At 72.4% G+C, this 56,788-nt stretch carries 46 protein-coding genes and 1 pseudogene (1 of these 47 cut by a window edge); 26 read left to right on the top strand and 21 right to left on the bottom strand.

Annotated features, from left to right (window positions below; genetic code table 11):
- Positions 1-31: the end of a precorrin-8X methylmutase gene (locus ABTZ91_RS12165; protein ID WP_352077047.1), read on the top strand. Its footprint begins 623 nt before the window's first position; only the last 31 of its 654 coding nucleotides appear in the window; its start codon lies off the left edge, out of view; the stop codon is at positions 29-31.
- Positions 28-1,530, top strand: a complete 1,503-nt coding sequence (gene cobJ / locus ABTZ91_RS12160; RefSeq protein WP_352077046.1) for a precorrin-3B C(17)-methyltransferase — start codon at positions 28-30, stop codon at positions 1,528-1,530. The genes ABTZ91_RS12165 and cobJ overlap by 4 nt, the downstream gene beginning before the upstream one ends.
- A gap of 22 nt (positions 1,531-1,552) precedes the next feature.
- Here cobJ and ABTZ91_RS12155 read toward each other — a convergent pair whose 3' ends face one another.
- The 4 genes from ABTZ91_RS12155 to ABTZ91_RS12140 all read right to left on the bottom strand — a co-directional run bounded on the left by ABTZ91_RS12155 (position 1,553) and on the right by ABTZ91_RS12140 (position 5,412).
- Entirely contained in the window at positions 1,553-2,071 is a 519-nt protein-coding gene (locus ABTZ91_RS12155) for a hypothetical protein (RefSeq protein WP_352077045.1), read from the bottom strand.
- 47 nt (positions 2,072-2,118) lie between these two features.
- Complete coding sequence (locus ABTZ91_RS12150; RefSeq protein WP_352077044.1) at positions 2,119-2,784, bottom strand: hypothetical protein; 666 nt, start codon at positions 2,782-2,784, stop codon at positions 2,119-2,121.
- Between the two features lie 163 nt (positions 2,785-2,947).
- Entirely contained in the window at positions 2,948-4,561 is a 1,614-nt protein-coding gene (locus tag ABTZ91_RS12145) for a serine hydrolase (RefSeq protein WP_352077043.1), read from the bottom strand.
- A complete protein-coding gene (locus ABTZ91_RS12140; protein WP_352077042.1) occupies positions 4,558-5,412 on the bottom strand; it encodes a cobalt-precorrin-6A reductase in 855 nt (284 codons plus the stop codon). Before ABTZ91_RS12140 ends, ABTZ91_RS12145 begins: the two co-directional genes overlap by 4 nt.
- A gap of 21 nt (positions 5,413-5,433) precedes the next feature.
- Between ABTZ91_RS12140 and ABTZ91_RS12135 the strand changes: the two genes are divergently transcribed.
- The gene (locus ABTZ91_RS12135; protein WP_352077041.1) at positions 5,434-6,576 is read left to right on the top strand and encodes a cobalt-precorrin-5B (C(1))-methyltransferase; all 1,143 of its coding nucleotides are present in this window, start codon (positions 5,434-5,436) and stop codon (positions 6,574-6,576) included.
- Positions 6,577-6,742: 166 nt separating this feature from the next.
- Positions 6,743-7,300: a GNAT family protein gene (locus ABTZ91_RS12130; protein WP_352077040.1), complete on the top strand. Its 558-nt coding sequence runs from the start codon at positions 6,743-6,745 to the stop codon at positions 7,298-7,300.
- Between the two features lie 11 nt (positions 7,301-7,311).
- On the opposite strand, the gene ABTZ91_RS12125 is transcribed toward ABTZ91_RS12130, so the two are convergent.
- Positions 7,312-8,100 carry a hypothetical protein gene (locus ABTZ91_RS12125; RefSeq protein WP_352077039.1) on the bottom strand — a complete coding sequence of 263 codons (789 nt, stop codon included), beginning with the start codon at positions 8,098-8,100 and terminating at the stop codon, positions 7,312-7,314.
- A 108-nt stretch (positions 8,101-8,208) separates the two neighbouring features.
- Here ABTZ91_RS12125 and ABTZ91_RS34150 point away from each other — a divergent pair, with 108 nt between their 5' ends.
- Complete coding sequence (locus ABTZ91_RS34150; RefSeq protein ID WP_407077949.1) at positions 8,209-8,283, top strand: 50S ribosomal protein bL37; 75 nt, start codon at positions 8,209-8,211, stop codon at positions 8,281-8,283.
- A gap of 32 nt (positions 8,284-8,315) precedes the next feature.
- Here ABTZ91_RS34150 and cobM read toward each other — a convergent pair whose 3' ends face one another.
- Both cobM and cbiE read right to left on the bottom strand, forming a co-directional pair.
- Positions 8,316-9,065 carry a precorrin-4 C(11)-methyltransferase gene (cobM, locus tag ABTZ91_RS12120; protein ID WP_352077038.1) on the bottom strand — a complete coding sequence of 250 codons (750 nt, stop codon included), beginning with the start codon at positions 9,063-9,065 and terminating at the stop codon, positions 8,316-8,318.
- Positions 9,062-10,285, bottom strand: coding sequence for a precorrin-6y C5,15-methyltransferase (decarboxylating) subunit CbiE (cbiE, locus tag ABTZ91_RS12115; RefSeq protein WP_352077278.1), 1,224 nt, complete (start codon positions 10,283-10,285; stop codon positions 9,062-9,064). The genes cobM and cbiE overlap by 4 nt, the downstream gene beginning before the upstream one ends.
- 254 nt (positions 10,286-10,539) lie before the next feature.
- Here cbiE and ABTZ91_RS12110 point away from each other — a divergent pair, with 254 nt between their 5' ends.
- The 3 genes from ABTZ91_RS12110 (at position 10,540) to ABTZ91_RS12100 (ending at position 12,756) form a co-directional block, all read left to right on the top strand.
- Positions 10,540-11,616, top strand: coding sequence for an LLM class flavin-dependent oxidoreductase (locus ABTZ91_RS12110; RefSeq protein ID WP_352077037.1), 1,077 nt, complete (start codon positions 10,540-10,542; stop codon positions 11,614-11,616).
- Between the two features lie 3 nt (positions 11,617-11,619).
- Complete coding sequence (locus ABTZ91_RS12105) at positions 11,620-12,243, top strand: FMN reductase (protein WP_352077036.1); 624 nt, start codon at positions 11,620-11,622, stop codon at positions 12,241-12,243.
- 75 nt (positions 12,244-12,318) lie between these two features.
- Entirely contained in the window at positions 12,319-12,756 is a 438-nt protein-coding gene (locus ABTZ91_RS12100) for a universal stress protein (protein WP_352077035.1), read from the top strand.
- A gap of 70 nt (positions 12,757-12,826) precedes the next feature.
- Here ABTZ91_RS12100 and ABTZ91_RS12095 read toward each other — a convergent pair whose 3' ends face one another.
- The gene (locus ABTZ91_RS12095; protein WP_352077034.1) at positions 12,827-13,693 is read right to left on the bottom strand and encodes an ABC transporter permease; all 867 of its coding nucleotides are present in this window, start codon (positions 13,691-13,693) and stop codon (positions 12,827-12,829) included.
- Positions 13,690-14,691, bottom strand: coding sequence for an ATP-binding cassette domain-containing protein (locus ABTZ91_RS12090; protein ID WP_352077033.1), 1,002 nt, complete (start codon positions 14,689-14,691; stop codon positions 13,690-13,692). The genes ABTZ91_RS12095 and ABTZ91_RS12090 overlap by 4 nt, the downstream gene beginning before the upstream one ends.
- Before the next feature lie 305 nt (positions 14,692-14,996).
- Between ABTZ91_RS12090 and ABTZ91_RS12085 the strand changes: the two genes are divergently transcribed.
- The gene (locus ABTZ91_RS12085) at positions 14,997-15,629 is read left to right on the top strand and encodes a hypothetical protein (protein WP_352077032.1); all 633 of its coding nucleotides are present in this window, start codon (positions 14,997-14,999) and stop codon (positions 15,627-15,629) included.
- On the opposite strand, the gene ABTZ91_RS12080 is transcribed toward ABTZ91_RS12085, so the two are convergent.
- From ABTZ91_RS12080 to ABTZ91_RS12070, 3 genes are all read right to left on the bottom strand, one after another.
- Positions 15,587-16,030, bottom strand: coding sequence for a hypothetical protein (locus ABTZ91_RS12080; RefSeq protein ID WP_352077031.1), 444 nt, complete (start codon positions 16,028-16,030; stop codon positions 15,587-15,589). The genes ABTZ91_RS12085 and ABTZ91_RS12080 overlap by 43 nt on opposite strands.
- A 72-nt stretch (positions 16,031-16,102) precedes the next feature.
- Positions 16,103-16,552 carry a RidA family protein gene (locus tag ABTZ91_RS12075; RefSeq protein ID WP_352077030.1) on the bottom strand — a complete coding sequence of 150 codons (450 nt, stop codon included), beginning with the start codon at positions 16,550-16,552 and terminating at the stop codon, positions 16,103-16,105.
- A gap of 96 nt (positions 16,553-16,648) precedes the next feature.
- Entirely contained in the window at positions 16,649-17,125 is a 477-nt protein-coding gene (locus ABTZ91_RS12070) for an Rrf2 family transcriptional regulator (protein ID WP_352077277.1), read from the bottom strand.
- Between the two features lie 125 nt (positions 17,126-17,250).
- On the opposite strand from ABTZ91_RS12070, the gene ABTZ91_RS12065 reads away from it, so the two are divergent.
- The 6 genes from ABTZ91_RS12065 (at position 17,251) to ABTZ91_RS12040 (ending at position 23,739) form a co-directional block, all read left to right on the top strand.
- Positions 17,251-17,700: a hypothetical protein gene (locus ABTZ91_RS12065; protein ID WP_352077029.1), complete on the top strand. Its 450-nt coding sequence runs from the start codon at positions 17,251-17,253 to the stop codon at positions 17,698-17,700.
- Complete coding sequence (locus ABTZ91_RS12060) at positions 17,697-18,173, top strand: FxLYD domain-containing protein (RefSeq protein WP_352077028.1); 477 nt, start codon at positions 17,697-17,699, stop codon at positions 18,171-18,173. Before ABTZ91_RS12065 ends, ABTZ91_RS12060 begins: the two co-directional genes overlap by 4 nt.
- A gap of 49 nt (positions 18,174-18,222) precedes the next feature.
- Entirely contained in the window at positions 18,223-18,459 is a 237-nt protein-coding gene (locus tag ABTZ91_RS12055) for a DUF2630 family protein (protein ID WP_352077027.1), read from the top strand.
- 235 nt (positions 18,460-18,694) lie between these two features.
- Positions 18,695-20,824: an FUSC family protein gene (locus ABTZ91_RS12050; protein ID WP_352077026.1), complete on the top strand. Its 2,130-nt coding sequence runs from the start codon at positions 18,695-18,697 to the stop codon at positions 20,822-20,824.
- A 247-nt stretch (positions 20,825-21,071) separates the two neighbouring features.
- Positions 21,072-22,571, top strand: a complete 1,500-nt coding sequence (locus tag ABTZ91_RS12045) for an APC family permease (protein ID WP_352077025.1) — start codon at positions 21,072-21,074, stop codon at positions 22,569-22,571.
- A 154-nt stretch (positions 22,572-22,725) separates the two neighbouring features.
- The gene (locus ABTZ91_RS12040) at positions 22,726-23,739 is read left to right on the top strand and encodes a hypothetical protein (RefSeq protein WP_352077024.1); all 1,014 of its coding nucleotides are present in this window, start codon (positions 22,726-22,728) and stop codon (positions 23,737-23,739) included.
- A 55-nt stretch (positions 23,740-23,794) separates the two neighbouring features.
- On the opposite strand, the gene ABTZ91_RS12035 is transcribed toward ABTZ91_RS12040, so the two are convergent.
- Entirely contained in the window at positions 23,795-25,870 is a 2,076-nt protein-coding gene (locus tag ABTZ91_RS12035) for a PhoX family protein (RefSeq protein WP_352077023.1), read from the bottom strand.
- 213 nt (positions 25,871-26,083) lie between these two features.
- On the opposite strand from ABTZ91_RS12035, the gene ABTZ91_RS12030 reads away from it, so the two are divergent.
- From ABTZ91_RS12030 to ABTZ91_RS12015, 4 genes are all read left to right on the top strand, one after another.
- The gene (locus tag ABTZ91_RS12030; protein WP_352077022.1) at positions 26,084-28,366 is read left to right on the top strand and encodes a VWA domain-containing protein; all 2,283 of its coding nucleotides are present in this window, start codon (positions 26,084-26,086) and stop codon (positions 28,364-28,366) included.
- A gap of 109 nt (positions 28,367-28,475) precedes the next feature.
- The gene (gene metG / locus ABTZ91_RS12025) at positions 28,476-30,083 is read left to right on the top strand and encodes a methionine--tRNA ligase (RefSeq protein ID WP_352077021.1); all 1,608 of its coding nucleotides are present in this window, start codon (positions 28,476-28,478) and stop codon (positions 30,081-30,083) included.
- Positions 30,084-30,344: 261 nt separating this feature from the next.
- A complete protein-coding gene (locus ABTZ91_RS12020; RefSeq protein ID WP_352077020.1) occupies positions 30,345-30,962 on the top strand; it encodes a hypothetical protein in 618 nt (205 codons plus the stop codon).
- A 3-nt stretch (positions 30,963-30,965) separates the two neighbouring features.
- The gene (locus ABTZ91_RS12015; protein ID WP_352077019.1) at positions 30,966-35,543 is read left to right on the top strand and encodes a putative T7SS-secreted protein; all 4,578 of its coding nucleotides are present in this window, start codon (positions 30,966-30,968) and stop codon (positions 35,541-35,543) included.
- A gap of 262 nt (positions 35,544-35,805) precedes the next feature.
- On the opposite strand, the gene ABTZ91_RS12010 is transcribed toward ABTZ91_RS12015, so the two are convergent.
- Together ABTZ91_RS12010 and aspS are read right to left on the bottom strand one after the other, a co-directional pair.
- Positions 35,806-36,069, bottom strand: a complete 264-nt coding sequence (locus tag ABTZ91_RS12010) for a hypothetical protein (protein ID WP_352077018.1) — start codon at positions 36,067-36,069, stop codon at positions 35,806-35,808.
- A 198-nt stretch (positions 36,070-36,267) separates the two neighbouring features.
- Positions 36,268-38,085: an aspartate--tRNA ligase gene (gene aspS / locus ABTZ91_RS12005; protein WP_352077017.1), complete on the bottom strand. Its 1,818-nt coding sequence runs from the start codon at positions 38,083-38,085 to the stop codon at positions 36,268-36,270.
- A gap of 138 nt (positions 38,086-38,223) precedes the next feature.
- On the opposite strand from aspS, the gene ABTZ91_RS12000 reads away from it, so the two are divergent.
- Positions 38,224-40,338, top strand: coding sequence for a SpoIIE family protein phosphatase (locus ABTZ91_RS12000; protein WP_352077016.1), 2,115 nt, complete (start codon positions 38,224-38,226; stop codon positions 40,336-40,338).
- A 130-nt stretch (positions 40,339-40,468) separates the two neighbouring features.
- On the top strand, positions 40,469-41,290 hold the full coding sequence (locus tag ABTZ91_RS11995; protein ID WP_352077015.1) for an MBL fold metallo-hydrolase: 822 nt from the start codon (positions 40,469-40,471) through the stop codon (positions 41,288-41,290).
- 17 nt (positions 41,291-41,307) lie between these two features.
- On the opposite strand, the gene ABTZ91_RS11990 is transcribed toward ABTZ91_RS11995, so the two are convergent.
- The 3 genes from ABTZ91_RS11990 to ABTZ91_RS11980 form a co-directional block, all read right to left on the bottom strand.
- On the bottom strand, positions 41,308-42,384 hold the full coding sequence (locus tag ABTZ91_RS11990) for an AI-2E family transporter (protein WP_352077014.1): 1,077 nt from the start codon (positions 42,382-42,384) through the stop codon (positions 41,308-41,310).
- A 251-nt stretch (positions 42,385-42,635) separates the two neighbouring features.
- Positions 42,636-43,634 (bottom strand): pirin family protein, encoded by a 999-nt coding sequence (locus tag ABTZ91_RS11985; RefSeq protein WP_352077013.1) that lies wholly within the window; start codon positions 43,632-43,634, stop codon positions 42,636-42,638.
- Positions 43,635-43,755: 121 nt separating this feature from the next.
- Positions 43,756-44,271, bottom strand: coding sequence for an SseB family protein (locus ABTZ91_RS11980; protein WP_352077012.1), 516 nt, complete (start codon positions 44,269-44,271; stop codon positions 43,756-43,758).
- 166 nt (positions 44,272-44,437) lie between these two features.
- Between ABTZ91_RS11980 and ABTZ91_RS11975 the strand changes: the two genes are divergently transcribed.
- From ABTZ91_RS11975 to ABTZ91_RS11955, 5 genes are all read left to right on the top strand, one after another.
- On the top strand, positions 44,438-46,267 hold the full coding sequence (locus ABTZ91_RS11975; protein WP_352077011.1) for an acyl-CoA dehydrogenase: 1,830 nt from the start codon (positions 44,438-44,440) through the stop codon (positions 46,265-46,267).
- Positions 46,268-46,684: 417 nt separating this feature from the next.
- The gene (locus ABTZ91_RS11970; RefSeq protein ID WP_352077010.1) at positions 46,685-47,980 is read left to right on the top strand and encodes a M18 family aminopeptidase; all 1,296 of its coding nucleotides are present in this window, start codon (positions 46,685-46,687) and stop codon (positions 47,978-47,980) included.
- A 93-nt stretch (positions 47,981-48,073) separates the two neighbouring features.
- Positions 48,074-48,412 carry a hypothetical protein gene (locus ABTZ91_RS11965; RefSeq protein ID WP_309052136.1) on the top strand — a complete coding sequence of 113 codons (339 nt, stop codon included), beginning with the start codon at positions 48,074-48,076 and terminating at the stop codon, positions 48,410-48,412.
- Positions 48,413-48,744: 332 nt separating this feature from the next.
- A complete protein-coding gene (locus ABTZ91_RS11960; protein WP_352077009.1) occupies positions 48,745-49,275 on the top strand; it encodes a hypothetical protein in 531 nt (176 codons plus the stop codon).
- A 116-nt stretch (positions 49,276-49,391) separates the two neighbouring features.
- On the top strand, positions 49,392-51,770 hold the full coding sequence (locus ABTZ91_RS11955; RefSeq protein WP_352077008.1) for a hypothetical protein: 2,379 nt from the start codon (positions 49,392-49,394) through the stop codon (positions 51,768-51,770).
- On the opposite strand, the gene ABTZ91_RS11950 is transcribed toward ABTZ91_RS11955, so the two are convergent.
- The 3 genes and pseudogenes from ABTZ91_RS11950 to ABTZ91_RS11940 form a co-directional block, all read right to left on the bottom strand.
- Positions 51,767-53,581 carry an NHL domain-containing thioredoxin family protein gene (locus ABTZ91_RS11950; protein ID WP_352077007.1) on the bottom strand — a complete coding sequence of 605 codons (1,815 nt, stop codon included), beginning with the start codon at positions 53,579-53,581 and terminating at the stop codon, positions 51,767-51,769. The genes ABTZ91_RS11955 and ABTZ91_RS11950 overlap by 4 nt on opposite strands.
- 121 nt (positions 53,582-53,702) lie before the next feature.
- Positions 53,703-55,253: a recombinase family protein gene (locus ABTZ91_RS11945; RefSeq protein WP_352077006.1), complete on the bottom strand. Its 1,551-nt coding sequence runs from the start codon at positions 55,251-55,253 to the stop codon at positions 53,703-53,705.
- Positions 55,254-56,712: 1,459 nt separating this feature from the next.
- Positions 56,713-56,788 (bottom strand): annotated as a pseudogene (locus tag ABTZ91_RS11940) (acyl-CoA dehydrogenase family protein); the annotation flags it as partial.

Below are 56,788 nucleotides of genomic sequence, written 5' to 3'. Positions count from 1 at the left end.
GATAGCGCACGAAGCGGAGATCCAGGCATGAGCGGCACCACCACCGGCAGGCTCTACGGCGTCGGGCTCGGCCCCGGCGACCCGAACCTCATGACCGTGGCGGCCGTCCGCGCCATCGCCGAGGCCGACGTGATCGCGTACCACTCGGCGCGCCACGGCCGGTCCATCGCCCGGTCCATCGCCGCCGAGCACATCCGCGAGGACCACATCGAGGAGCGGCTGATGTACCCGCTCACGGTGGAGACCACCGACCACCCCGGCGGCTACCGGGGTGCGCTCGACGACTTCTACGAGGAGGCGTCGGCCCGGCTCGCCGCCCACCTGGACGCGGGCCGCACCGTCGCCGTGCTCGCGGAGGGCGACCCGCTGTTCTACGGCTCGTACCAGCACATGCACAAGCGGCTCGCCCACCGCTACGAGACGACCGTGATCCCCGGCGTCACGTCGGTCAGCGCCGCCGCGGCCCGCCTCGGTGAGCCGCTGTGCGAGGCGGAGGAAGTGCTCACGATCATCCCCGGCACGCTGCCGGAGGACGAGCTGACCGCCCGTCTCGCGGCCACCGACTCGGCGGTCGTGATGAAGCTCGGCCGCACCTTCCCGACCGTGCGGCGCGCCATGGAGCGGGCGGGGCGCCTGGAGGACGCGCGGTACGTGGAGCGGGCGTTCATGCCGGGCGAGCGGACGGACGCGCTGTCCGAGGTGGACCCGTCGACCGTGCCGTACTTCTCGGTGGCCGTCCTGCCCTCCCGTATCGACGCGGTCGCCCCCGAGTCGCGGGAGACGGTCGGCGAGGTCGTGGTGGTCGGCACCGGACCGGCGGGGGCGCCCTGGCTGACCCCGGAGTCGCGGGGCGCGCTGGTCAACGCCGACGACCTCGTCGGCTACACCACGTACCTGGACCGGGTGCCGGTGCTGCGGGCCGGTCAGCGGCGGCACGGCTCCGACAACAAGGTGGAGTCGGAGCGGGCGGAGTTCGCCCTCGACCTGGCCCGGCGCGGGCGGCGGGTCGCCGTCGTGTCGGGCGGCGACCCGGGCGTGTTCGCCATGGCGACGGCCGTCCTGGAGGTGGCGTCGGAGGAGCGGTACGCGGACGTGCCGGTGCGGGTCCTGCCGGGCGTGACCGCCGCGAACGCGGCCGCCGCCGCGGCGGGCGCCCCCCTCGGCCACGACTACGCCACCATCTCGCTCTCCGACCGGCTCAAGCCCTGGGAGGTCATCGCCACCCGCGTGCGCGCCGCCGCCGAAGCCGACCTGGTCCTCGCGATCTACAACCCGGGCTCCCGCTCCCGCACCCACCAGGTGGCCGCGGCCCGCGACCTCCTCCTGGAGATCCGCTCCCCCGACACCCCGGTGGTCGTCGCCCGCGACGTCGGCGGCCCCGAGCAGTCGGTCCGGGTCCTCACCCTGAAGACCCTGGACCCGACCGAGGTCGACATGCGCACCCTCCTCCTCATCGGCTCCTCCCAGACCCGCGTCACGGAACGCGCCGACGGCCGGACGATCGCGTGGACCCCGCGGCGCTACGGCTGACGCCGCGGGCCGGACGCGCCCGTCAGAACTCCTGCTGCTCGACGCCGGGCGGCAGGAGGCAGGGCGTATGGACGATGAGAGTGATCAGCTCGTCGTCCAGGTCCCCGGCACTGACGAAGAAGCGCTCCTTCGGCTGCTTGGCATCCACCAGGTTCGCGGGGTCCATCGTCGGATCGGATCGATAGCCGACGATCTCGAAGCCGCGTTTCTCGAGCTCTTCCCTGATCGCGCGGATTCCGGCCGCCTGCCGGGCCCTGGGCAGCTTCGCACGGGCGTCGTACATCAAGACGAACCGGCCGTCGTCGGCCGACTCACCGTTCCTCCCGGAACAGTCGTGGAAATTCGCCTGCCGGTCCGCCGGGATGATCTCCGCCTCGGCGGTGCGGGCCATGGACTCGGTCCAGTGCTTGGCCCAGGCCTCGGCCTTCTCCTTGCTCATCCGGGGCAAGGGCTCGTTCTTGCCGGCGTCGGACATGCAGCCTCCCAGCAGGAGGACGAGCGTCGGTACGAGGGCGAGCGAGGCCCTGCGGAACGGGGGCATGGCCCGGCACTCCTTCAGTCATGGGCGAGGGGTGTAAACCGATGCCCTCAGAGCTCCTGCTGCTCGACACCCGGCGGCAGGAGGCAGGGGATGTCCACGCTGAGGCTGATCAGCTCGTCCGACACGTCTCCCGCGCTCACGTACTGGCGGTCATTCGGGTGTTCGGCCTGGACGAGATAGCGGCCCCGCGCGGCCGATGCGTCACTGACGGACCCGACGATCCTGAACCCCTGGGCCTTGAGCTCGGTTGTGATGGCCCGAATGCCCTCTTCCTGTTCCGCCTGAGGAAGCTTGGCTCGGACGTTGTACATCAGCGTGAACCGGCCGTCGTCCGCCGACTCACCGTTCTTTCCCAAGCAGTCGGTGAAGTTCGCCTGATGCGTCGCCGGTACGATCTCCGCCTTCGCGGTACGGGCCATCGATTCGGTCCAGTGTTCGGCCCATGCCTGGGCCTTCTCCCGGCTCTTCCTGGGCAGCGGATCGTTCTTGCCGTCATCGGAGACACAGCCTCCCAGCAGGAGGACGAGCGTCGGTACGAGGACCGGCGCAGCCCCCCTGAACGGAACCACAGACCTGGCCCACCTTCTGGTCACGTCCGGTCTCCCCTCGCCGACCGCCGTGCGTAACGGCCCTCTCAGGTCCGTCGCCAAGGTGTCGGCGGCGCCGGCCGAAGCCCGTAACTCCTCCGGCGAGATGTTGAGATCCCACCCCATGTGTACCCCCCGTGCACACGTGACCTGCAATGGCAGAGGGAGACTAGCGCGCCCTCGCCCCCGCGTGATCGAAAGCAAAGCGCAGAGCCGCGCTTTCCAGCCATGGTTCGGGATGGCCCTCCTCCACCGCGTTCGCGATCGCACCCACCTGTCCGCCGTCCCGCTACCTCCCGGCGCCGCGGGCGAACGTCCCCAGGCCCTCCCTGTCCAGGTACTCGACGGTGAAGGACCTGCCGTCCGGGGTGAAGGTGACGCCGGTGCGGCCGACGGCGTTCTCGCCGGTGGTCTCGAAGCTGAAGGTGTCGCCCGCGTAGTGCGTGAGGCGGTACGTCCGGGGCTCCGGGCCCAGGTGGAGGGTCAGGGCGCCGTCCGGGCCGGCGGTGATCCGGGCGGGGCCGTAGTAGGCGTTGGCGAAGGTGCCGGTGTAGGTGGCGGTGGGCTTCGCCGGTGGGGCGTCGCGGGGTGGGCGGGTGTAGTCGGTCGTCGACCGGGCCTCGTTCTCCTGCTGCCGGTAGAGGGCGTCCACGAGGGGGAGCCAGTCGCGGCTGACCTCGCCGGTCTGGGCGATGTCGAAGAAGTCGAGGGCGACGGCGTCGGCGACGCCCGCCGGTGCGGCGTTGGTGAGGACGACGATGCCGAGCTGTTCCCCGGGCAGCAACGTGACGTTGGTGTGCGCGCCCTGCGCGAACGCTCCGGTGTGGGAGAGCTTGAGCCTGCCCTCGTCGTCGTAACTCACGTTCCAGCCCAGGCCGTAGAAGCCGGTGTGGCCGGCCGGGGCGCGGGGCGGGCTGGCGACGGACTCGGGCCAGTGGGTGCGCTGCAGGGCCTCGGCGTCGATGATCTTCCGGCCGTCGAGGGTGCCGTTCGCGAGCTGCAGCCGCAGCCAGGTCGCCATGTCGCGGGCGGTGGAGCTGACGCCGCCGGCCGGCGACTGGGCGTCGGGGTCCCGGACGTACCGCGCCTGCCAGGCGCCGCCGGCCTTGACGTGGCCCCAGGCCCGGTCGGTGGCCTTGGCGAAGTCCTCGAAGCGGGAGCTGGTGGAGTCCATGCCGGCCGGCTCGTAGAGGACGTCCTCGGCGAGCTTCTCCCAGGGCACGCCCTTCTCGTCGGCGACGGCCTCGGCGGCCGCCGTCAGGCCGAAGTTGGTGTAGGCGTAGCTCGCGCGGAACGGTGCCAGCGGCTCGTGGCGCAGGTGGGACAGGATGTACGCCCGGTCGTAGCCGAGGTCTTCGAGCAGGTCCCCGGCGTGGTCGGGCAGGCCGCTGCGGTGCGCGAACAGGTCGGCGACCGTCACGTGGGAGGTGACCCACGGGTCCGCCAGGCGGAAGCCCGGCAGGTGCGGCGCGACGGGCCTGTTCCAGCCCTCGGTGCCCACGGCGCCGGACACGACCGTGGAGGCGATCGGCTTGGAGACGGACGCGAGCTGGAAGACGGTGTCGGCGCCGACGGCGGCCTTCTCGCCGGCCTTCCGCACGCCGTACCCCTTGAGGTGGAGCACCTTTCCGTCGTGGACGACGGCCACGGCCACGCCGGGCACGCCCGTGCGTTTCATGGCCGCCTGGACCACCCCGTCGAGCCGGTCGACGGCCCGCCGGACCTCCGCGTCGTCGAGCTCGGGCGGCGGCTGGGCCGGTGGCGGCGTGGGCCCGGGGGTGGCGGACGGGGGAACGGCGGAGGGAATGGCGGCGGGAGCGGCGGAGGAAGCGGCGGGAGCGACCGCCGTGGCGCCGAGCAGCGCCGTCAGCCCCGCCGCGGCAAGCCGTCGAACGGTCCTCATTCCTCCATTGAACGGCCCCCGACGGTGCCTGTCGCGCGCAGCCAGGCCGCTGCCTCCTCGGGGGTCGAGGCCGTCGGCACCCCCTCCGGTACGGGCGGGCGGCGGACGATCACGACCGGGAGGCCGGCCTCGCGGGCGGCGGCCAGCTTGGGGGCGGTGGCGGCGGCGCCGCTGTCCTTCGTCACCAGGACGTCGAGGCGGTGGCGGGCGATCAGTTCCCGCTCCCCCTCCAGCGTGAACGGCCCCCGGTCCAGGAGGACTTCCATCCGGGCCGGCATCGGCGGCTCGGGCGCGTCCACGGAGCGGACCAGGAACCACTCGGGCCGCCCCGCGAAGGCCGCGAGGCCCATCCGGCCGGTGGTGAGGAACACCCGGTCGACCCGGTCGCCGAGGCCGTCGAGGGCCGCCGCGGCCTCGTCGAGGGACGCCACCTCGTGCCAGTCGTCGCCCTCGACCGGGACCCAGCCGGGGCGGCGCAGCGCCAGCAGGGGAACATGGGCGGTGGCGGCCGCCCGGGCCGCGTTGAAACTGATCCGCTCCGCGAAGGGATGGGTGGCGTCGATGACCGCGTCCACGGCGTGCTCCCGCAGCCACGCGGCGAGCCCCTCCGCGCCGCCGAAGCCGCCGATCCGCACCTCACCCACCGGCAGCCGGGGCGCGGCGACCCGCCCGGCGAGCGAGCTGGTGACGCGAAGCCCGGGGTGCGGCAGGTCGGCGGGCGGCAGGCCGGGGTGCGGCAGGTCGGCGGGCGGCAGGCCGGGGTGCGGCGGCCCGGAGTGCAGCAGCCCGGAGTGCAGCAGCCCGGCCAGGGCGCGGGCCTCGGTCGTCCCGCCGAGGATGAGTACGTGCATGGGGATCCTGGGAGTCCGTTCATGAGTTCCGGCGGGCGTGCGGCCCAACTCAAGCACACCGGTCTGCGGCCCGGCTGGACGACCGGTGCCTGCGCGACGGCGGCGACGACCGCCGCGTACACGGCGCTGCTCACCGGCGAGTTCCCGGACCCGGTGACGATCACGCTGCCCAAGGGCCAGACGCCGGCCTTCGCGCTCGCGGCGGAGGAGCTGGGGCCGTCGGGCGCCGCCATGGCCGCCGTCGTGAAGGACGCGGGCGACGACCCCGACGTCACGCACGGGGCGCTGATCCGCTCGACGGTACGGCTCCTGCCGGCCGGCTCCGGTGTGGTGTTCCGGGCCGGCGAGGGCGTGGGTACGGTCACCCTGCCCGGACTGCCGCTGGAGGTGGGCGAGCCGGCGATCAACCCGGTTCCCCGGCAGATGATGCGCGCGCACGTGGCACAGGTCGCGGCGGCGCACGGCGCCACGGGCGACGTGGAGATCACGATTTCCGTCGACAACGGCGCCGAGATCGCCCGCTCCACCTGGAACCCCCGGATCGGCATCCTCGGCGGCCTGTCCATCCTCGGCACCACCGGCGTCGTCGTCCCCTACTCCTGCTCCGCGTGGATCGACTCCATCCGTCGCGGCGTCGACGTGGCCCGCGCCGCCGGCCTCGCCCACGTCGCCGGCTGCACCGGCTCCACCTCCGAGCGGACGGTGACCGAGCTGTACGACCTGCCGGAGATCGCCCTGCTCGACATGGGCGATTTCGCGGGCGCCGTCCTCAAGTACGTCCGCCGCCACCCCGTGGACCGGCTCACGATCTGCGGCGGCTTCGCGAAACTCTCCAAACTGGCCGCCGGCCACCTGGACCTGCACTCCGCCCGTTCCCAGGTCGACAAGACCTTCCTCGCCGAGCTTGCCCGCACGGGCGGCGCGTCCGCGTCACTGGCGGAGGAGATCGCCGCCGCCAACACGGGCCTCGCCGCCCTCCGCCTCTGCGAGACCGCCGGCGTCCCCCTCGGCGACCTCGTCGCCGCCCGCGCCCGCGACGAGGCCCTGTCGGTGCTGCGGGGCGCGCCGGTGGCCGTGGACGTGGTGTGCATCGACCGGGCGGGGGTCGTGGTGGGGCGCTCGGCGGTGGCGGGGCCGGGCCGTAACGCGGTCGCGGGTCCTTAACGCGGTGGCGGAGCCGTACAGGACGGTCGCGGGACCGCCGCGCGGTTGACACGGAGGGCGGTCGCGGGCCCGTGACCCGGTGGCCACGCCGTACACGGAGCCGTACAGCGGTGGCGGGCCGTAAAACGGCACGACAAGCCGGCTGCCCCGCCCCGACAATCTCCCGATGGCCGACTTCTCCCACAAGCCCACCCTCACCGGCGACCTCGTCGTCCTCCGCCCCGTCACCGAGGACGACGTCCCCGCGCTCCTGCCGATGTTCGAGGACCCCGAGATCGCCCGCCTGACCGGCTGCCACACCGGCTTCGACGAGCCGGCGCTGCGCCAGTGGTACGGGTCGCGGGGCGCCCAGGCCGACCGGCTGGACCTGGCGGTGGTGGAGCGGGCGACGGGGCGGGTGGTGGGCGAGGCCGTGCTCAACGAGTGGGACCCCGACAACGAGAGCTGCGCCTTCCGGATCTGCTTCACCCCGGCCGGCATCGGCCGCGGCCTCGGCACGGAGGCGACCCGCCTGATCGTCGGCCACGCCTTCGAGGCCGTCGGCCTCCACCGCGTGTGGCTGGAGGTCTACGCCTTCAACCCGCGCGCCCGCCGCGCCTACGAGAAGGCCGGCTTCCGCGCGGAGGGCACCCTGCGGGGGGCGCTGCTGTGGGAGGGCGAGCGGGTGGACGCGACGGTGATGGCGGTGCTGGCGCCGGAGTGGGCGGCCCGGAGCGGGTCCTGATCAGTGGGGCGTCAGGGGGCTTCGAAGCCTCGCAGGTCGCCCTCGTGGTCGTGCGGAAGGTCCGGAAGGCCGAGGTCGGGAAGCTCGATGTCGCCCATGGGGCCGGTGGGCCACGGCGCGCTGCCGCGCCCGGCGGGCGTCGTGGGATCCGTCCGGCCCGCCGGGTAGCCGATCTCCGCCATGTCCTCCGCGAGGCCGGCGAGCTCCACGTCCGGGTTGAGGGCGGCGACGACCGCCGCCGTCAGGGGGCGCAGGGCGAGGACGTGGCGGACGGCGTCGACGTCGACGTCGGTCTCGTAGTAGTCGGAGGTCCACTCCGCGTACGCCTCCGCCGAGCGGTCGACGAGCAGCTCGAAGACGTACTCGGCGCCGTCGGGCTCGTCTCCGTCCCGGGCCGGGAAGTCGATAGTGCCGGTCCGCCAGGCGGGGTCGGCGGTCTCGCGCCACAGGCAGCAGGTGACGGCCGGCGCCTCGCCGTCCTCGCCCTCGGAGACGTACGGCCGGAAGGTGTCCGGCACGGAGTCGAGAACGCCCGGCCAGACGACCGGCACGTCGCTCCGCGCCCACGGGCTCATCGGCGACTCGTGGTCGAAGCCCTCCGCGTAGGCACCTGCCGGGGAGAAGACGATCCTGAACTCGTCGCCCTGCCCGTTCCGCATCGTCGCCGTGTCCTGGGCGAACGAGTAGTACCGGTCCTCCCACTCCGGGCTCAGCACCGCGTCCAGCATCGCGAGCCCACGGCAGTGGTCGCGCAGTTCCCCGATGCCCGGCAGCGTCCGGGCCACGTCGTAGACGGTCACGGACCCATTGCAGCGCACGGCACTGACAGCCGACGTGCGGGCCCTGCCGCGCGACCCTAGGCTCGGCAGGGCAGAGCCCCCTGAAGAACACGCCCAAGGGAGGAACCCATGTCGAAGCGCGGCAACAAGCGCCGGGCCCGTAAGGGCAACAAGGCCAACCACGGCAAGCGGCCCAACTCCTGAGCCGAAGGCCGGTGACCGGCCCCGGGGGCCGTTCAGCAGGTGTGGCGGTCCCGGGCCGGGTCGTAGAGGTGGCTGTCTCGGAACTCCGAGGCGGCCAGCGTACGGCCCACGACGATGACGGCGGTCTTGGTGATGCCGGCCGCCTTCACCTGGTCCGCGATGTCCTCCAGGGTGCCCCGCAGCACGACCTCGTCGGGCCGGCTGGCCATCGCGACGACGGCGGCCGGGCAGTCGGCGCCGTAGTGGGGGACCAGCTCGGAGACGATCCGGTCGACGTAGCGGGCGCCGAGGTGGAGGACGAGCAGGGCGCCGCTGCGGCCGAGGGTGGCCAGGTCCTCGCCCTTTGGCATCGGCGTGGCCTGCTGGGCGATGCGGGTGAGGATGACGGTCTGGCCGACGGTCGGGACGGTCAGCTCCCGCTTGAGCGCGGCGGCGGCGGCCGCGAAGGCGGGCACGCCGGGCACGACCTCGTACGGGATGCCGGCCGCGTCCAGGCGCCGCATCTGCTCGGCCATGGCGCTGAAGACGGACGGGTCGCCGGAGTGCAGCCGGGCCACGTCCTGGCCCGCCTCGTGGGCGGCGGCGATCTCGGCGACGATCTGGTCGAGGTCCATGTTCGCCGTGTCGACCAGCTTCGCGTCCGGCGGGCACTCGGCGAGCAGCTCGCGCGGCACGAGGGAACCGGCGTAGAGGCAGACCCCGCACTTCGCCAGGGTCCGCGCGCCGCGCACGGTGATCAGGTCGGCCGCGCCGGGGCCCGCGCCGATGAAGTAGACGGTCATGCTTCCTCTTCCTTGATGACGGACCACTGGGTGACGGGCATGGCCTGGCGCCAGCCCGTGAAGCCGCCCACGGGCACGGCGGCGGCGACGGCGAGCCGGATCAGCTCGCCGCCGTGGCGCCGGTGACGTGCGGCGAGCAGGGCCTCGGACTCCAGGGTCACCGTGTTGGCGACGAGCCGGCCGCCGGCCGGGAGGGCGTCCCAGCAGGCGTCGAGCAGGCCGGGGACGGTCAGGCCGCCGCCGATGAAGATCGCGTCGGGGGCCTCCAGACCGGCCAGGGCCTCGGGGGCGGCGCCCGTGACCACCTTCAGTCCCGGCACGCCGAGGGCGGCCGCGTTACGGGCGATACGGGCGGCCCGCTCGGGCGACTTCTCGACGGCGACGGCCCGGCAGGCGCGGTGGGCCCGCATCCATTCGACGCCGATGGAGCCGGAGCCGCCGCCGACGTCCCAGAGCAGTTCGCCGGGGGCGGGCGCGAGCGCGGCGAGGGTGGCGGCGCGGACGTAGCGCTTGGTGAGCTGGCCGTCGTGCTCGTACGCCTCGTCGGGCAGGCCGGGGGTGGTGCCGAGCCGCAGCGTCCCCGGGTCGCGTACGCAGTCGAGGGCGAGGACGTGCAGGGCGTCGGCCCGCTCGTGCGGCCAGTCGGCGGCGGTGCCGTCGAGGAGCCGCTCGCGCGGGCCGCCGAGCTGTTCGAGGACCCGGATCCGGGTGCCGCCCCAGCCGCGTGTCCGCAGCAGGGCGGCGACCTTCGCGGGCGAGTCGGGGCCCTCGCCGAGCAGCAGCAGGCGGCGGCCGTCGTGGAGGGCCGCGGTGAGCGCGTCGAGGGGCCGGGCGACCAGGGAGAGCGTCTCGGTGGCCTCCAGGGGCCAGCCGAGCCGGGCGCAGGCGTACGAGACGGAGGACGGGTGCGGCTGGACGTGGAGGGCGGCACGCCGGTCGGGGCCGAGGGCCTCGGTCAGGGTGCGGCCGATCCCGTAGAAGAAGGGGTCGCCGCTGGCGAGGACGGCGACGCGACGGCCCTCGTGGGCGGCGAGCAGGCCGGGCACGGCGGGGCGCAGGGGGCTCGGCCAGGCGACGCGGGTGCCGGGGCAGTCGGCGGCGGGCAGCAGGTCGAGCTGGCGGGGGCCGCCGATCAGCACCTCGGCGGCGCGCAGGGTGCGACGGGAGGCCTCGGGCAGTCCGTCCCAGCCGTCGGCGCCGATCCCGACGACCGACACCACCTGGCGGGGCTCCTGCGACGGCTCCGGCTGCTCCGAGGGACCCGGCTCCTCCAGGAGGTCCGACGGCTCCGGCTGCTCCGATATCGCGGCGTTCACATCGGCCGACTTTACGGGAGGGCGGAAACAGGCCCCTCAGCGGCTGATTCGGGCGTTCTGCCCGATGTGGGGGAGCAGCAGGAATAGGGAGGGAGGTGGCACCGTTGGACGAGACGGTTTAAGATTCAACCAATACAGCCCCGCGAGAGGTGAGCACGATGCAGTTCGGGATCTTCACCGTCGGTGACGTGACGACCGACCCCACCACCGGCCGCACCCCCACCGAGCACGAGCGGATCAAGAACACCGTCGCCATCGCGCTCAAGGCCGAGGAGGTCGGCCTGGACGTCTTCGCGACCGGCGAGCACCACAACCCGCCGTTCGTGCCGTCCTCCCCCACCACCCTCCTCGGACACATCGCGGCCCGCACGGAGAACCTGATCCTGTCCACCTCGACGACGCTGATCACCACCAACGACCCGGTGAAGATCGCCGAGGACTACGCGACCCTCCAGCACCTCGCCGACGGCCGGGTCGACCTGATGATGGGCCGCGGCAACACCGGCCCGGTCTACCCGTGGTTCGGCCAGGACATCCGCCAGGGCATCCCGCTCGCCATCGAGAACTACGCGCTCCTCCACAGGCTGTGGAGGGAGGACGTGGTCGACTGGGAGGGGAAGTTCCGCACCGCGCTCCAGGGCTTCACCGCCACCCCGCGCCCCCTGGACGGCGTCCCGCCGTTCGTCTGGCACGGCTCCATCCGCTCCCCGGAGATCGCCGAGCAGGCCGCGTACTACGGCGACGGCTTCTTCGCCAACCACATCTTCTGGCCCAAGCAGCACACCGAGAAGATGGTCCGCCTCTACCGCCAGCGGTACGCGCACTACGGCCACGGCACCCCCGAGCAGGCCATCGTCGGCCTCGGCGGCCAGGTCTTCATGCGCAAGAACTCCCAGGACGCCGTACGGGAGTTCCGCCCGTACTTCGACAACGCGCCCGTCTACGGCCACGGCCCCTCCCTGGAAGAGTTCAGCCGCGAGACCCCGCTGACCGTCGGCTCGCCGCAGGAGGTCATCGAACGCACCCTGTCCTTCCGGGAGTACGTCGGCGACTACCAGCGCCAGCTCTTCCTGATCGACCACGCGGGCCTGCCCCTGAAGACCGTCCTGGAGCAGCTGGACCTGCTCGGCGAGGAGGTCGTCCCGGTGCTGCGCGAAGAGTTCGCGAAACTGCGGCCGGCCGGCGTGCCGGAGACCGCCCCGCTCCACCCCGCCGTACTCAAGAAGGAGGCCTAAGTCATGCGCACCCTCAAGCTGGTCGCCGTCTCGGCCGGACTCAGCAGCCCCTCCTCCACCCGCCTGCTCGCCGACCGGCTGCTCCAGGCCGCCCGCCACCGGCTGGCCGAGCAGGAGTACGCCGTCGACGTCGAGGTCGTCGAACTGCGCGACCTGGCCGTCGACATCGCCAAGAACCTCGTCACCGGCTTCCCCTCCGGGAAGCTCCAGGAGGCCGTCGACGCGGTGACCGGCGCGGACGGGGTCATCGCCGTCACCCCGGTCTTCACGGCCTCGTACAACGGTCTGTTCAAGTCCTTCTTCGACCTGCTCGACCCGACCGCGCTCACCGGCACACCCGTCCTCGTCGGCGCGACCGGCGGCACCGCCCGCCACTCCCTCGTGCTCGACCACGCCCTGCGCCCGCTCTTCGCCTACCTGCGGGCCCTCGTCGCACCGACCGCGGTCTACGCCGCGTCCGAGGACTGGGGCTCGGGCGGCGACGAGTACACCGAGGGCCTGCCGGCCCGGATCACCCGGGCGGGGAACGAGTTCGCGGACATGGTCGCGGCGCGCCCGGGAAGAAGGGCCGAAGAGGACGAGATCGTCCCGTTCGAGCGGCAGTTGGCCGATCTGCGACTGGACTGAGCGGTCGGCCGTACGGGGGCGGGCGGGCTTGGACACGTCCTCGAAGCTTCCCCTACGGCGAGACGGAGGTCTGTGATGAGCGGCAGGATCGTGGTGGGCGTGGACGGATCGGCGCCGTCCCTGAAGGCGCTGAAGTGGGCGGCCGGGCAGGCGGCGCTCACCGGGGACTCCCTGCACGCGGTGACCAGCTGGGAGTACCCGGCGACCTGGGCGACGGCCCTCCCTGGCGTGCCGCCCGGGTTCGACCCGGAGCAGCTCGCCAAGAAGATCCTGGACGAGTCGCTCGACAAGGCCCTCACCCCCGACCAGGCCGCCCGGGTCACCCGCACGGTCGTCGCCGGCAACCCCGTCCAGGCCCTGGTCGACCAGTCGGAGGGCGCCGAACTCCTCGTGGTCGGCGACCGCGGCCACAGCGGCTTCAAGGCGGCCTTCCTGGGCTCCGTCTCGACGAACGTGGCGCAGCACGCGGCGTGCCCGGTGGTGGTGGTCCGGGGGACGTACACGGAGCGGTAGCGGGCGAGGCGGCGCCGCGCGCCTGGGCCGCAGGTCCGGACCCCGGCCCCCTGGCCCCCGGCCCCGGACGTCACTTGCGGTTGTACAGCCGCATCGTCACCGCCCCGAACACCACCACGAACAGCGCCGACCACCCCACCGTCCACGCGATGTCCGCCATCGGCCGGTTGCCCGCCATCAGTTCCCGGACCGCCGTCGCCAGATGGGTCACCGGGCTGTTGTTGACGAAGGCCTGGAGCCAGCCGGGCATCGTCCGCGGGTCGACGAAGACGTTGGACAGGAAGGTGAGCGGGAAGATCACCATCATGCTCACGCCCATGACGGACTTCTCGCTGCGCAGCAGCAGGCCGAACATGGTCCAGATCCACGAGAAGGCGAACGAGAACACCAGCAGCAGCGCCACCCCGAGCAGCACGCCCGCGACGCCGCCGGCCGGGCGGTAGCCGATGACGATGCCGACCGTGAGCATGACGGCGGAGGCGATCAGATAGCGGACGACGTCGCCGAGGAGATAGCCCACCATCGGCGCCGGCCGCCAGATCGGCAGCGTACGGAAGCGGTCGAAGACGCCCTTCTCGATGTCGGTGTTGACCGAGACACCCGTGTACATCGTGATCATCACGACGCTCATCACGAGGATCCCCGGCAGCAGGAACTGGATGTACGCCGAGACCGAGCCGGCCAGCGCGCCCCCGAAGAGGTACGTGTACATCAGCACCATCATGATCGGGAACGCCGTCACGTCGAACAGCTGCTCCGGCACGTGCTTGATCTTCAGCATGGCCCGCCAGCCGAAGGTGAGGGAGGCGGCGAGCGCGCCGGGCCGCGGCGGCCGGGTGTGGCCCACGAGGAGGGCGGCGAGTTCGTCGGCACGCGGGGCGACGAAGTCGAGGGCGTCGGTGTTCTGGGCGTCCTTGCCGGTGGTGACGGTGGTCATGCCGGCGTCTCCTTCGGGTCGGTGGCCGGCGGGCGGGTGGCGGGTGCGCGGTCGGTCAGGGCGAGGAAGACCTCGTCCAGACTGGGCTGGCCGAGCGCGAAGTTGTCGACCGTGATCCCGGCCCGCGAGAGCTCGGTGAGCGCCCGCGCGGCCTGTTCGGCGGCGCCGAGGTCGGTCCCCTGGCCGTCGAGGGTGGCGGTGAGCGCGACCGGGTCCGGGTCGAGCTGGACGGTGGCGTCGAGGGCGGTGGTGAGGACCCGCTCGGCCTCCGCGCGCTGCTCGGGGTCCCGGAGCCGTACGTGCACGGAGCCGGAGCCCACCGACGCCTTCAGCTCGCCCTTGGTGCCCTCCGCGATGACCCTGCCGTGGTCGATGACGGCGATCCTGGACGCCAGCTGGTCCGCCTCGTCCAGGTACTGGGTGGTGAGCAGGACCGTGGTGCCCTGGGCGACCACGGCGCGGACGATGTCCCAGACCTGGTTGCGGCTGCGCGGGTCGAGGCCGGTGGTCGGCTCGTCGAGGAACAGCAGGTCGGGCACGTTGAGGATGGACGCGGCGATGTCGATACGCCGCCGCATGCCGCCCGAGTAGTTCTTCACCTGCCGGTCCGCCGCCTCCCCGAGCCCGAACGCCTCCAGGAGCTGCGCGGAGCGCTCGCGCGCGGCGGAGCGGCCGTGGCCGAGGAGCCGGCCGAGCAGGACCAGGTTCTCGGTGCCGGTGAGGTCCTCGTCGACGGAGGCGTACTGGCCGGTGAGGCTGACCCGGCCGCGTACGGTGTCGGCGTCCTCGACGACGTCCTTGCCGAAGACGCGGGCACGGCCGCCGTCGGGGCGCAGCAGGGTCGCGAGCATCTTGACGGCGGTGGTCTTGCCGGCGCCGTTGGGGCCGAGGACGCCGTAGACGGTGCCGGCCGGGACGCGCAGGTCGATGCCGTCGACGGCGCGGTTGGTGCCGAAGACCTTGACCAGCCCTTCGGTCTCGATGGCGAGGTCGGTCATACGCCTGTCCTCCCTGGGGGCCGCGGCGGTACGGCTGCGGGGGCCGGGAACGGGCCGGACCGGGACCGGACCGGGACCGGACCGGATCGGGGCCGGGCCGGATCGGGGCCGGGCCGGATCGGGGCCGGGCCGGATCGGGGCCGGGCCGGATCGGGGCCGCTTCAACCAGTTTCCGACGAGGGCACCGCCGGTGCCAGGGGACGAGCGGACGAGGGCCAGGGGAGGAGCGCGTCTCCGCCGCGCGGCGGAGGCGGCCGGGCCCTCGGGCCGACGCGCCGCGCCGGGGCCGGGCGGACCCTGAATCCATGCCGACACCGATGCCGATGCCACTGCTGAAGCTGATGCCGAAGATCAAGGCGCTTCCCGACGTGCCGCGCTGGGCGGCGGTGGCCGCCCATGCCGTCCCCCTGGTCGTCCTCCCCTCGGGGCTGTGGCGGCTCGCGCTCGTCGCCGGGCTCCCGGTCACCCAGGACGCCGGCGACGGCCCTATGGGTCTCGGCGAGTCCGTCTACGTCGTCTCCCTCAGCGTCGTGTCCGAGCTGCTCGCGCTCCTGACGCTCGGGCTCGTCCGTTCCTGGGGCGAGGTGTTCCCGCGCCGGTTGCCCTTCCTCGGCGGGCGGCGGGTGAACCCGGCCGCCGCGACCGGGGCCGCCCTCGCCGGAGTGGCGGCGCTGTGCGCGCTGGCCGCCTGGGGCGTGTACGCCGCGTACGCCGGCCTGGGCCCGGGCGTCCCGGCCTCACCGGCGCAGGACGCCCTGCTCGTCGCCTGCTACGCGCCCCTCGCCGCCTGGCCGCCGCTGCTGGCGGCGGTGGCCGTGGCGTACTACCGGCGCCGGACCCGCGGTGGCGGCCAGGGGCGTGGACGGGGTCACGGCCGGCACGGCCGGGGACGGGATCAGTACGGGGCGGGGCGGCCGGACGCGTCCTCGTGCGTGTAGAAGAGGTAGAAGGCGGCGGCGGTGACGGCCGCGGCGACCACGAGGCCGAGCACGGTCGCCGCGTAGACGCTGGCCTCGGAGAGGCTGAAGAGGAAGCCGATCGCGGTGCCGGCGAGACCGCCCCAGGCGGCCGCGCGCAGCTCGCGCGGCAGGGAGCGGCCGTAGCGGCGGAGCCCGTAGACGGCGAGGGCCAGGACGAGGCCGTTGACGACGCCGAGCCAGAACTGTCCCCAGCTCGGTTCGCCACCGCGGCGGACGATGGTGGGGGCGTACAGGCCGTAGACGATGCCGAGGGCCAGGGGCAGCCCCCAGCCGTGGGTGCTCAGCTGCTGCGTGCGCTGCCCGTGCTGTCTGCGCTGTCCGTGCCCTCTGCGGTCGGGTACCGCTGCGTGTGCGGCCATGGCGGAGGCTCCTTCCGGGCGCCTTTCCTGCACCCTCCAGGGCACACCCGCGCGGTACCCGCCGCAAGTGGATCAGCGGGCCGAGGCCGGCTGGTCCGGGTCCGCCGGCGTCGTGGGCCGCACGGCGACCGCGTCGATCTCGAAGAGCATGCCGGGCAGGGCGAGGGAGGCGACACCGCTGAGGGTCTGGGCGGGCAGCCGCTCGCCGAAGGCGGCGTGCAGGGCCTTGCCGAGGATCTCCAGCTTGGCGAGGTCGTGATCGACGACGTACGAGCCGAGGCGGACGACGTGGGCGAGGCCGAGGCCCACGCCTTCGAGGGCGAGGCGGAGGTTGGCGAGGGCGAGCTCGACCTGGGCGGCGAAGTCGCCGGGGACCGGGGCGCCGGTGGCGTCGGAGGCGTACTGGCCCGCGATGAAGACGAGTTCGCCGGGGGCGGAGGCGGCGTGGCTGTAGCCGAAGGGGGTGGGGTCGTGGAGGGTCGGGGGGTTGGTGAGGGTGCGCTGGTCGTGCTCGACGTTCATGACGTGCGTTCTCCGATCAGGACATCTGTTATCCGGAATTGAGGCGGACTGGTGACCGGGGGCCCGTGACCTCGGCCGGCCGCTGTGGCCGGACGGTCAGGTGCCGGCGAACCAGCGGCGGACACGGTCCGGGGCGCCCGGCGCCTGACGTTCCGCCTGGAGGCGCACGTCGTCGAGGGTCCGGGCGGCCAGCTCGCGGCGCCAGGCCAGTTCCGCCCGGCCCATCGCGCCGGCGATGGCGCACTCGACGGCGGGCGCCTTGCCGTCGCCGCCTCCGCTGGGGCCGTGGGCGCGGATCTCGGTGCAGCGGAAGGCCTCATCGGGGCCCTCGATCGCCGTGACCACGTCCATCAGGGTGATCCGCTCCAGCGATCGGGCGAGCCGGAAGCCGCCCTTGGGGCCGGAGACGGAGACGAGGACGCCGGCCCGGACGAGGGCCTGGAGCTGCTTGTTGAGATAGGCGGCGGGCAGGTCGTGGTAGGCGGCGAGCCGGGCCGCCGTGACCGCCCGTTCCCCGCCGATCCAGGCGAGGTTGAGGCAGCTGTGCAGCGCCCACTCCACGCCCTCGTTCATCCTCATATTCTGGATATTAGATGTCCAGGATAGAGCGGGCAACACCCCACAACAGCCCACCCCCGCCTCACCCGTCCGGTCCAGCAGAAGGTTCGCGCGCGAACGACCGCTCCGACGATGAGGCCATGAGCCAGAACACGAGCCACCACCCGACCCCGGACAGGACGACGCCGGACACGATGACGACCCGGGGCGCGTGGGCCGCCGGAGGCACCCTGTTCGCCGGCGTCCTCATGCTGGTCACCGGCGCCATGGACATCCTCCAGGGCATCGCGGGCATCGCCGAGGACGACATCTACGCCCGCGTCGGCGACTACGTCTACGAGTTCAACCTGACGACCTGGGGCTGGATCCACCTCTGCCTCGGCGTCGTCGTCGCCATCGCCGGCTACGGCATCCTCACGGGCGCCGAATGGGGCCGGGTCGCCGGCATCGCGCTCGCCTCGCTGAACGTCGTCGCCCAGTTCCTGTTCCTGCCGTACCAGCCGTGGTGGGCGCTGTTCTCCATGGCGGTTTCCGTCTTCGTCATCTGGGCGCTCGCCGTGGACGACTCGTACGGCAGGGCACGCCCGTGAGCCGCGCCCGCACCGCCCGCACCGCCCTCACCGCCCGCACCACCCGCACCGCCCTCGTCCTCCTGGCCGGACCGGTCGTCCTGGCCGGTCTCGCCCTGACGGGGTGCGACCAGGCGAAGGAGAGGGCCGGGGAGATCGTCTCCTCCGCCACGGGAGCGGTCGCCTCCGCGGCCGAGGAGAAGATGAACGAGGTCAAGGACGGCGTGAACGCCGCCGGGGACGTCAAGGCCGGTCCCACCTCCACGGACGGCGACCGGACGGTCGCCGAGGTCACCGCGACCAACCCCCGGGACAAGAGCGCCGACTACACGGTCCGGGTCGACTTCCGTGACGACCAGGGCAACCTGCTCGACACGGTCGTCGTGAACGTGGGCGGGGTCGCGCCCGGCGCGTCCAAGACCGCGACCGCCCGCAGCAACCGGACCCTCTCCGGCGCCACCAAGGCCGAGATCGCCCAGGCACTGCGGCACTGACGGCTCCGCTCGACCTGCACGGCGGGCCGGGATCGGCCACGCTGAGGACATGGACAACGACGAGATCCTCGAGAACATCGGCGCGCTCGTCGAGGAGGAACGCGCCCTGCGGCAGCGCACCGGCGGCCTCCTGGACGAGGAACGCACCCGTCTCGCCGAGCTGGAGGTCCAGCTCGACCAGTGCTGGGACCTGCTGCGCCAGCGCCGCGCCAAGGCCGAGTTCGGCGAGGACCCGGACACGGCGGCGCTCCGCCCGGCGGCGGAGGTGGAGAACTACCGCAGCTGAGCGCGTCCGCTGCGGTCCTGTCGCGGACGGACAGGAGCGCACGTGGACGCGCCCGTACGTGGACGGGCTCGTTCCTGTCACGGACAGGCCCATACGCGGACGGGCTCGTACGCGAACGGGCTCGTACGTGGACGGGCGCACGCCGACGGGCCATGGCACGGCGGACGCGAACGCCCGCACCACCGGCCGCGGGGCTCGCCGGGGCGACGGCGCCGCGGCGGCCTACCGTGGGCGCATGGGAAAAGCCGCACGGTCGTCACCCCTCTCGCCCCCCGCCTGGCTCACCGCCGGCCTCCGGCCGCAGTCCACGCCCATCCCCCGCGCCGCCGTCGCACGCGCGTCCATCGCGCTGGCGGGGCCGTTGGCGGTGGGGATGGCGGTCGGGCAGCCGGCGTACGGGGCGCTGGTGGCGATGGGCGCGCTCTCCGGCGTCATCGGGGACACCGCCGACGCGTACCGCATGCGGATCTTCAACATCGCCGTTCCCCAGCTCTTCGGCGCCCTCGGCGTCACCCTCGGCACGCTCGTCTTCGGCCAGGGCTGGCTCGCCGTCGCCGCGCTCACCCTCGTCGCTCTCGTGTCGGGGATGATCTCCTCGATCGGCGCGGTGGCCTCCGTCTCCGGCCTGCTCCTCCTCCTGAACGCCGTCGTCGGCGCCGGCCTGCCGATGCCCGACCCCTGGTGGAAGGCGCCCGTCCTGCTCACCCTCGGCGGGGTGGTCGTCCTCGTGCTCACCCTGCTCGGCTGGCCCCTGCGCGGCGGGCAGCCGGAGCGCAGGGCGGTCGCCGGGACGTACCGGGCGCTGGCGGAGCTGTTCGAGGCCGCCGGCAGCGACGCGTACGACGAGAAGCGGCAGGCCGTCACCGCCCAGCTCAACCAGGCGTACGACCTCGTCCTCGCCCGCCGCGCCCGTCAGCACGGCCGGGCGCCCACCCTGGTGCGGCTGCTGGCCCAGCTCAACGTGCTGATCCCGCTCCTGGAGGCCGCGCCCGCCGCCCACTTCGCGGCCCGCCGCTTCCACCGGACGCTGCCGCCGGAGATCCCCGCCGCCGTGCGCGCCCTCGCCGACGCCGTCGAGGAGGGCCGCACCGGCGCCCCGGAACTGGTCCTCCCCGAGGCCCGCCGCCCGTCGGAGAAGGCCGTCGACGAGGCCCTGCGGCACGCGGCGACCGTCGTCCACGAGGCGGAGCCGAGGCCGTACAACGTCGACGACCGGCTCGGCCGGCCCGCCGCCCTGCGGGTACGGGTGCGCCGCACCGCCCGCAGCGTGCTGCTGTCCGGGGCGTCCTGGCGCTACGGCCTGCGGCTCGCCCTGTGCATCGGCCTCGCGCAGGCCCTCGTCTCGCTGATCGCCGTGCCGCGCTCGTACTGGGTCGCGCTCACCGTCACCTTCGTCCTGAAGCCGGACTTCGGCTCGGTGTTCTCCCGGGCGGTGCTCCGCGCGTTCGGCACCGCCGCCGGGCTTCTGGTGGCCGCCCCCGTGCTCGCCGCGGTGCCGCGCGGATGGTGGGACGTGCCGGTGATGCTGGTGCTCGCCGCGCTGATCCCGGCGTTCTCGGCGAAGGGGTACGCCTTCCAGACCGCGGCCATCACCCCGGTGATCCTGCTCCTGTCCGACCTGCTCAACCACCAGGGCTTCCACCTCGTCCTGCCGCGCCTGTACGACTCGCTGATCGGCTGCGCCATCGCGCTGATCGCCGGGTACCTGCTGTGGCCGGAGTCCTGGCACACCCGGGTCGCGGACCGGCTCGCCGACGCGGTCGCGGACACCGCCGCGTACGTCCGCCTCGCCTTCGGGCCGAGCGGGGGCGAGGGCAGCGACGCGGGCGGTACGGGTGATCCGGGCGCCCTGGGCGGCACGAGCGACCCGGCCGCCCGGCACCGGGCCCGCCGCAAGCTGTACCGCGACATGTCGACCGTACGGTCGGAGTTCCAGCGCGCCCTGACCGAGCCGCCGCCCGCCGGTGACCTGGCCGCCGCCTGGTGGCCGCTGGCCATCGCCGTCGAGCGGATCGTGGACGCGACGACCGCCGCCCGGATCCGTGTCGACCACGGAGCCCCGCCGCCCGACCCCGCCGAGGTCGCCGCCGTGGAACGGCAGTTGCGGGAGCTCGCCGAGGGGCTGCGCTCCAGCGACGTCCTGGTGGAGGTGCGGGCGGACCTCGGCGGTGACGAGGACGGGGTCCTCGCCGCCCTGCGCCAGGAGGTGCGGGCGGCCCGCGCCATCGCGACCCCGGGCCACGACGACAGGGACTGGGACAGGGGCCCGGGCAAGAACGAGGAGGACCAGGACCAGAACAGGGTCAAAGACCAGGACCAGGGCCCCGGCCGACACCAGGCGCCGGACCGGTCATCGGAGCCGTAAACCTCGCCAAAGGGGCGTACCGGAGCCCTTACCGGCGGTTGCGGAATCCAACCCTCCCACCGCCGTTACCGGATCCCACGCGTACGACTACGATGCGCACGAATTCACCGTGATCCGCGTCCCGCCCCGGCCACAAGCGACCTGGTGGCACGGTGACTTCGCCCTGCGCCGTCCCCCCTCCTCCGCACCCCTCCCGCAGCCCTCCCTCCCCCTCCCCCACCGCTCCCGCGCCCCCCAGGACACCGCCATGCGCACTACCCCCGGCAGAGCATCCGGCAGGCCACCGGGCAGAGGTCTCCAGCCCAACGCCCTCGGCACCTTCGACACCATCGTGATGGCCGTGGCGGGCAGCGCTCCCGCGTACTCGCTCGCCGCCACCACCGCCGTCCTCTTCGGCGCGGTCGGACTCGCCGGCCCCGCGGCGCTGCTGTACTGCGCGATACCGATGCTCGGCATCGTCCTCGCCTACGCCCGCCTCGGCCGGATCGACGTCAACGCGGGCGCCGGGTACTCGTGGGTGGGCCGCACCCTCCACCCCTTCCTCGGCTTCCTCTCCGGCTGGGCACTGGTCTTCGCCGCCACCGTCTTCATGGTGGCGGGGTCGCTGCCCGCCGGTTCCCTCACGCTCTCCCTCTTCGACCCGGAGCTCGCCGACAACACCGCCCTCTCCTGCGCCGTCGGCGCCGGCTGGTTCCTGATGATGCTCCTGGTCGTCCTCGGCGGCGCCCGGCTCACCGTACGCGCCCAACTGCTCATGACCGGCGTCGAGATGCTGATCCTGGTGCTCTTCGTGCTGGCGGCGCTGCTGCACCGCGGGCACGCCACCGCCTTCGACTGGTCGTGGTTCGGCCTCGGCCACTTCGGCGGCACGGCGGGCTTCGCGTCCGGCGCGCTGATCGCCGCCTTCTACTACTGGGGCTGGGACGTCACCAGCAACCTCAGCGAGGAGACCCGCGACAGCCGCCGCACCGCCGGGCTCGCCGCCCTCGTCGGCATCGGCGTGGTCTTCCTCCTCTTCGAGGCGTTCACCGTCGCCGTCAACGTGCTGCTGACCGCCGAGCAGATCGAACGGGGCGGCGCGAACGTGCTCGCCGTCCTCGGGCAGGAGATCTGGCCGGGCGTCGGCGGCAAACTGCTGGTGCTCGCCGTCCTGCTGTCGACCGTCGCCACCCTGGAGACCACCCTCATCCAGGTCACCCGCTCACTCTTCGCGATGGGCCGCGACCGCACCCTGCCGGCCGCGCTCGGCACCGTCCACCGCCGATGGAACACCCCGTGGGTGGCGGTCGTGGTGGTCGGCGCCGCCGCCCTCGTCATGTTCGCGGCCGCGGCCGCCGCCGGCTCCGTCGAGCAGGTCCTCGGCGACGCGGTCAGCGCGATCGGCCTCCAGATCGCGTTCTACTACGCCCTCGCGGGGATCGCCGCCGTCGTCGCGTACAAGGGGCTGCTGCTGTCCTCCGTACGGGACTTCGTCCTGGGCGGGGTGTGGCCGCTGCTGGGCTCGGCGTTCATGCTGTGGGCGTTCGTCGAGTCGCTCGGCGAACTGTCCACGGCCTCGCTCGCGATCGGCCTGGGCGGGCTCGCCGCCGGAGTCCTACCGATGCTCGTGTACTGGAGGAAGGGAAGCGCCTACTACCGTCCGGCCCGGCTGGACGCGTCCCGGGTGCTGGCCGCCGCGGAGGCCTTCGCCTCGCCGGACTCGCCGCGCGCGCGGCGGGCGGACGAGTCACTGGCGACCGACTTCTGACCGTCCTCACCGCTTCCGACCGTCCCCACCGCGTCCGACCGTCCCCACCACGTCCGACGGTCACCACCGCTTCCGACCGTCCCCACCACGTCCGACGGTCACCACCGCTTCTGACGGTCACCACCGCACCACCGCACCTGAGGGAGGTACCCGGATGGCCCCGCTGCGCCGCCCGTCCCGCCCGTCCCGCCCGGGCCGCTCGGCCCGTGGGGGCCGGTTCACGCCGGACTTCGACCCGGACTTCGGCGACCGGGCGCTCACCGAGGCCCGGCACGACATGGTCATCGGCCGCTGGCAGGGCGTACGGGACCTGCTGAAGGCGACCGGCGACGACTGGCAGCGCCGTACCCACCGGCTGCGGCTGCTGTCGCACGCCGCCGCCGGCAGCTCCACCGTCGAGGCGTGGCGGGCGGCCGAGCCGGGCAACCCGGACGCGGCGGTGCTGCGGGCGGCGACCGAGGTGGTCCGGGTCTTCGACACGGCCATCGCGGCCGGCCGGGGCGCCCCGGTCGACCGGGGCAGGATCGACGCCTCCGTCGACGCCTGCCTCGCCGCGGCGGCCGCCGCGCCCGCCGACCCCATGCCGTGGGTCTCGCTGCTGTCGGTCGCCCGACTGTACGAGGGCGGGGTACCGCGCCGCCAACTGCGCCACTGGTTCGACGAGTTGCGGCGCCGCGACCCGTACAACACCGAAGGCCACACGCAGGTGCTGCGCTACTGGTCGGCCCGGTGGCACGGCACCCACGGGGCCATGTACGACTTCGCGCGGGACGCGGCGGGCGTGGCGCCGCCCGGCTCGCCGCTGCCGATCCTGGTGCAGATCGCGCGGGTCGAGGAGTACCGCTACATCGCGGACGGGGCGCTCGGCCGCGGCCCGGTGCGCGGCTTCGACCAGCACTGGAAGCACGAGCTCGCGGTGACGGAGCTGCGCCGCACGCACGCCCGCTGGATCGGCGGCCGCGAGCCCGGCTCGCCGGTCCGCCCGGAGGAGGTCGGCGAGCTCAACTACCTCGCGCACGCCGCCTGTTACGCGGGTCAGACGGAGGTCGCGCGGGAGGTCTTCGGCCTGCTCGGGGCACGGGCGGCGTGGGTGCCGTGGGTGTACACGGGCACGCCGGAGGAGCAGTTCACGCGGTTCCGGGAGGGCCTGGGAGCGGGGGTGGGCTGATGCCCACCCCCAGGGATGCCACCAGAGATGCCCTCAGGGGTGCCCCCCGGGGCCGTCAGACGCCGATGTCGCGGCCGTCGGTGCGCCAGACGGCGACGACGGACGGGCGGACGATCTTCCCCGGCCCGTCGGGCCAGGCGGAGGCCGGCTTCTCGACGGAGGCGCCGTCGACCTCGCCCGGGTGCTGCACGGCGACCAGGACCCGGCGGTCCTGGATGATCGGACCGCAGGTCTCGGCGCCGACCGGCACGGTCAGGAACTGCTTGAGCTCACCGCGCCGCTCGCCCTGCGTGGCGACGCCGAACAGGCCGTCGTGGGAGCCGAGCTGGTTGCCGTCGGTGGAGAGCCACAGGTTGCCGTGCGGGTCGAAGGCCACGTTGTCCGGGCAGGAGATGGGGCTGACCTTCTCCTTCGGGAAGCCCGCGAAGTAGGTGGCCGGGTCCTCCGGGTCGCCGGCGACGAGGAAGAGGCGCCAGGCGAAGCCGTCGCTCGCCGGGTCGTCCCAGTGCTCGGCGAGCTCCAGGACCTGGCCGTGCTTGTTGCCGTTGCGCGGGTTGGCCTCGTCGGCACCCGCCTTGCCGGGCTTGCCGCGGTCCTTGTTGTTGGTGAGGGCGACGTAGACGCGGCCGGTGCGCGGGGACGGCTCGACGTCCTCGGGGCGGTCCATCTTCGTCGCGCCGACCTTGTCACCGGCGATGCGGGTGAAGACGAACACCTCCTCGGCGGTCATGCCGGGCACGTGCGAGACGGCCCCGTCCGGGCCGGCCGTGGCGAGCGGGATCCAGGTGCCGGAACCGTCGAACTCGCCGTCGTTCGGGATCTTGCCGCTGCCGTCGATCTCGGCGGCCGGGGAGTCGCCGGTGAGCTTGGCGACGTAGAGGGTGCCCTCGTCGAGGAGGGTGAGGTTGTGCTCGCGGGCGGCACGCGAGCCGCCCTTCTTCATGCGCTTGGACGAGACGAACTTGTAGAAGTAGTCGAAGCGCTCGTCGTCACCCATGTAGACGACGGGACGGCCGTCGGCGGTGAGGCGGGGCTGCGCGGCCTCGTGCTTGAAGCGGCCGAGGGCGGTGCGCTTCCTGGGGGTGGAGTCGGGGTCGTACGGGTCGAGCTCGACGACCCAGCCGAAGCGGTGGGCCTCGTTGGGCTCCTGGGCGAGGTCGAAGCGCTTGTCGAACCGCTCCCACTTGCGCTCGGAGGCGCCGGCCGTCATGCCGTACCGCTTGTCGGTGGCGCTCGACCCGTTGGCGAAGTACTGGTTGAAGTTCTCCTCGCCGTGGAGGGTGGTGCCCCACGGGGTGGTGCCGCCGGCGCAGTTGTTGAGGGTGCCGAGGACGGTGCGCCCGGCGGGGTCGGCGGAGGTCCGCACGAGCGCGTCGCCGGCGACCGGGCCGGTCAGCTCGAACTCGGTGGTGGTGTGCAGGCGCCGGTTCAGCGGGTGGCGGGTGACGGGCGTCAGCCGGCCGGTGCGGTGCTCCTCCTGCACCACGACCACGGACAGGCCGTGCGCGGCCCAGGCGATCTCCACCTGCTCGCGGGTCGGGTTCTCGGGGTCGTACCCGCGGAACATCAGGACCTCGTCGGTGTACTCGTGGTTGGCCACGAGAACCTGGCGGTGCGGCTCGCCGCGCAGCGGGAGCAGGGAGAGGAAGTCGTTGTTGTAGCCGAACTGCCCGGCCTGGGCGCGGGCGGTCTGCTTCTCCGGGTCGAAGGCCGGCGCGCCGCGCAGGATGGGCTCGCCCCAGCGGATGACGACGTTCTGGGAGTAGCCGGCGGGGACGGTGACCTGGTCGGCGGTGTTGGGCGCGACGGCCTCGAAGCGGAGGCCGCGGGCGCCGGTGGGCCTGGCCCCGGGGTGCGCGGGGTGTCCGGGGTGCCCGGGGTGCGCCTCGGCGGCGGGCGCGGTGCCGAGCGCGACGGCCCCGCCGGCGGCGGAGGCGACGGTCACGACGGCGGCGGCGCGCATCACGGAACGGCGCGAGAGCGCGCCGGCTATGACGTCGCCGACGTACTCGTTGTCACTGGTGTTGGGCACCTCCTGGAAACAGGCGTCCCCGCACCGGAACCGGCAGGTCATGGCGGAACGGCCGCCTCCGTGTGAGTGGTTGCTCAGCATCGGCAGCAGTTTGCGCACGTCGTCCTCCATGGCTTCGGTTCACGTCCGGCGGCGACGTTATGTGCGCTCATCTGCACGGCGGCGGCGATGGGGTGAACGCACGATGAATGCGCGGCGACCGGGGGCGCCCGGGTCGTAGGGAGGAGGGGAGGTGGCCGCTAACCTTACGTGTCCGCCCTGGCCAGGGATGAAGGACGCATACGCACCCAACTCATGCGAAGGGGCTCGCCCATGGGTATTCGGAGTTTGCTGCGCAAGGTATTCGGCCGCGACCGCACGACCGCCGCCGAACCCGAGGTCCCGGCAACCTCCGTCCCGCCCCAGGCGGACGCCCCGGGCCCGGAGTCGACGGCGAACGCGACGGTCGCGACGGTCGCGGCGCGGGCGGAGGCGGCGACGTCGGCGAAGTCGGTGGATGCTGCGGGCGCGGCGCGGGCCGCGAAGACCGCTGGGACGGCGGAGGCAGCAGGGTCGGCCGAGTCACCCGCGGAGACGCCGGCCCCCACCGGCACGGCGACCGACGCGGCGACGGCCGCCGAGCGCGCGGCGGCGGACCTGGTGGCGGCGGCCTTCGACAACCCGAAGATCCCGCCGGCCCGGAGGTCGTCGGGGGCGAAGCCGGAGGAGCGGGGCGCGGCTGAGGGGGAGCGCGCTGCCGCGAAGACAGAGCCGGGCGAGGCGAAGGCGGAGCCGGGTACGGCAAAGGCGGAGGCCGCTGCCGCGAAGACGGAGCCGGACACGGCCAAGGCGGAGAGCGCTGCCGCGAAGACGGAGCCGGACACGGCCAAGGCGGCCGGCAGCGGTCAGGCCGCGGCTGTCGCGGGCGGCACGACGGAGCCGGGGGCCGACGCGGTCGAGGCCGAGACGACCACGGCCGTCGCCGATGGGGCCACCGAGCCGAAGGCCGACCCGGCCGCCGAGGCCGGGGAGAACACTGCCGTGGCGAGCGGCACGGCGAAGCCGGAGGCCGACGCGGCGGAGGCCGCGACGACCACGGCCGTCGCCGAGGACGCCGCTCAGCCCGCTGCGGACCTCGTGAACACGAACCGGTCGACCGCCGGTGCGGACGCCGAGGCAGGGGCCGAGGAGCCGCCGGCCGTCGCCGCCGACACCGACGCGGACACCGCTTCGGAGCCCGAGACGGGCCTCGCGAATGCCGACAGCCCGACCGCCGGCACGGCGAAGACGGAGGCCCCGGCCGAAGCCGAGTCGACCCCCGCCCCCGTCGCGAAGGCCGAGGAGCCCACCGAGAAGCCGTCGGCCGACACCGCTGACGCGGAGACCGCATCGGCGGAGGCCGAAGAGCACACGGCCGAGGCCGCTGAGACGGAGGCCGAGGCCGCTGAAGCGGAAGCCGCAGAGGCGCAGCCGGTGTCCGCCGACTCGGCGGACGCGTCCAGCGAGAACGCGCCCGCAGCGCAGGAGCCGGCCGAGGCCCCCGCCCCGGCGGAGCCGCAGGCCGGCGCGCCGGAGGAGCCCGCCCCGGCGTCGGAGGACGCCGCCGCGCCGCAGCCCGTAACGGCCGAGGCCGAGACCCCGGTCGTGACCGAGACCGAGGACGCCGCCGCGCCACAGGCCGTAGCGGCCGAGGCCGAGACCCCCGCCCCGGCGGAGCCGCAGGCCACCACCACCGCCACCGCCCCGGCGCAGCAGGAATCCCCCGAACCCCCGGCCGCCGACACCGCGGCGGAGCCGGAACCCCCCGAGCCCCAGCCCGTCGACACCGCGGCACAGCCGGAAGCCCCCGAGCCCCAGGCCGCCGACGCCCCGGCGGAGCCCGCGGCCGCCGACACCGCCCCCCACGCCCCCGAGGCCCTCGACTCCGACCCCGCCTCCGACACCGCCCGCCCCGCCCTCACCCTCGCCCGACTGAAGGCGGACGCCCCCCACCTCGCCGACGCCTACAAGGCCGCCGGTGCCGTGCTGAAGAAGCAGGGGCTCGTGGGGGCGCGGGCGGCCGTGTATCTCGTCGTGGACCGGTCCGGGTCGATGCGGCCGTACTTCAAGGACGGGTCCGTGCAGCGGCTCGCCGAGCAGACCGTGGCGCTCGCCGCGCACCTGTCGGAGGACGCCGCCGTGACCGCGGTCTTCTTCTCGACGGACATCGACGGCACCGCCGAGCTCCGCCCCGCCGACATGACCGCCGACCGCGTCGAGACGATCAACGCGGGCCTCGGCCGGCTGGGCCGCACGAACTACCACCGGGCAGTCGAGGAGGTCCTCGCCCTGCACGAGAAGTCGGCGGACCCGACCCGTACCGCCCTGGTGGTGTTCCAGACGGACGGCGCGCCGGAGTCGAAGACGGCCGCCACGCAGGCGCTGACGGAGGCCGCGGACCGCCCGTACGCCACGCACTGGCGGTTCACGGTGTGGGGCGAGGAGGACAGCAAGGCCTTCGACTACCTCCGTAAGCTCGCCACCCCCCGTACGGGTGTGCACTTCGCGGGCCCGGCGCCGGTCGAGACCCCGCACGCCGCGTTCTACCGGGGCCTGCTCGCCGACTGGACCCTCTGACCACGCCGGGCGATCGCGCCCGGCGGAACCGGGGCCCCGGCGGTTGACCGCCGGGGCCCCGTTTTTAAGCGTGTGAGGACAAGTCTTCCCGGCCGTTAAAATTCGCACCATGGCGGCCACTGGATCAGAGAAGCAGGGGACGAAGGCGTACTACGTCTCGACCCCCATCTACTACGTCAACGACGCTCCTCACCTGGGCCACGCCTACACGACCGTCGCAGGCGACGTGCTCACCCGCTGGCACCGCCAGCGGGGTGAGAAGGTGTGGTACCTCACCGGCACGGACGAGCACGGTCAGAAGATCATGCGCACCGCCGAGGCGAACGGGGTCACTCCTCAGGAGTGGTGCGACAAGCTCGTGGAGGAGGCGTGGAAGCCCCTCTGGGAGCACCTGAACATCGCGAACGACGACTTCATCCGCACCACGCAGAAGCGTCACACCGACCGCGTCCAGGAGTTCGTGCAGGACCTGTACGACAAGGGCGAGATCTACAAGGGCGGCTACGAGGGCCCGTACTGCGTGGGCTGCGAGGAGTACAAGCTCCCCGGTGACCTCATCGAGGCCGAGGACGGCACGAAGCTGTGCGCCGTCCACAAGAAGCCGGTGGAGATCCTGAAGGAGGAGAACTACTTCTTCAAGCTGTCCTCCTACGGCCCGAAGCTGCTGGAGTTCTACGAGGCGAACCCGGGCTTCGTGCAGCCGGAGTCGGCCCGCAACGAGGTGCTGAACTTCGTGAAGCAGGGCCTGGAGGACCTCTCCATCTCGCGGTCGACCTTCGACTGGGGCATTCCGGTCCCGTGGGACGACAAGCACGTCATCTACGTGTGGATCGACGCGCTCCTGAACTACGCGACGGCCGTCGGCTACGGCTCCGACCAGGCGAAGTTCGACGAGACGTTCCCGGCGAACGTGCACCTCATCGGCAAGGACATCCTCCGCTTCCACGCGATCATCTGGCCGGCGATGCTGATGGCGCAGGGCCTGCCGGTGCCGGGTCGCGTGGTGGCGAACGGTTGGCTGATGGTCGGCGGCGAGAAGATGTCGAAGTCGAACCTGACGGGCATCAAGCCGCAGGACCTGACCTCGCACTTCGGCGTGGACGCGTACCGCTGGTACTTCCTGCGGGCGATCGCGTTCGGCCAGGACGGCTCCTTCTCGTGGGAGGACTTCGCCGCCCGCTACACCTCCGAGCTGGCCAACGACTACGGCAACCTCGCCTCGCGGGTGGCGGCGATGGTCGGCAAGTACTTCGGCGGCGAGCTGCCGGCCTCCGCGGCCGACGGCGACGCGGAGAAGGCGATCCAGGAGGGCCTGGCGAAGGCCGTCGCGGTCGCCGACCAGAAGATCGGCGAGGAGCTGGACTTCCAGGCCGGCATCCTGGCGATCTTCGACTTCGTGAAGCAGGTCAACGGCTACATCACGGAGCAGGAGCCGTGGAAGGTCGCCAAGGACGACTCCGAGGAGGGCCGGGCGCGCCTGGCGACCATCCTCTACACGGCCGCCGAGTCCCTCCGCGCGGTCGCGGTCCTGCTGAACCCGATCATGCCGGAGACCTCCCAGAAGCTCTGGGACTCCCTCGGCGCCGAGGCCGCCCTGGGCGCCCTCGCCACCCAGCCGGTCCAGTCCGCCGCCACCTGGGGCAAGCTCCCGGCCGGCGCCACGGTCACGAAGGGCGCGGTTCTCTTCCCGCGCCTGGAGGACCCGAAGAAGGACTGACCCCAACGGGGCGAGGACCGACTCCCTCAGTCCCGCACGACACACCGAAGGCCGCCGCCCCACACCGGGACGGCGGCCTTCGCCGTTTCTCCGGCGACATGACAGAGAAGCGCTCCTCCATTGCGAACGGAAACTCCGCCCTGACAGCATCGTGAGCTCAGGCATCCGGGGGCAAACAGGGGGACGTGCGCGAGGACGGTCTCGCGAGATTCGCGCGCGCACACGGCGAGACCGGTAGCCGTGATCTCGGGGGAGTGAGCGATGAGCGGGAACGATCCGGATCTCCAGGCGTCCGATGACGCACTGGCGCAGATCGTGAAGGGGATCGACAAGGCGCACGGGGAGCTGAAGGACCTGTCGCTCGGCCAGTCGGCCGTCACGGGCCGGGGTTTCTCCAAGCTGGCACTGACCGGTGTGCAGCTCGGGCATCGGGGGCTGGCCGAACAGCTGCAGACGTTCTGCGAGCGGTGGGGCTGGGGCGTGCGGGGCCTCATGCAGAAGGCGACCGGGTTCACGGCGGCACTGGGGCTGTCCGCCGGGGCCTTCGGCGAGCAGGAGCGCTACGTCAAGGACACGTTCAAGATCGTCGTCAACGCGGGCAACGGCAACCCGCATCTCTCCGAGGACGAGGTCAAGCAGAAGAGCTGGGACGAGCTGCAGCGGCAGTCGCCGTACGACGGCGCCGACTGGAGCCCGGAGTCCTTCTCCCAGGCGCAGGGCAACGTCGAGCGGACCTGGCGCGACACCGCTGCCGACGTCCAGGACGGGATCATCGGCTCGCCGGTGGAGGCGCGCATGCGCGACCGGTTGGAACCCGGGGCGGAGACCACGGGGGAAGCCACCACCCGCGCACAGGAGCCGAGCCGGGGGGATCGCTGACCGATGCCGGACTGGGGAGGGTTGTTCGAGAAGGGCGCCGACGCCGTCGGCGACGGCGTCGACTGGGGCAAGCGGAAGCTCGGCGAGGGCGTCGACGCCGCGACGAACGTCGTCGGCGGCGGTCTGGAGCGCGTGGGCGCCGAGGGCTGGGCGGACAAGGTCGAGGACTGGGGCGACGGCGCCGCCTCCCGTCTCGGGGCGGAGGTGAGCGAGGCCCAGCTCGGGCAGACGGACGATCCGGACGAGCTGATTCACGGCAGGCCCGGGGACATCACCGCCGCGGTGACGAACTTCCGTGACTTCCAGTCGGCGTTCAGCAGCGTCGGCAAGGGCCTGAAGGGGCTGGACTCCGACCGCTGGAAGGGCGAGGCGGCCCGGGCCTTCCGAGAGAAGTTCCAGGCGCTGCCGCCCGACTGGCTGCGCGCGGCGGACGCCTTCGGCGCCGCGGCCGGTGCCCTGGAGGCGTACGCCCACACGGTGACCTGGGCGCAGGGCAAAGCGCGCGAGGCGATCGAGCTCTACAAGGAGGGCGACGCCGCGTCACGGGCGGCCGCCGCCGCGTACGAGAAGAAGTACGACGCCTACCGGGCCGCCTTCCACAGCGACCGTCCGCTTCCGGAACCCGCCCCGTACACGGACCCGGGCGAGGCCGACCGCGCCCGCGCCCGCGACCTCCTCGCCGACGCCCGGCGCCAGCGCGACGAGGCCGCCGAACGCGCGACGTCGGCCCTGGTCTCCGCCCTGGCCCACGCCCCGGCGGAACCCTCCGCCGCGGACCGCCTCGGCATGGACGTCAAGGACCACGCCCTGGGCATGAGCACCGAGCTGCTCCACGTCGCGGGCGGCGTGACGAAGGGGGTCGTCGGTCTGTCCAACTACCTCCGGGCGACCAACCCGCTGGACCCGTACAACCTGACCCACCCGGCCGAGTTCTACGAGAACGTCACCATGACGCTGGCCGGTCTCGCGTCCACCGCGGCCCACCCGGACCGGGCCCTGAAGAACGCGTGGGAGACGGCGAAGGCCGACCCGGGCGAGTTCGTGGGCCGCCTCATACCGGAGCTGGTCGGCACGAAGGGCGCGGGCGGCCTGAAGAGCCTCACCCGGCTGAGGAACGCCGACACGCCTCCGGCCGATGGCGGCAAGGGAACGGCCCGCGAGCAGCAGAAGGAGGCGCCGGAGCCCACCTCGCGCCAGGGGAAGGACAAGCAGGAGTGCGGTGACCCCGTCGACATGGCCACCGGCCGGGTCACCCTCCCCCAGACGGACCTCGCCCTGCCCGGGGCGCTGCCGCTGGTCCTCGGCCGGTACTTCGAGTCGTCCTTCCGCGCGGGCCGCTGGTTCGGACCCCGGTGGGCGAGCACGCTCGACCAGCGCCTGGAGATCGACGCCCACGGCGTGGTGCAGCTGTGCGAGGACGGCAGCGTCCTCGCCTACCCGCATCCGGCGCCGGGTGTGCCGGTGCTGCCGACGCACGGCGTCCGCCGCTGGGCACTGGACCGCAGCCCCACCGGTGACACGTACACGGTGACCGACCCGCAGACCGGCATCGTCCGCCGCTTCGCCACCACCGACGCGGGGGACGAGGCCGTCCTCGTCCAGATCGACGACCGCAACGGCAACTGGATCACCTTCGGCTACGACGCGGAGGGCGCGCCCACGGAGGTCGTCCACCACGGCGGATACCGGGTCCGCCTGACCACGGACGGAACACGGGTCACGGCCCTGCACCTGGGCGAGCGGGAACTGCGCCGCTACGACTACACCGACGGCCACCTCACCTCCGTCGCCGACTCCGCGGGCCGGCCGCTGTGCTTCGGCTACGACGAGCGGGGCCGGATGACGTCGTGGACCGACAGCAACGGCCACCGCTACGACTACGTCTACGACGAGCGCGACCGCTGCGTCTTCCAGTCGGGCCGCGACGGCGTCATGGCCGGCCGCTTCACCTGGGGCGACGGCGAGACGACCTTCACGGACGCCCTCGGCCGCACGACCCGCTTCGAGGTGGACGAGCGCGGCCGGGTCACCGCCGAGACCGGTCCGGACGGAGGCGTCACCCGCTTCACGTACGACGCCCGGGGCAGGGTGCTCTCCCGGACGGACCCGCTCGGCCACACCACCGTGTTCGCCTACGACGGGGAGGGCCGGCTCTCCTCCGTCACCCGCCCCGACGGCCGTGTCGTGTCGGCGGAGTACGACGACCTCGGCCTTCCGGTCCGGGTGAGGCGGGCGGACGGCACGACGATCCGCCAGACGTACGACGCCCGGGGCAACCGGACGTCGGTGACCACGCCTTCGGGCGAGCGCACCGAGTTCTCGTACGACGACCGGGGACGCCTCACGGCCGTCACGGACCCGCTCGGCGCGGTCACCCGCGTCCGCACGGACGAGCGCGGCCTGCCGGTCGAGGTCACGGATCCGCTGGGGGCGACGACGACGTACGAGCGCGACGCCTTCGGCCGTACGGTCCGGATCACGGACGCGACGGGGGCGCAGACGCGGCTGGAGTGGACGCCCGAGGGCCGCCTCACCCGCCGGACCCATCCCGACGGGGCGGCCGAGACCTGGACGTACGACGGCGAGGGCAACTGCCTGACCCATACGGACCGCATGGGCGGCACCACGGCCTACACGTACGGGGACTTCGACGTCCTCGCCTCCCGCACGGACCCGGACGGGACGCGCTACTCCTTCACGCACGACGCGGCGCTTCAGCTGACCCGGGTCACCAACCCTCAGGGTCTGACGTGGGACTACACCTACGACCCGGCGGGCCGCCTGGCCGCGGAGACGGACTTCGACGCCCGGACACTGACCTACGCGTACGACGGGGCGGGCCGCCTGGCGGCCCGTACGAACGCGCTCGGCCAGCGGGTGTCCTTCGAGCGGAACGAGCTCGGCCAGGTCGTCCGCAAGGACGCGGACGGCACGGTCACGACGTACGAGTACGACGTCTTCGACGAGCTGGCGGCGGCGGTGAGCCCGGAGGCGACGCTCACCCGGATGCGCGACCGCTACGGCCGGCTCCTCTCCGAGACCGTCAACGGCCGCACCGTCTCCTTCTCCTACGACTCCGTGGGGCGCAGGACGGGCCGTACGACCCCGGGCGGCGCGGTCAGCGCGTGGTCATACGACGCGGCCGGCCGCCGCACCGAGCTCACCACGTCGGGGCGGGCGCTGTCGTTCGCACACGATGCCGTGGGCCGCGAGATCGCCCGAGCCGTCGGTGACGTCACCATGCTGACGTCGGCCTTCGACGAGGCGGGGCGCCTGACCGCGCACGAGGTCACGAGCCGGGGCCGCCGCCTGCAGCACCGCGCGTACCACTACCGCCCCGACGGGAACCTGATCGGCGTCGACGACCAGCTCGCCGGCCCGCGCCGCTTCGACCTGGACGCGGCGGGCCGGGTGACCGCGGTGCACGCCGGCCGCTGGACCGAGCGGTACGCGTACGACGAGGCCGGCAACCAGACCCTGGCCGACTGGCCCCGCGACCCGGACGCGACGGGCCCCCGTTCGTACACCGGCACCCGCATCACCCGGGCGGGCTCGATCCGCTACGAACACGACGCGCAGGGCCGGGTCACGCTCCGCCGGAAGCCCCGCCTGTCGAGGAAGCCGGACACCTGGCGCTACCGGTGGGACGCCGAGGACCGACTGACGTCCGTCACCACCCCCGACGGCACGGAATGGCGCTACGTCTACGACCCCTTGGGCCGCCGCATCGCCAAGCACTCGGAGACGGAGACCGTCCACTTCACCTGGGACGGCACCACGCTGTGCGAGCAGTCCACGGAGACCCTCACCCTCACCTGGGACCACGACGGCCTGCGCCCCCTCACCCAGACGGAACGCCGCCACGACACCGACGAGACCCGCTTCTTCGCGATCGTCACCGACCTGATCGGCACCCCGACCGAACTCGTCGACGAATCGGGCGCCCTGGCCTGGCGCGCCCGCACCACCCTCTGGGGCACCACGGCCTGGACCCGCGACGCGACGGCCTACACCCCGCTCCGCTTCCCGGGCCAGTACTTCGACCCGGAGTCCGGCCTCCACTACAACTACTTCCGCTACTACGACCCGGCGTCGGCCCGCTACCTGAGCCAGGACCCCCTGGGCCTGACCCCGGCCCCGAACCCGGCGACGTACGTGGACAATCCGCACACGTGGAGCGACCCACTGGGGTTGTCACCGTGCGTTCCGGACGGCGGAGAATTCACTCTGGAGGACTTGGGTGACGGCTGGTACCGGAGTCCCGAAGGACTGGATTACGGACCGGGCAGGGATGGCGAGCACCGAATAACCCACGTAGAGCGCCATGGCAGCGAGGAACCTGACAAGCCGAAGCACGGCGTGTTCGACACGGGCAGAAAGGGAATCCTTGAGACCGTCGACGAAGCATGGAGCTTGCGAGACGCAGCCGTTCTCGTGGAAGAACAGGGATCACGCACGACCTACGTAATCCCCATGATGCGACAAGTGGGGTTCAATCATACCGAGACCTACATTCAAATCACGGTCGAACACGGAAATGAAGTAATCACTGCTTTCCCGAGAGGTCGTTTCAAAAATTGATTTCTAGAGTTTCCTGCGTACACTGCGGGCAGGACTGGCTGCGACGTTACCGAACGCGGGGCACCGTCGAGACCTTCTGGCTCTGCCCGGAGTGTGAGTCACTGTGGCTGGGTGATCAGGACACGAGCGAGGAAACGGATCTCTACCTCGGCGAGTTCCTCGAATCCAGGGGGATCGACTGGAGCCACATCGAGGAGATCGCACCGCTCTGATCCGTCGAGTCCAGCACTCAGCGCACACAGCTCCGTCGGCGCGCCCATCATCAGGTCCTGGGCGTTGCCGTTGAGGGCAGCATGCCGGCGGTGTGGACGGGCAGACACATCGATCGCGCCTGCGGGTTCCAGTAGGGCTGGAACAGAACCGAATCGGGACGTGAATCGGCAAAGGACCGGGGCTGCGCGATATATAAATCCGCCGCCGCGACCAGGTCGTAGTACACCGGCCAGTCCCCGCGCTGCCGTGCCTCGAACAGCCCGCGCTCGATGGCACTGGGCGCCTGCCAGCCGTGGCTCACTGAGCTATCCATACGCAAGATCGTAGGAAACACCAGGCTGTTCACCGTCGGCCCGGCGGCGGGACGTCGGTCACCAAAGCAACCCATCGCCCTCTTCTGTCGCCTCCCCCACCGTATCGCCGGGGCGCAGCGCCCTTCGGCACGGCGAAGGGCCCGGAACCGTACGGCATACGGTTCCGGGCCCTTCTCACATCCGCGTCCGGCTCGTGCTTACCGCGCCGCGTCCGGGTGGACCGCCTCCGTCACCGGGCGGCCCTCGACGACCTTGGTCTCGGCCGGCTTGCGCAGGGCGATGTGGAGCTCCTTCAGGCGGGACTCGTCCAGCTCCGTCGGCGCGCCCATCATCAGGTCCTGGGCGTTGCCGTTGAGCGGGAAGGCGATGGTCTCGCGGATGTTGGGCTCGTCGGCGAGGAGCATCACGATGCGGTCGACGCCCGGGGCGATGCCGCCGTGCGGGGGGGCGCCGAAGCGGAAGGCGCGGAGCATGCCCGCGAACTCCTGCTCGACGGTGTCGCGGTCGTAGCCCGCGATCTCGAAGGCCTTCAGCATGATCTCGGGCTCGTGGTTCCGGATCGCGCCGGAGGACAGCTCCACGCCGTTGCAGACGATGTCGTACTGCCAGGCCAGGATGTCCAGCGGGTCCTTCTCCTCCAGGTCCTTCATGCCGCCCTGCGGCATGGAGAACGGGTTGTGGGAGAAGTCGATCTTGCCGGTCTCCTCGTCCTTCTCGTACATCGGGAAGTCGACGATCCAGCAGAAGCGGAACACGCCCTCCTCGAAGTGGCCGGCGCGCTTGGCGGCCTCGACGCGGACGGCGCCCATGATCTTGGAGACCTCGTCGAAGTCGCCGGCGCCGAAGAAGATCGCGTGGCCGGGCTCCAGGCCGAGGCGCTCCACGAGGGCCTTGACGTTGTCCTCGGTGAGGAACTTCGCGATGGGGCCGGTCAGCGCGTTCCCGTCGCCGACGCGCACCCACGCCAGGCCCTTCGCGCCCTGCTCGACGGCGAAGTCGCCCATGGAGTCGAAGAACTTGCGCGGTTGGTCGCCCGTGTCCGGCACCGCGAGGGCGCGCACGTGCTTGCCGGCGAAGGCCTTGAACTCGGAGCCCTCGAAGACGTCGGTGACGTCGACGAGCTCCAGCTTGGCGCGCAGGTCCGGCTTGTCGGAGCCGTACTTGAGCATGGCCTCGCGGAACGGAATCCGCGGGAAGGGGGAGGTGACCGGGCGGCCGCCGCCGAACTCCTCGAAGAGCTCGGTCATCAGCTTCTCGATCGGCTGGAAGACGTCCTCCTGCTCGACGAAGCTCATCTCGACGTCGAGCTGGTAGAACTCGCCCGGCGAGCGGTCGGCGCGGGCGTCCTCGTCGCGGAAGCAGGGCGCGATCTGGAAGTAGCGGTCGAAGCCCGAGATCATCAGCAGCTGCTTGAACTGCTGCGGGGCCTGCGGCAGCGCGTAGAACTTGCCCGGGTTGAGGCGGGAGGGGACGACGAAGTCACGGGCGCCCTCGGGGGAGGTCGCGGTGAGGATCGGGGTCGCCATCTCGTTGAAGCCGAGGGCCACCATCTTCTGGCGGATCGCGGCGATGACGGCCGAGCGCAGCATGATGTTGCGGTGCATGCGCTCGCGGCGCAGGTCGAGGAAGCGGTACTCGAGCCGCCGCTCCTCGTTGACGCCGTCGTCGGTGTTGATGGTGAAGGGGATCTGCTGGGCCGCGCCGAGCACCTCGACCTCGGCGGCCTCGATCTCGATCTCGCCGGTGGCGAGGTCGGGGTTGACGTTCTCCGCGCCGCGCGAGACGACCTTGCCGTCGACGCGGATCACCGTCTCCTTGGTCAGCTTGTCGAGGACCTCGGCCGCCGGCGTGCCGGGGCGCGCGACGAGCTGGGTGATGCCGTAGTGGTCGCGCAGATCGATGAAGAGGATGCCGCCCAGGTCGCGCCGATTGTGCAGCCAGCCGCTCAGCCGGACGTCGGTGCCGACGTCAGAGGCGCGGAGCTCGCCGCAGGTGTGGGACCTGTACCGATGCATCGTCGTTCATCCAGTCTTCGGGATCGGTGGGAAAACCCTGAACGGTGTCAAGGGTTTCCAAGCCTACCGGGCCACCCAAGATCGCGATTCGAATACCGTCGGTGGCGGCTCACAGTCCGATATTCATAAAGTAGGGCAATGCGCACCGAGGACGTCCTGGCCGCGATCGCCACCGGCCTGTGGCGCTGGGACAGCGCCTCCGGGATCGTCACGCTCGACGCCGAGGCGGCCCGGCTCCTCGGGCTGCCCGCCGAGCCCGCGCGGCTCAGCGAGGCGGCGGTGCGCTCCCGCTTTCATCCGGTCGACTGGAACGAGATCGACGGCGTGGTCAGCCTCGCCGTCGCCGAGGGCACCCTCGCCGAGGCCCGCCTGCGGATCATGGACGGGGACGGCCGGGTGCTCCGTACCGTACGGAGCAGGTCGAAGCCGCTGATCCACGGCACCGACTACCAGCTGGTCGGCACCCTCCAGGAGGTCGCCGAGCCGCAGCCCGGCACCGCCGCCCGCACCCCCGTCACGGGCGACTGGCGCCGCTCCCGCGAGGCGTTCCTCCTCGACGCGGGCCGGGCGCTCGCCGAGGCGCGGTCGACGGCGGAGGTGCTGCGGGTGGCGGCGTCGCTGTCGATGCCCGGGTTCTCGCCGGACGGGCTCGCCGTCTTCGGGATGTCGGGCGACCGGCTCACCGTCATCGGCCACCACGGGCACGGCGACGGCGACGAGGGCCCCTTCACCTCCATGACCCTGGACACCGACTACCCGGCGGCCGAGGTGGTGCGGACGGGACGGGCGATCTATCTGCCGAGCCCGGAGGAGTACGCGCGCCGCTACCCGATGACCTGGCCGCTGGCGCAGCGCTTCGGCCGCCGCTCCTGGGCCTTCGTCCCGCTCGTCGTCGCCGGCCGGACGATGGGCGCGTGGATGGCGGCGTTCAAGCACCCCGTGGCGTTCACGCCCGACGAGCGCTCCGTCCTGACGACGGTCGCCCGGATGCTCGCGCAGGCCCTGGCCCGGGCGGGCGTGGCCGAGTCCGAGCGGGAGCTGTCGCTCGGGCTCCAGCGGACGATGATGCCGGTCCTCGGCCCCGGCATCCCCGGGATCCGGGTGGCCGCGCGGTACGTCCCGACCGGCGGCGGTCTCCAGGTGGGCGGCGACTGGTACGACATGATCCGGCTGCCCGGCGGGGCGGGCGCGGGGCGGATCGCCCTGGTCATCGGCGACGTGCAGGGGCACGACGTGCGGGCGGCCGGGCTGATGGGGCAGCTGCGGATCGCACTGCGGGCGTACGCCTCCGAGGGGCACGGGCCGGACGCGGTGCTCTCGCGCGCCTCCCGCTTCCTCCACGGCGTCAACGACGGCGCCGGCATGGGCGCCGGGGCGGACGAGGACGGCGGCGGGCCCCGCTTCGCGACCTGCCTCTACCTGGAGGTCGACGTGGAGACCGGCACGGTGGAGATCGCGCGGGCCGGACATCCCGATCCGGCGGTACGGATGACCGACGGAACGGTTCTGCTCAGGCCCACGGCCGGCGGTCTGCCCCTCGGCATCGACCCGGACAGCGACTACCCCACCACCCGCCTCACCCTCGAACCCGGCGAGACCCTGATGATCTGCACCGACGGGCTCCTGGAGACCGGCGGCCACGACCTGGACAGCGGCTGGGAACGGGTCAGGAAGCTCCTGGAGGCCGACGACGGCGAGGACCTGGAGGCGCTCGCCGACCGGCTCGTGGAGGCCGTCCACGGGCCCGGCTCCCACCACACCACCGGCCCGCTCGCCGACCGCCGCGAGGACGACATCGCCGTCCTGCTGCTCTCCCGGCAGGGCACGGCGGTACGCCAGGCCCCGCGCCGCACGATGATGACCGTCGCCCAGGCCGAGCCCGAACGCATCGCCGCCGCCCGCGAGCAGGTGCGCCAGCTCCTGCACGACTGGTCGGACGCCGACCAGGTCGACTCGGCGGTCCTCATGGTCTCCGAGATGGTCACCAACGTCCTGGTGCACACGGACGGCGACGCCCTGCTCGTGGCGGAGGTGGCCTGCCTCCAGGACACGCGCCGCCTCCGCGTCGAGGTGGCCGACACCAGCGACGACCTGCCGCACAAACGGCACCCGGGCGAGATGGCCTCCAGCGGACGGGGCCTGCTCCTGATGGAGATGCTGGCGCACACGTGGGGCGTGGACCCGCGGGGCGACGGCAAGGCGATCTGGTTCGAACTGCACGAGCCGGCGTCGGGGCAGGGGTGCTGTCCGTAGCGCGGCCACGGTGACGGGCCGGGGGCGGCCCGGCCCCCGGCTGACGGCTCGGGGCGGCCCGCCGGGCGGGGCGGCCCGCCGGGGCGCAGACTGGTGACGTACGGCCGCCGGGGGGACCACGGAGCTCGTCATGGACACCCACAAGGTCGGCAGCGACACCACCGTCATCGCCGACAGCCTCGAAATACCGGGCATGGGCCACATCCCCGTCAACGCCTACGTCCTCACCGCCCGCGAACCCGTCGTCGTCGACACCGGGCTCTCCCTCTCCGACCGCGACTTCGTCGCCACGATCGGCGAGGTCGTCGACCCCGCCGACATCCTCTGGATCTGGCTCACCCATCCCGACCGGGACCACACGGGCGGCATCTTCGACCTGCTCGTCGCCGCGCCCCGGGCGCGGGTCGTGACCACGTTCATCGGCGCGGGGATCATGACGACCGAGCGCCCGCTGCCGATGGACCGCGTGTACTTCCTCAACCCCGGCCAGTCCCTGGACGTCGGCGACCGCTCGCTCCACGCCTTCCGGCCGCCGCTGTTCGACAGCCCTGCCACGGTGGGCTTCTACGACGACAGGACCCGGATCTGCTTCAGCTCCGACTGCTTCGGCGGACCGGTGCCGACCGCCGAGCTCGCCGAGAGCGGGCACGCCAGCGACCTCAAGCCGGACGAGCTGCGGGAGGCGCAGCTGCTGTGGGCGACGCTGGACAGCCCGTGGGTGCACGTGGTGGACCCGCTGAAGTACGGCCTGTGGGTGGACCAGTTCCGGGAGATGAACCCGGAGATCGTGCTGAGCACCCATCTGCCGCCGGCGGTGCGGATGGTGGACCGGATGATCGAGACGCTCACGATGGCGCCGGACGCGGACCCGTTCGTGGGCCCGGACCAGGCGGCCCTGGAGGAGATGCTGCGGTCCTTCCAGCCGGGAGGCATGCCGGCCGCGACGACCTGACCCGGGACGACCTGGGGTCACGGCTCCCCGGCACGGGCGTCGGCCGCCCCCGCCCCCTCCCCGTACCGCGCCCGCAGCTCGCCGATCACCCCGAACGCGGCCGCCGTCAGCGGCACGGCGAGCAGCATGCCCAGGATGCCGGCGACGGACGCCCCGGCCGTGATGGCGAGCATCACCACGGCCGGGTGCATCTGCACGGTCCGGCTCTGGATGACCGGCTGGAGGACGTGGCCCTCCAGGACCTGCACGGCGAGGACGACGCCGAGCGCCCACAGCGCGATGACGAAACCGCGGTCGGCGAGGGCGACGAGGATGGCGACGGCGCCGGAGATGACGGCGCCGAGGTACGGGATGTAGGCGCCGACGAAGACGAGGGCCCCGAGCCCGACGGCTCCGGGCACGCGCAGGATCAGCAGCCCGACGGTGATGAAGGTGGCGTCGATCAGGGCGATGAGGGTCGTGCCGCGCATGAAGCCCTCGACGGCCTCGAAGGCGCGCCGCCCCATCGCCTCGACCGTGTCGCCGGTGGAGGCGGGGGCGAGGGAGCGCAGGGCGCCGACGGCCCGGTCGGAGTCGCGCAGGAAGAAGAAGACGAGGAGCAGGGCGAGGACGGCGGTGGCCATCATCTCGCCGACCACGCTCAGCCCGGAGATCACCCCGGAGGCGGCGGTCCCGCCGAACTTCTGCAGCAGTTCCCGGGAGTTCGCGGCGAGGTCGTCCAGGGAGGTGCCGGCGGCGCCGAGGTGTTCGGCGATGTCCCGGGCGGCCTGCCGCACGGAGGACACGATCTGGTCGCCGGTCTCCAGGAGCGCGGCGGCCACGATGTACGTGGCGCCGCCGACGACCGCGAGGACGGCGAGGACGGTGAGCCCGGCGGCGAGCGACCGTTGCACCTTCATGCGCAGCAGCCGCCGGTGGAGCGGGCCGAGCAGCGCGGTGCCGAGCAGGGCGAGCAGGACGGGCGTGACGGCCGTCCTGAGGGTGACGCAGAGCCAGACGAGGACCGCGGCGACCCCGGTGACGAGCAGCAGGACGACGCACCAGGCGGCGGTGCGGCGGGCGCCTTCGGGAAGGAGCGGTCGGGTGGTCTGCACCCGTCCACCGGATCACGCCCGGCGGCGTGCCGTCGCGCGCTGGAAGCCGTACGAGTGACGCGGCGTCAGCTCGTACGGCTCCGGGCGACGGGGTACGCGGGCACCTGGGCACCCGGGCACCCCGGCGGCCGGGCGCCCGTGGACGCGTCAGCTCGTACGGCCCCGGGCAACGGGGCACGCGGGCACTCCGGCGGCCGGCCGCCCGGGGGCGCCTCAGCTCGTACGGCCCCGGGCCGGACGTCGTACCGCCGTCACTCGCCCATGCCGTGCACGGCCGGGATCGTGCCCAGGCGGCCCGCCTGGAAGTCCTCGAAGGCCTGGCGGAGTTCGGCCTGGGTGTTCATGACGAACGGGCCGTAGTGCGCCATCGGCTCGCGGATCGGGCGTCCGCCGAGGAGGACGACCTCCAGGTCCGGGGTGTTCCCGTCCTGCTTGTCGTCGGCGCGGACGACGAGCCTGCCTCCCCCTCGCCCGGCTTCGCCAGGGCTGGGGGTACCCGCATGGCCGAAGACGGCGGTCTGGCCCGTGTGGACCGGGCGCCGCTCGCCGCCGACCGTGCCGCGTCCGGCCAGGACGTAGGCGAGGCCGTTGAAGTCCTCGCGCCACGGCAGGCTGATCTCGGCGCCGGGCCGCAGGGTGGCGTGGATCATCGTGATGGGGGTGTGGGTGATGCCGGGGCCCTCGTGGCCGTCGAGCTCGCCGGCGATGACGCGGAGCAGCGCGCCGCCGTCGGGCGAGGTCAGCAGCTGGACCTGGCCGCCGCGGATGTCCTGGTAGCGGGGGGCCATCATCTTGTCGGCGGCCGGCAGGTTGACCCACAGCTGGAGGCCGTGGAAGAGGCCGCCGCTGACGACGAGGTGCTCCGGCGGGGCCTCGATGTGCAGGAGGCCGGCGCCGGCGGTCATCCACTGGGTGTCGCCGTTGGTGATGGTGCCGCCACCGCCGTTGGAGTCCTTGTGGTCGAAGACGCCGTCGATGATGTAGGTGACGGTCTCGAAGCCGCGGTGGGGGTGCCAGGGCGTGCCCTTGGGCTCGCCGGGGGCGTACTCCACCTCGCCCATCTGGTCCATCATGATGAACGGGTCGAGGTACTGGTAGGTGATGCCGGCGAAGGCGCGGCGCACCGGGAAGCCCTCGCCCTCGAAGCCCGAGGGCGCCGTGGTCACGGCGAGCACGGGGCGGGCGGCGGCGTCGGCGGGGGCGGCGACGCGGGGCAGGGTGAGCGGGTTCTCGACAGTCACGGCAGGCATGACGGACCTCCTAGTGCGACCTTGTACGACCACTTTAGTTGAACAATGAACTTCCTGCCACCCGGAACGCGGAGCGCCCGGGAGGAATTCCCCCCGGGCGCTCACGGCGGCCGTCGCGTTCTCAGCCGTACATCCGGCGCATCGCGTAGTCGACCATCTGCTCCACCGCCTTGGCGTCGAAGACCATCCGGTGGTCGCCCTCCATGTCGAGGACGAAGCCGTAGCCGGTCGGCAGCAGGTCGATCACCTCCGCGCCCGTGATCACGAAGTACTTCGACTCCTTGCCCGCGTACCGCCGCAGCTCCTTGAGCGAGGTGAACATGGGGATCACCGGCTGCTGGGTGTTGTGCAGGGCGAGGAAGCCGGGGTTGTCGCCGCGCGGGCAGTAGACCTTCGAGGTCGCGAAGATCTGCTGGAAGTCCTCGGCGGACAGGGTGCCGGTCGTGAAGGCGCGCACGGCGTCCGCGAGGGACGGCGGCGAGGGCTCCGGGTACAGCGGCGCCTGCTGCTGCCCGTACCCGCCGCCCGGCATCCCCGGCTGGCCCGGCATGCCGGGCTGCCCCTGCGGGGCGTACTGCCCCTGCGGAGGCGGCGCGTACTGCTGCTGGGCACCCGGGTTCTGCTCGTAGCCGTACATGGGGGCCAGCCTACCGAGCGGCCGTCGGCGTGCGTCCCGCGTCACAGATGTCCGGAAAGGGGTTGCCCTTATTACCGGTGGGTAGCATCATCGTAGAGAGCGTGGGCTACTCACGGGTAGCCCCCGGTAGACATCCGCCTCCCCGAGCCTTTACGGAGCCGTCGCCATGGGGCACTACAAGTCGAATCTCCGCGACATCGAGTTCAACCTCTTCGAGGTGCTCGGCCGCGACAAGGTGTACGGCACCGGTCCGTTCGAGGAGATGGACGTCGAGACCGCCAAGAGCATCCTCGACGAGATCCGCCGCCTCGCCGAGAACGAGCTCGCGGAGTCCTTCGCCGACGCCGACCGCAACCCGCCGGTCTTCGACCCGGAGACCAACACGGCCCCGGTCCCGGCGTCCTTCAAGAACTCCTACAACGCCTTCATGGAGTCCGAGTACTGGCGCCTCGGCATCCCCGAGGAGATCGGCGGCACCGTCTCCCCGCGCTCGCTCATCTGGGCCTACGCGGAGCTGCTGCTCGGCTCGAACCCGGCCATCTGGATGTACTCCTCCGGCCCGGCCTTCGCCGGCATCCTCTACACCGAGGGCAACGAGGCGCAGAAGAAGATCGCCAAGATCGCCGTCGAGAAGCGCTGGGGCTCCACCATGGTGCTCACCGAGCCCGACGCGGGCTCGGACGTCGGCGCCGGCCGCACCAAGGCCATCCAGCAGGAGGACGGCTCCTGGCACATCGAGGGCGTCAAGCGCTTCATCACCTCCGGTGAGCACGACATGGAGGAGAACATCCTCCACTACGTCCTCGCCCGCCCCGAGGGCGCCGGCCCCGGCACCAAGGGCCTCTCCCTCTTCCTCGTCCCGAAGTACGAGTTCGACTGGGAGACCGGCGAGCTCGGCGCCCGCAACGGCGTCTACGCCACCAACGTCGAGCACAAGATGGGCCTCAAGGCCTCCAACACGTGCGAGATGACCTTCGGCGACAAGCACCCCGCCAAGGGCTGGCTCATCGGCGACAAGCACGACGGCATCCGCCAGATGTTCCTCATCATCGAGTTCGCCCGCATGATGGTCGGCACGAAGGCGATCTCCACCCTCTCCACGGGCTACCTCAACGCCCTGGAGTACGCCAAGGAGCGCGTCCAGGGCACCGACCTGGCGAACTTCATGGACAAGACCGCCCCCAAGGTCACCATCACGCACCACCCCGACGTCCGCCGCTCGCTGATGACGCAGAAGGCGTACGCCGAGGGCATGCGCTCCCTCGTCCTCTACACGGCCACCATCCAGGACGAGATCGCGATCAAGGAGGCGGCCGGCGAGGACGCCAAGGCCCTGCACGGCCTGAACGACCTGCTCCTGCCGATCGTGAAGGGCTACGGCTCCGAGAAGGGCTACGAGCAGCTCGCCCAGTCGCTCCAGACCTTCGGCGGCTCCGGCTTCCTGCAGGAGTACCCGATCGAGCAGTACATCCGCGACGCCAAGATCGACACCCTCTACGAGGGCACCACGGCCATCCAGGGCCAGGACTTCTTCTTCCGCAAGATCGTCCGCGACCAGGGCGCGTCCCTGAACGCGCTGGCCGAGGAGATCAAGAAGTTCCTCGCCCTCGGCACCGGCGGCGACGAGCTGGCCGGCGCCCGCGACGCGCTCGCCAAGGCCGCCGTCGACCTGGAGGGCATCGTCGGCGCCATGCTGACCGACCTCACCGCCACCGGCGAGGACGTCAAGAACATCTACAAGGTCGGCCTCAACACCACCCGCCTGCTGATGGCCTCCGGCGACGTCGTCGTCGGCTACCTGCTGCTGCGCGGCGCGGCCGTCGCCGCCGAGAAGCTGGCGGCCGGCGCGTCCGGCAAGGATGTCGCCTTCTACCAGGGCAAGATCGCGGCCGCGAAGTTCTTCGCCGCCAACGTCCTGCCCGGCGTCTCCACCGAGCGCGTCCTCGCCGAGAACGTCGACGGCTCGCTGATGGACCTGGACGAGGCCGCGTTCTAGTACCGCACAGGTACGCGCCTCGTCCGCGCGAAGAACGGCTCGCTCCCGGGGAGGGGGGCGGGCCGTTCTGGTTTTTTTAGGGCTCGGTTCTCCCCCTGCCTTCGGCGGGGGGACCCCCACGGGGCGCTTCAGCCGCTGTCGACGGTCGACCGTGCTCGCCTCCCTCGTTCCTCGGGAGGCTCCGCGCGCTCTTCCTTTCGACAGCGTCGCGCCCCTTCGGCTCACTCGCCGAGGATCTCGTGGGCACCGGCGGGTGCTCGGGGCGGCCGTCCTGCCCTCGGCGGGCGACCGCCGGTGGTCGTGGGCACCCCGAGGGGGGTCGTGGGCGCCGCCCCCGTCCGGCGGTCACGGGCGGTGGGGCGTCCGGAGGCGGATACCCCCCCGTCCGCATGCCGGTACCTGCGTAAGGTGAACGGCATGAGTAGCGCACCCTCCCGCTTCGACCGCGGCCACACCGATGACCTCATGACCTTCCTCGCGGCCTCGCCGTCGCCGTACCACGTCGTGGCGAACACCGCGGAGCGGCTGGAGAAGGCCGGCTTCCGCAAGGTCGAGGAGACCGACGCCTGGGACGGGACGACCGGCGGCAGGTACGTGGTGCGCGGCGGGGCGATCATCGCCTGGTACGTGCCCGAGGGCGCCGCCCCGCACACGCCGTTCCGGATCGTGGGCGCGCACACCGACTCGCCGAACCTGCGGGTCAAGCCGCAACCGGACTTCGGCCGGGAGGGCTGGCGGCAGGTCGCCGTCGAGATCTACGGCGGACCGCTGCTCAACAGCTGGCTGGACCGGGACCTGGGGCTTGCCGGCCGGCTCACGCTGCGGGACGGCAGCCACGCGCTGGTGAACGTCGACCGGCCGCTGCTGCGGGTGCCGCAGCTCGCGATCCACCTGGACCGGCAGGTCAACGAGGGCATGAAGCTGGAGCGCCAGCGGCACATGCAGCCGATCTGGGGGCTGGGCGAGGTGCGCGAGGGCGATCTGATCGCGTTCGTCGCCGAGGAGGCGGGCGTCGACGCCGAGGACGTGGCGGGCTGGGACCTGATGGTCCACGCCGTGGAGGCACCGGCCTACCTGGGCCGGGACGGGGAGCTCCTGGCGGGCCCGCGCATGGACAACCTGATCTCCGTGCACGCCTGCGCCGCCGCGCTCGCGGCCGTCGCCGCGCACGGCGACGAGCTGCCGTACATCCCGGTCCTCGCCGCCTTCGACCACGAGGAGAACGGCTCCGAGGCCGACACCGGCGCCCACGGCCCGCTGCTCGGCACCGTCCTGGAGCGCTCGGTCTACGCCCGCGGCGGCGGCTACGAGGACAAGGCCCGCGCCCTCGCCGGCTCGGTCTGCCTGTCCTCCGACGTCGGCCACGCCGTGCACCCCAACTACAGCGAGCGCCACGACCCGACGCACCACCCGCGCCCCAACGGCGGCCCGATCCTCAAGGTGAACGTCAACCAGCGCTACGCCACCGACGGCAGCGGCCGGGCCGTGTTCGCCGCCGCCTGCGAGAAGGCGGGCGTGCCGTGGCAGTCGTTCGTCTCCAACAACGACATGCCGTGCGGGACGACGATCGGCCCGATCACCGCCGCCCGGCACGGCATCTCCACGGTCGACATCGGCGTGGCCTGCCTGTCGATGCACAGCGCCCGCGAACTGTGCGGCTCCGACGACCCGCACCACCTGGCGAACGCGCTGGTGGCCTTCCTGGAGGGCTGACCCGCGCCTTCGCCGGCTCCGGGCCCCGCTCCGACCAACGGAGCGGGGCCCGTCCCTTGCTACTCCATAATTAACTGAGTAGATTGCTTAGTTGTGGACCTCACTCTTATTCGTCATGCCGTGGAAGTCGACCACGGCATCAAGCGCGTCGGCATGGGCTTTCTGAAGCAACGCGCAGCGAAGGACCGCGCCCGGCTGAGCGCCGATCTGTGCGCCCAGATCTCGGAGGAGCTCGACCGACTCGGACTCACCACCATCCCCCGCACTCTCCCTACGTCGGAGACCGCATACGTGTGGGTCATTCAGAAGGACAGCGTTCTCGGCGAGATCACCAACGTCAGCGCCGCTGTCGCACAGCTGGACAAGCTGGGCATGAACCCCGTTCCGCAGGTTTTCGAGCAGAACCCGAACGCAAAACGCCACCTTCTGTGAATCTCCTACGCTGATTGTCGTACTGATCGACTAGACGTCAGGATCAGTCGACATAGGCACACACCTCCCGACCAGGGCAAAGACGGCCGTGACGCAAGGAAGACCTCCTCGCGCCACGGCCGTCTCACTGTCGCCGGTTCCGCAATACCCGCGCGCAGCCGCTCAAGCATCCGCTACGTTCTCCCCAACGCCAGCCGGACGCGGCCGAGTTGGTACGAGCCATAGCCATGCGACGAAGCAAGGAGCACCCCATGAGCGCCACGGGTCAGCCGGACGAGCCTCCCGGACCGTTAACACTCGCCTACGCCGGGCTCTCGCGCGATCGAACCGGGATGACGATCTCTCTCCTGACGATCCGTCCGGAGGACTTGAACGCGTTCAATGACGAGCTGGCCCGCCAGAAGAAGGCCCTTCACGGCCCCCTGCTGAACAGCTGGCAGGCGAACACCCTGGCCCGCCGTCGCGCCCTGTTCCGTCTCGCCACCGGCATATCCCCTCGGGACGTCACCACGCTCCGGGCGGGCAAGGCACACCCCGAGCAGGGCGTCAACTACGCGTTGACATGGCTGACCAGCAGGTTTACCTCCGAGCAGAGGGCGGCGCTCGCTCTCATCCAGACACCGCGGGGGCCGGCCTGGTACCACCTCACCTCCAGCGGGCCGCCCGCCCCACTGTCGGTCGACTGCCCCCCGCTCGCGGACCTCCCCTTCCCCGAGGCGGAAGCGCGGCGCCCCCTGGAGGTCGCGCGCCTCCTCACCACCCTGAACCACCGCTTCCTCGCCCGTCCGGGCGACGGCCCCCTCCCTCCGGACCTCCCGGGGCCGCCGCCCGGCGGCAAGGACCCCAACCCCTTCACGCCGTGACCCCCGGGGCGGCGAGTCCTTCGCGACTCGCCGCCCCCTTGGCGCGTCCGGGGCCGCTCTGCCCGAGCGCGTGCGCCCTCTCCCCCAACTCCCTTTTCCTCCATGGAGGTTGTCTCTTGAGCACAGAATCCGGCCAGCCGCTCACCCTCGACATCGAATGGGGCGGCGAGACCATCCAGGTCTCCAACATCGCCCGCACACTGCCCGCGGAGCCCACCGACGAGCAGCAGAAGACCGTCATCGAGGCCGCGCGTCAGAACCCGGGCATCCGCATCCCGGAGGGGGCCCTGACCGCCATAGCCACCGCCGTCACCCAGCCGGGCGCCCTCGCCGTACAGCTGCGGCCGAACGGTCAGGACCTCCAGGGCGTCCTCATGGTCGAGAACGTCGAGGGCGCCACGCTCTACTCCGCGGTGACCCGCGTGCTGACGAGCGAACTCTTCCCCGGCATCCAGCCCCGCACCGGCATGGAGCTCCTGGAGGTCCCCGACCCCCAGGTACAGGGCATCACCCAGGACGGCCTGCCGAGCGCCGGCGTCGAGTACCGCTACGCCGACCTCGACCACCTGTCGAACCACGTATGGCAGACCATCCACGGCACGCTGGCGAAGAACAGCTACGTCACCTCGATCGTGACCAGGTCGGTCACCCGCAACCTGATCACCCACCCCGTACGGATCACCTTCGAGGACGGCACGGAACCGATCCACGCCCTCGTCGTACGGGACGGCATCACACGGCTGGCCAGTGCGTGGTCCGTGCTCGCCGGTCCCCGGTCGGATGCCGCCGCGGCCGCGGATCTGGCCCGGCAGGCGCTGCTCGGTCGGACCACCGCCGCATCGGAGCGCGGCAAGGGTCCCGGTCTGGAACAGCGGCTGGCCGCGTCCCGGCGGAAGTGGCGGGAGGAGCTCCGCGCGGAGTTCACCGAGGAGATCCACAAGCAGGTGCCCGAGGCCCGCGCCGCCCAGATCTTCCAGTCGTTCACCGTACCGGCCCAGATCGCCGTCGGGATCGACGCGCACACCAAGCGGCTGCTCTCGGCGGAGGACCTCTTCGACGACGCCATCCGCTCCGTACTCGCCTCCATCCACGTCGAGTTCAAGCAGTGGGAGACCGCCGCCCAGAACGTGGAGGTGATCACCCGCGCGCTCAAGCGGATCGTCCAGAGCGGCGACCCCCGCTGGAGCACCGCCGAGCTTCAGGAGGTCTACGGCCTCGCCGTCGGCCGCATCCCCGTGGCGGACCTCCCGCGCGTGGTGGGCGGCGAGGACACCCCGCCGGCCACCGCCCTCTGGCGCGCCGTCTACCTCCTGAGCGCCCTCACCAAGCCCGAGCTGTTCCACGCGCTGAAGGAGCAGGCCAAGGTCCTCAAGGGCGACCAGCGGATGCAGGTGAAGGGCTTCGCCGGGCTGCTGGGCCCGGTGATCGACCTGCCGTGGCGGACCCGGAAGCGGCTGGTCACCCCCACCGCGCGGAACGCCTGGAGCAACGGCGGCGTGCTGGCGCCCGCGGTCGTCGGGGGGTGGAACCCGGTGGTCACGGACGACTTCACGACCCTGGTGGAGCCGGCGATGAGCGGCGACATCGACGCCCGCTGCACCCTCGCCGTCGCCGGCGGCGTGGCGCTGATCGCGGACAAGCTCCTCACCCGGAACGTCGGTTCCTCCCTCAACGCCCCGAAGGAGAAGGGAGGCGTCCCGTTCCGCCTCGACACGCACAAGGTGATCGAGGGACTGTCGCGCCAGGGCAACGAGCTGGGGCTCCGCCTCCTGGCGATGGCGGCCAACACCTTCCGGGGCGACGACCTTCCGCTGAACGCGGTCGCCAAGCAGAGCCTCACCGGCAAGAACCCCGCTGAGAACGACAAGCCGTACGTGTACTTCAAGGTGGACCTGGCGGCGGAGGACGGGATCGCGCGGACCGCGGACGGTGTACCCGTCATGCTCTACGAGTGGGACGTCGTCGCGGCGTCCGACCCGGACCGGGCGAGGAGCCTCGCGGAAGCCGAGGAAGCCTCGCGGACGGCCGCGGCAGCCGCCCCGAGCACTGTCCCCGAAGACGGCACCCCGTCTGCGGGGGAGGCGGCGACGGACAGCGGGGAGGCGGGCGGAACCGTCACCGACCCCGCCGTCCCCCTCACCGGGGAGGTGCCCGGAGAGGTGCCCGGCGAGCTGCCCCATGCGGTGCCCGGACCCCGGGACTCCTCGCCCTCCCTGCCCCCCAGCCAGCGCGCGGCGGAACTCACCAGGCACCTGAGGCACCACGTGCAGGCCACCAGGGACGTCCTGGACCGGATCCTCCCGCTGGAGGCGGAGGTCGGCGTCCACACGCCGCCCGTGCCGCCTGAGACGCTCGACGAGCTGGTCGAGCTGCTCGTCGGCATCCAGGCGGACGTCGAGAATCTGCGCCGCAGGACGGCGTCCGGCGCGAGTGGCGGAGACGACGAGGACGACCCTTACGGCGAGCTCAACGCCGACGCCGACGCGCTCGGCTAGGACGCGTCCATGCCCGCGAGGATCAGCGGCAGCCGGGAGGCCCCGCCGTCGGTGATCCTCACCGGGACGCCCCAGTCCTGCTGGTGGACGTGGCAGGCCGGGTACTCGTTGGCCGGGTCGTCGTCGCAGGAGGCGGCCATCGCCGAGACGTGCAGGACGCCTTCGGTGAGGGCCGGGTTCAGGTCGAGCTCGCGGAACAGGTCCGTGCCCGTGCCCTCGCCCGCGAGGAGCAGCTCGGGCGGGGTCGAGGAGACCAGGAGGCGGGTCGAGGGGCCGTAGCGGTCGTCCAGCTTCTGGCCCTTGGGCGCCTGGAAGACCACGTCGAGGCGGAGGCGGCCCGGGGCGACCTCGGTGGCCTCGCGGCGGGTGCGGTGGGCGACCGACTCGACCTGCACGGCCTCCTCGGGCAGCCGCAGCCGGGTGAGCCGGTGCCGGGCCGACTCGACGACCACGACGTCCTCGCCGACGACGACCGCGTCGCTGGGCTCGCGCAGGTCCGTGGCCAGGGTGGTGACCTCGCCGCTCGCCGGGTCGAAGCGGCGCAGCGCGTGGTTGTACGTGTCGCAGACGGCGACCGAGCCGTCGGGCAGGGCGGTCACGCCCAGCGGGTGCTGGAGCAGCGCCTGGCCGGCCTCGCCGTCGCGGTGGCCGAAGTCGAACAGGCCGGTGCCGACGGCGGTGTGGACGGTGCCGTCCGGGTCGATCCAGCGCAGGGCGCTGGTCTCGGAGTCGGCGATCCACAACCGGTCCTCGGTGGCGGCGAGCCCGGACGGCTGCGCGAACCACGCCTCGGCGGCGGGCCCGTCGACCAGGCCCTCGTTGGTGGTGCCGGCGGCGGCCTTGACGGTCTTCGTCTCCGGGTCGTACGTCCACAGCTGGTGGACGCCCGCCATGGCGATCCACACCTTGCCCTGCCACCAGGCGACGTCCCACGGCGAGGAGAGGTCGACCTCCAGGGCGGGGCCCGAGGTGGGGGAGCCCTGCCACCACTGGCGGCCGGTGCCGGCGATCCGCTCGATCGCACCGGTCTCCGGGTCGAGCAGCTTCAGCGCGTGGTTCACGGTGTCCGCGACGACGACCTTCCCGTCCGGCAGCAGCGCCAGGCCCTGCGGCTCGCGGAACTCGCCCTCGCCGCCGATCCGCCGCACCACGTTCTCGCCGTCCGCCGCGAGCTCCACGAGCTGGTGCCGGGTGGTGTCCGAGACCAGGAAGGTGCCGCCCGGCAGCAGGACCGCCTTGCCGGGGAAGCGCAGGTCGGTCGCGACCGGCTCCGGCGGCACGTACGGGCCGTCACCACGGCGCAGCGTGCCCTTCGCCTCGTGCTCGGCCTCCAGCTCCTCGACCAGCGTCCGGATCGCGTTGGCGTGACCCTCGCCCGCGTGCTGGGCGACGACATAGCCCTCGGGGTCGATGACGACGAGGGTCGGCCAGGCCCGTACGGCGTACTGCTTCCAGGTCGCGAGCTCCGGGTCGTCGAGGACGGGGTGGTGGACCTCGTAGCGCTCGACGGCGTCGACGACGGCCTGGTGCTCGGCCTCGTGGACGAACTTCGGCGAGTGCACTCCGACGATCACGAGGGTGTCGCGGTGCTTCTCCTCCAGCTCGCGCAGCTCGTCGAGGACGTGCAGGCAGTTGATGCAGCAGAAGGTCCAAAAATCAACAACAACGCACTTACCTCGCAGGTCGGCGAGGGTCAGCTCTTTGCCTCCGGTGTTCAGCCAGCCCCCCTTGCCGATCAGCTCGGGAGCACGGACACGGGCACGTCGGCGGGGCGCAGGCGCAGGGGTGGGCGCCGGGGCAGCATCGTTCATCCTTCAAGCTTGCCATCCGCCCGTGAACGCAGGATCACGTCCGTACGAAGGGCCTGCTCAGGGCGCACGCCCGACCACGGCGACTTCCGAGAACTCCAGAAGGGTCATGCTTACCGGGTGCTCAGGCGGCGGTGTCAGTGCCCGCCAGCTTCGCCCAATGGATCTGGATGCGTTGCTCGGGGATGATCCGCTGACCACGCACTCCCTTACTCACCTCAACCCGGTCTATGGCAAGTGACAGCCGACCCCGCCGGTCTTCATTCGTCGCGTCAGCCCACGCCTCACGCAGGGTGAGGCCGTCGAGCATCGGTGACATGTCCACCGACGGCATGGGGAGCTTGCGGAGATCGGTGCGAAGCCCCTCGATGCGCCCCCTCAGGCGCTCCGAAAGCCGGTTGTAGCGTTCCACGGCTGCGGCACCACTGAACTCGCCACGCACATAGCGGGCGTCTTCCAGGTCGGCCAAGCGGGCTTCCTCATCCTGGATCTCGGCAGTAAGCGCATCACGTTTCGCGAAGGTCTCCGGATCCACACGGTGCACCCAGCGAGCTGCGATCGCGGCAAGCAGCGGGTCGTCCGGTCCGAGCGCCGGGAGCTTGGTGAGGAACTGTTCCGTCACGTACTGGTCCACCGCCTCAGCCAACGCCGACGCTCCGATGCACTGGTTGCCCGCGCGGCGGGCCATGCACTGATAGCTCCCGCCCACACGGTGCATCCGGCGACCACAGCCGGGAACCGCGCAGAAGACGAGTCCCGTGAGCAGGGCCGTCCCCTCGGGCTTCGGCCGCCGCTTTCCTGCGTCCACGAACGTTCTGGATTCCAGCATGCGGATGATCTGTTCCCGCTCTCCGACCGTGATGATCCCCTCGCCGATCTCGACGGTGTCCAGCGTCTCGGGATCGCGGTATGGGAAGACCCTGCCCGTGTACTTCCGCTCGCCGTCACCCGTCTCGACGCTCTCGGTCTCCGGCATCAGGCCGGCGAAAGCGGGGGAGCGCAGGAGCTGCATGATGGTGGCCGCGTTCCACTGCCCACCCCGGGGCGAGAGGATCTCGTACTCGTTGAGGAGTCGGGCGATCTTGACCAACGATGCCCCGGCGAGTGCTTCATCCGCGATCAGGCGGGCATAGACGGCGTACTCAGGGTCGTGGACGAGCTTCTTGGTCGTCGGGTCGATGAGCAGTCCATACGGAGGCTGTCCGCCGATCCACTGCCCCTTGCTGCGGAGGTAGCGCTTCGCGTGCCCGACACGCGTGCCGAGATTCTGCGACTCGGACCGGGCCAGCTCAGCGAGCATCGCGACGGCCATGCGCGCCGAGTCGTTCGAGGTGTCGAGGCCATCCACGACTGAGACGAGACGGCCACCGGCCTTCTCGATGTCGTCCAGCACCTTGCCCACCTGGCCAATGCCCTTGCGGGACAGGCGATCCAGCTTCCAGACGATCAGCGTGCCGACGACGCCCGCCGTGACCGCTGCCAACGCGGCATCGAACCCCTTGCGCTCAACGGTCTTGTAACCGGAGCGCCCTCTGTCCATGTGGACCTTGCGGACGGTCAGTCCGTTGCGTTCGGCCCAGGCGCGACAGTCGCCTTCCTGCCGTTCGATTGCGGTCTTGCCATCCCGGTCGAGGGACAAGCGCAGGTAGAGATCACAGATCGTGTCCTGGTGCACACTCTCAGCGTGAACGCAGGTTAGGTGCTCCGTTGTCGATTTTCAGAAGTCGAGCAGAACGATCTTTCCTCGTCAGATCGGTGAGGGTCAGATCGTCTCCGCCGGTGTTCAGCCAGCCGCCCTTGCCGATGAGCTCGGGGCACGGACGCGAGCGCGGCGGGGTGCGGGCGCGCAGTCGTCGTTCATGGCTCAAGGGTGCCGCACGGTTCGGCGGACGGGTGAAAGAGGGGTCCGAGCGGGGTGAGTGCCGCGTGTCCTGCCCGGGGCGCGCGCCTTCGGCATGACGAGCATGACCTGCGGACCGATCATCCGACTTTTCGGCCACTCCGGTCGTCCGGTCCGCCGGACGTACGGCGGTACGGCCGTCCGAGCGCCAGGAGGTGCCCGTCATGCGACCGCGGCACGCCCCGCTGTCCCCGCTGCTGCTCCTGCCCTCGCTCCTGTCCCTGCTCCTCGCGCTGGTCCTGGCCCTGCTGCCGCCTCTGCTCCTGCTCCTGACCGCGCCGCGCGCCCGCGCCGGCGGAGCCGGGGACGGCGCCCTGGAGCTGACCGTCACCGCGAACACCGTCCCCGGCGCCGGGCCCGCCGTGCGGGTCGGCGCGGTGGTCGTGAAGCGCTACCGCCTGGTCAACCGGGGCGAGGCGGACCTCCACCGGGTACGGGTCACCGACCCCGGTGTGCCGGGCGGCCGGGTCAGCTGCCCGGCGGGCCCGCTCGCCGCGCTCCGGACGGTGCGGTGCACCGCCCGCTTCCCGGCCCTGCCCGGCCGGCACGTCACGACGGCCCGCGCGAGCGGCGACATCCCCTCGCTCGGCAAGCGCCTCACGGCGACCGCGCGCTCCGGGTACGAGGGCGTCGCCGGCGCCCTCGCCCTGACGGAGGCGGTACGGGTGACCGGCCCCGGGCAGGCGGTCGTGCGGTACACCGTGTCCAACCCGGGCAACCGGACCGTCCACGCGATCCGGCTCTCCGACCCGCCCCTCGGCGCCGTGCCGGGCGGGATCGTGTGCGGGGCCCGGCGGTCCGCGACCCTGCCGCTGCTCGCCCCCGGCGCCTTTGCCGACTGCACGGCGACGGTACGGCGGCCCCCCGGGACCTACCGCAGCGCGGGGCTCGCCACCGGCACCGACCGGGTCACCACGGTGGGCGAGAACGGCGAGCGCCTCCCGGCACCGCTGCTCACCGCCCGCGCCACGGCGGTCTTCCGGCTGGACGCCGTACCACGGGAGCGCCCGGTGCGGCCCGTGACGCCGGGGGCGACGGGGGCGCCTCCAGGGGCTCCCGGGGTGCCCGGGGTGCCCGGGACTCCAGGGGCGCCAGCAGTCCCCGGAGCGCCAGGCGTCCCGGGGGCGGGTGGTGCCACGGCGACCGCCGGCGCGGGAGCAGCCGGGGCGCCGGGCGCGGCGGGAGCCGCCGGAGCCGGGGCCGGCCTCGGGCCCCTGCCGGTCGGTCCGCCCGGCGTCGTGCCCTCGCCGATCTCCAGGATCTTGGAGTCGCGCCACATGCGGGCCACCGGGTACTCGTTCATGAAGCCG

This window comes from Streptomyces sp. NPDC126499, from assembly GCF_040302485.1.
In the GTDB taxonomy this organism is placed as follows: Bacteria; Actinomycetota; Actinomycetes; order Streptomycetales; family Streptomycetaceae; genus Streptomyces.
This window is presented reverse-complemented; position numbering and strand designations above follow the sequence as displayed.

What these genes read in the sequence shown, in the direction of transcription:
- ABTZ91_RS12110 (WP_352077037.1), top strand. Translation starts at nt 10,540, where the DNA reads ATGCAGTTCGGGATCTTCACCGTCGGTGACGTGACGACCGACCCCACC.
- ABTZ91_RS12150 (WP_352077044.1), bottom strand. Translation starts at nt 2,784, where the DNA reads ATGGGGTGGGATCTCAACATCTCGCCGGAGGAGTTACGGGCTTCGGCC.
- ABTZ91_RS11995 (WP_352077015.1), top strand. Translation starts at nt 40,469, where the DNA reads ATGGACACCCACAAGGTCGGCAGCGACACCACCGTCATCGCCGACAGC.
- ABTZ91_RS12085 (WP_352077032.1), top strand. Translation starts at nt 14,997, where the DNA reads ATGCCGACACCGATGCCGATGCCACTGCTGAAGCTGATGCCGAAGATC.
- ABTZ91_RS12145 (WP_352077043.1), bottom strand. Translation starts at nt 4,561, where the DNA reads ATGAGGACCGTTCGACGGCTTGCCGCGGCGGGGCTGACGGCGCTGCTC.
- ABTZ91_RS11980 (WP_352077012.1), bottom strand. Translation starts at nt 44,271, where the DNA reads ATGTACGGCTACGAGCAGAACCCGGGTGCCCAGCAGCAGTACGCGCCG.
- aspS (WP_352077017.1), bottom strand. Translation starts at nt 38,085, where the DNA reads ATGCATCGGTACAGGTCCCACACCTGCGGCGAGCTCCGCGCCTCTGAC.
- ABTZ91_RS12070 (WP_352077277.1), bottom strand. Translation starts at nt 17,125, where the DNA reads ATGAACGAGGGCGTGGAGTGGGCGCTGCACAGCTGCCTCAACCTCGCC.
- ABTZ91_RS11975 (WP_352077011.1), top strand. Translation starts at nt 44,438, where the DNA reads ATGGGGCACTACAAGTCGAATCTCCGCGACATCGAGTTCAACCTCTTC.
- ABTZ91_RS12050 (WP_352077026.1), top strand. Translation starts at nt 18,695, where the DNA reads ATGGGAAAAGCCGCACGGTCGTCACCCCTCTCGCCCCCCGCCTGGCTC.
- ABTZ91_RS12100 (WP_352077035.1), top strand. Translation starts at nt 12,319, where the DNA reads ATGAGCGGCAGGATCGTGGTGGGCGTGGACGGATCGGCGCCGTCCCTG.
- ABTZ91_RS12045 (WP_352077025.1), top strand. Translation starts at nt 21,072, where the DNA reads ATGCGCACTACCCCCGGCAGAGCATCCGGCAGGCCACCGGGCAGAGGT.
- ABTZ91_RS12040 (WP_352077024.1), top strand. Translation starts at nt 22,726, where the DNA reads ATGGCCCCGCTGCGCCGCCCGTCCCGCCCGTCCCGCCCGGGCCGCTCG.
- ABTZ91_RS12090 (WP_352077033.1), bottom strand. Translation starts at nt 14,691, where the DNA reads ATGACCGACCTCGCCATCGAGACCGAAGGGCTGGTCAAGGTCTTCGGC.
- ABTZ91_RS12000 (WP_352077016.1), top strand. Translation starts at nt 38,224, where the DNA reads ATGCGCACCGAGGACGTCCTGGCCGCGATCGCCACCGGCCTGTGGCGC.
- ABTZ91_RS12010 (WP_352077018.1), bottom strand. Translation starts at nt 36,069, where the DNA reads ATGGATAGCTCAGTGAGCCACGGCTGGCAGGCGCCCAGTGCCATCGAG.
- ABTZ91_RS12135 (WP_352077041.1), top strand. Translation starts at nt 5,434, where the DNA reads ATGAGTTCCGGCGGGCGTGCGGCCCAACTCAAGCACACCGGTCTGCGG.
- ABTZ91_RS12140 (WP_352077042.1), bottom strand. Translation starts at nt 5,412, where the DNA reads ATGCACGTACTCATCCTCGGCGGGACGACCGAGGCCCGCGCCCTGGCC.
- ABTZ91_RS11960 (WP_352077009.1), top strand. Translation starts at nt 48,745, where the DNA reads ATGACGATCTCTCTCCTGACGATCCGTCCGGAGGACTTGAACGCGTTC.
- ABTZ91_RS12130 (WP_352077040.1), top strand. Translation starts at nt 6,743, where the DNA reads ATGGCCGACTTCTCCCACAAGCCCACCCTCACCGGCGACCTCGTCGTC.
- ABTZ91_RS12075 (WP_352077030.1), bottom strand. Translation starts at nt 16,552, where the DNA reads ATGAACGTCGAGCACGACCAGCGCACCCTCACCAACCCCCCGACCCTC.
- cobJ (WP_352077046.1), top strand. Translation starts at nt 28, where the DNA reads ATGAGCGGCACCACCACCGGCAGGCTCTACGGCGTCGGGCTCGGCCCC.
- ABTZ91_RS11985 (WP_352077013.1), bottom strand. Translation starts at nt 43,634, where the DNA reads ATGCCTGCCGTGACTGTCGAGAACCCGCTCACCCTGCCCCGCGTCGCC.
- cobM (WP_352077038.1), bottom strand. Translation starts at nt 9,065, where the DNA reads ATGACCGTCTACTTCATCGGCGCGGGCCCCGGCGCGGCCGACCTGATC.
- ABTZ91_RS11950 (WP_352077007.1), bottom strand. Translation starts at nt 53,581, where the DNA reads ATGAACGATGCTGCCCCGGCGCCCACCCCTGCGCCTGCGCCCCGCCGA.
- ABTZ91_RS12020 (WP_352077020.1), top strand. Translation starts at nt 30,345, where the DNA reads ATGAGCGGGAACGATCCGGATCTCCAGGCGTCCGATGACGCACTGGCG.
- ABTZ91_RS12030 (WP_352077022.1), top strand. Translation starts at nt 26,084, where the DNA reads ATGGGTATTCGGAGTTTGCTGCGCAAGGTATTCGGCCGCGACCGCACG.
- ABTZ91_RS12065 (WP_352077029.1), top strand. Translation starts at nt 17,251, where the DNA reads ATGAGCCAGAACACGAGCCACCACCCGACCCCGGACAGGACGACGCCG.
- ABTZ91_RS11970 (WP_352077010.1), top strand. Translation starts at nt 46,685, where the DNA reads ATGAGTAGCGCACCCTCCCGCTTCGACCGCGGCCACACCGATGACCTC.
- ABTZ91_RS12095 (WP_352077034.1), bottom strand. Translation starts at nt 13,693, where the DNA reads ATGACCACCGTCACCACCGGCAAGGACGCCCAGAACACCGACGCCCTC.
- ABTZ91_RS12080 (WP_352077031.1), bottom strand. Translation starts at nt 16,030, where the DNA reads ATGGCCGCACACGCAGCGGTACCCGACCGCAGAGGGCACGGACAGCGC.
- ABTZ91_RS12015 (WP_352077019.1), top strand. Translation starts at nt 30,966, where the DNA reads ATGCCGGACTGGGGAGGGTTGTTCGAGAAGGGCGCCGACGCCGTCGGC.
- ABTZ91_RS12055 (WP_352077027.1), top strand. Translation starts at nt 18,223, where the DNA reads ATGGACAACGACGAGATCCTCGAGAACATCGGCGCGCTCGTCGAGGAG.
- ABTZ91_RS12105 (WP_352077036.1), top strand. Translation starts at nt 11,620, where the DNA reads ATGCGCACCCTCAAGCTGGTCGCCGTCTCGGCCGGACTCAGCAGCCCC.
- ABTZ91_RS12155 (WP_352077045.1), bottom strand. Translation starts at nt 2,071, where the DNA reads ATGCCCCCGTTCCGCAGGGCCTCGCTCGCCCTCGTACCGACGCTCGTC.
- metG (WP_352077021.1), top strand. Translation starts at nt 28,476, where the DNA reads ATGGCGGCCACTGGATCAGAGAAGCAGGGGACGAAGGCGTACTACGTC.